General features: G+C 50.2%; 50 protein-coding genes, 1 pseudogene and 1 CRISPR repeat array (2 of these 52 running past the window's edge). Of the genes and pseudogenes, 30 read left to right on the top strand and 21 right to left on the bottom strand.

Features of this window, described 5'->3' with window-relative positions; translation table 11 throughout:
- Positions 1 to 398 carry the end of a glutamine-hydrolyzing GMP synthase gene (gene guaA / locus H6995_10510; GenBank protein MCP5215428.1) on the top strand. It extends 1,180 nt beyond the left edge of the window, so 398 of the gene's 1,578 nt are visible here — the last part of the coding sequence; the start codon falls outside the window, past its left edge; its stop codon occupies positions 396 to 398.
- 91 nt (positions 399 to 489) lie between these two features.
- Here guaA and H6995_10505 read toward each other — a convergent pair whose 3' ends face one another.
- A complete protein-coding gene (locus tag H6995_10505; protein MCP5215427.1) occupies positions 490 to 1,005 on the bottom strand; it encodes a MarR family transcriptional regulator in 516 nt (171 codons plus the stop codon).
- A gap of 170 nt (positions 1,006 to 1,175) precedes the next feature.
- Here H6995_10505 and H6995_10500 point away from each other — a divergent pair, with 170 nt between their 5' ends.
- The 7 genes from H6995_10500 to H6995_10470 all read left to right on the top strand — a co-directional run bounded on the left by H6995_10500 (position 1,176) and on the right by H6995_10470 (position 9,318).
- Entirely contained in the window at positions 1,176 to 2,345 is a 1,170-nt protein-coding gene (locus H6995_10500) for an efflux RND transporter periplasmic adaptor subunit (protein MCP5215426.1), read from the top strand.
- Positions 2,346 to 2,364: 19 nt separating this feature from the next.
- On the top strand, positions 2,365 to 5,508 hold the full coding sequence (locus tag H6995_10495) for an efflux RND transporter permease subunit (protein ID MCP5215425.1): 3,144 nt from the start codon (positions 2,365 to 2,367) through the stop codon (positions 5,506 to 5,508).
- Between the two features lie 3 nt (positions 5,509 to 5,511).
- Complete coding sequence (adeC, locus tag H6995_10490; protein ID MCP5215424.1) at positions 5,512 to 6,969, top strand: AdeC/AdeK/OprM family multidrug efflux complex outer membrane factor; 1,458 nt, start codon at positions 5,512 to 5,514, stop codon at positions 6,967 to 6,969.
- Positions 6,970 to 7,002: 33 nt separating this feature from the next.
- Positions 7,003 to 7,305, top strand: coding sequence for a hypothetical protein (locus tag H6995_10485; protein MCP5215423.1), 303 nt, complete (start codon positions 7,003 to 7,005; stop codon positions 7,303 to 7,305).
- Positions 7,271 to 7,480, top strand: coding sequence for a hypothetical protein (locus H6995_10480; protein MCP5215422.1), 210 nt, complete (start codon positions 7,271 to 7,273; stop codon positions 7,478 to 7,480). The genes H6995_10485 and H6995_10480 overlap by 35 nt, the downstream gene beginning before the upstream one ends.
- A gap of 14 nt (positions 7,481 to 7,494) precedes the next feature.
- Entirely contained in the window at positions 7,495 to 8,829 is a 1,335-nt protein-coding gene (locus tag H6995_10475; protein ID MCP5215421.1) for a ferric reductase-like transmembrane domain-containing protein, read from the top strand.
- A gap of 66 nt (positions 8,830 to 8,895) precedes the next feature.
- Positions 8,896 to 9,318, top strand: coding sequence for a cytochrome b/b6 domain-containing protein (locus H6995_10470; GenBank protein MCP5215420.1), 423 nt, complete (start codon positions 8,896 to 8,898; stop codon positions 9,316 to 9,318).
- Between the two features lie 201 nt (positions 9,319 to 9,519).
- Here the strand turns inward: H6995_10470 and H6995_10465 are convergent, their stop codons facing one another.
- Positions 9,520 to 9,687: a hypothetical protein gene (locus H6995_10465; GenBank protein MCP5215419.1), complete on the bottom strand. Its 168-nt coding sequence runs from the start codon at positions 9,685 to 9,687 to the stop codon at positions 9,520 to 9,522.
- 482 nt (positions 9,688 to 10,169) lie between these two features.
- Complete coding sequence (locus tag H6995_10460; GenBank protein MCP5215418.1) at positions 10,170 to 10,343, bottom strand: hypothetical protein; 174 nt, start codon at positions 10,341 to 10,343, stop codon at positions 10,170 to 10,172.
- Between the two features lie 2 nt (positions 10,344 to 10,345).
- Between H6995_10460 and H6995_10455 the strand changes: the two genes are divergently transcribed.
- The 3 genes from H6995_10455 (at position 10,346) to H6995_10445 (ending at position 13,184) form a co-directional block, all read left to right on the top strand.
- On the top strand, positions 10,346 to 10,537 hold the full coding sequence (locus tag H6995_10455) for a nucleotidyl transferase AbiEii/AbiGii toxin family protein (protein ID MCP5215417.1): 192 nt from the start codon (positions 10,346 to 10,348) through the stop codon (positions 10,535 to 10,537).
- A gap of 551 nt (positions 10,538 to 11,088) precedes the next feature.
- A complete protein-coding gene (ltrA, locus tag H6995_10450) occupies positions 11,089 to 12,318 on the top strand; it encodes a group II intron reverse transcriptase/maturase (GenBank protein MCP5215416.1) in 1,230 nt (409 codons plus the stop codon).
- The gene (locus H6995_10445) at positions 12,315 to 13,184 is read left to right on the top strand and encodes a nucleotidyl transferase AbiEii/AbiGii toxin family protein (GenBank protein MCP5215415.1); all 870 of its coding nucleotides are present in this window, start codon (positions 12,315 to 12,317) and stop codon (positions 13,182 to 13,184) included. The genes ltrA and H6995_10445 overlap by 4 nt, the downstream gene beginning before the upstream one ends.
- A 368-nt stretch (positions 13,185 to 13,552) precedes the next feature.
- On the opposite strand, the gene H6995_10440 is transcribed toward H6995_10445, so the two are convergent.
- The 3 genes from H6995_10440 to H6995_10430 are packed head-to-tail and all read right to left on the bottom strand — an operon-like array spanning position 13,553 to position 16,828.
- The gene (locus H6995_10440) at positions 13,553 to 15,982 is read right to left on the bottom strand and encodes a DEAD/DEAH box helicase family protein (protein ID MCP5215414.1); all 2,430 of its coding nucleotides are present in this window, start codon (positions 15,980 to 15,982) and stop codon (positions 13,553 to 13,555) included.
- 35 nt (positions 15,983 to 16,017) lie between these two features.
- Positions 16,018 to 16,554, bottom strand: coding sequence for a GNAT family N-acetyltransferase (locus tag H6995_10435; protein ID MCP5215413.1), 537 nt, complete (start codon positions 16,552 to 16,554; stop codon positions 16,018 to 16,020).
- Positions 16,541 to 16,828 carry a DUF1778 domain-containing protein gene (locus tag H6995_10430; GenBank protein ID MCP5215412.1) on the bottom strand — a complete coding sequence of 96 codons (288 nt, stop codon included), beginning with the start codon at positions 16,826 to 16,828 and terminating at the stop codon, positions 16,541 to 16,543. The genes H6995_10435 and H6995_10430 overlap by 14 nt, the downstream gene beginning before the upstream one ends.
- Before the next feature lie 163 nt (positions 16,829 to 16,991).
- On the opposite strand from H6995_10430, the gene H6995_10425 reads away from it, so the two are divergent.
- The 13 genes from H6995_10425 (at position 16,992) to H6995_10365 (ending at position 33,812) form a co-directional block, all read left to right on the top strand.
- Positions 16,992 to 17,393: a DUF2384 domain-containing protein gene (locus H6995_10425; GenBank protein MCP5215411.1), complete on the top strand. Its 402-nt coding sequence runs from the start codon at positions 16,992 to 16,994 to the stop codon at positions 17,391 to 17,393.
- Between the two features lie 298 nt (positions 17,394 to 17,691).
- Positions 17,692 to 18,180: a tRNA adenosine(34) deaminase TadA gene (tadA, locus tag H6995_10420; protein ID MCP5215410.1), complete on the top strand. Its 489-nt coding sequence runs from the start codon at positions 17,692 to 17,694 to the stop codon at positions 18,178 to 18,180.
- 90 nt (positions 18,181 to 18,270) lie between these two features.
- Positions 18,271 to 22,173, top strand: coding sequence for a phosphoribosylformylglycinamidine synthase (purL, locus tag H6995_10415; GenBank protein MCP5215409.1), 3,903 nt, complete (start codon positions 18,271 to 18,273; stop codon positions 22,171 to 22,173).
- A gap of 167 nt (positions 22,174 to 22,340) precedes the next feature.
- Positions 22,341 to 23,324, top strand: coding sequence for a WYL domain-containing protein (locus tag H6995_10410; protein ID MCP5215408.1), 984 nt, complete (start codon positions 22,341 to 22,343; stop codon positions 23,322 to 23,324).
- A 478-nt stretch (positions 23,325 to 23,802) separates the two neighbouring features.
- A complete protein-coding gene (cas1f, locus tag H6995_10405; protein MCP5215407.1) occupies positions 23,803 to 24,762 on the top strand; it encodes a type I-F CRISPR-associated endonuclease Cas1 in 960 nt (319 codons plus the stop codon).
- 162 nt (positions 24,763 to 24,924) lie between these two features.
- On the top strand, positions 24,925 to 25,530 hold the full coding sequence (locus H6995_10400; GenBank protein ID MCP5215406.1) for a hypothetical protein: 606 nt from the start codon (positions 24,925 to 24,927) through the stop codon (positions 25,528 to 25,530).
- A 351-nt stretch (positions 25,531 to 25,881) separates the two neighbouring features.
- Positions 25,882 to 29,304 (top strand): type I-F CRISPR-associated helicase Cas3, encoded by a 3,423-nt coding sequence (cas3f, locus tag H6995_10395; GenBank protein ID MCP5215405.1) that lies wholly within the window; start codon positions 25,882 to 25,884, stop codon positions 29,302 to 29,304.
- Between the two features lie 3 nt (positions 29,305 to 29,307).
- Complete coding sequence (gene csy1, locus H6995_10390) at positions 29,308 to 30,573, top strand: type I-F CRISPR-associated protein Csy1 (protein MCP5215404.1); 1,266 nt, start codon at positions 29,308 to 29,310, stop codon at positions 30,571 to 30,573.
- The gene (gene csy2, locus H6995_10385) at positions 30,570 to 31,490 is read left to right on the top strand and encodes a type I-F CRISPR-associated protein Csy2 (protein MCP5215403.1); all 921 of its coding nucleotides are present in this window, start codon (positions 30,570 to 30,572) and stop codon (positions 31,488 to 31,490) included. Before csy1 ends, csy2 begins: the two co-directional genes overlap by 4 nt.
- Before the next feature lie 27 nt (positions 31,491 to 31,517).
- A complete protein-coding gene (csy3, locus tag H6995_10380) occupies positions 31,518 to 32,543 on the top strand; it encodes a type I-F CRISPR-associated protein Csy3 (GenBank protein ID MCP5215402.1) in 1,026 nt (341 codons plus the stop codon).
- A gap of 8 nt (positions 32,544 to 32,551) precedes the next feature.
- Positions 32,552 to 33,103: a type I-F CRISPR-associated endoribonuclease Cas6/Csy4 gene (gene cas6f, locus H6995_10375; GenBank protein MCP5215401.1), complete on the top strand. Its 552-nt coding sequence runs from the start codon at positions 32,552 to 32,554 to the stop codon at positions 33,101 to 33,103.
- Positions 33,104 to 33,237: 134 nt separating this feature from the next.
- Positions 33,238 to 33,480, top strand: a complete 243-nt coding sequence (locus tag H6995_10370) for a type II toxin-antitoxin system HicA family toxin (GenBank protein MCP5215400.1) — start codon at positions 33,238 to 33,240, stop codon at positions 33,478 to 33,480.
- The gene (locus tag H6995_10365; protein MCP5215399.1) at positions 33,477 to 33,812 is read left to right on the top strand and encodes a type II toxin-antitoxin system HicB family antitoxin; all 336 of its coding nucleotides are present in this window, start codon (positions 33,477 to 33,479) and stop codon (positions 33,810 to 33,812) included. The genes H6995_10370 and H6995_10365 overlap by 4 nt, the downstream gene beginning before the upstream one ends.
- Before the next feature lie 242 nt (positions 33,813 to 34,054).
- A CRISPR array of direct repeats spans positions 34,055 to 37,683; the repeat unit is 28 nt; unit sequence GTTCACTGCCGCACAGGCAGCTTAGAAA.
- Between the two features lie 127 nt (positions 37,684 to 37,810).
- Here the strand turns inward: H6995_10365 and H6995_10360 are convergent.
- Entirely contained in the window at positions 37,811 to 39,154 is a 1,344-nt protein-coding gene (locus tag H6995_10360) for a succinylglutamate desuccinylase/aspartoacylase family protein (protein ID MCP5215398.1), read from the bottom strand.
- Positions 39,155 to 39,427: 273 nt separating this feature from the next.
- Here H6995_10360 and H6995_10355 point away from each other — a divergent pair, with 273 nt between their 5' ends.
- Positions 39,428 to 40,195, top strand: a complete 768-nt coding sequence (locus H6995_10355) for a hypothetical protein (protein MCP5215397.1) — start codon at positions 39,428 to 39,430, stop codon at positions 40,193 to 40,195.
- A 35-nt stretch (positions 40,196 to 40,230) separates the two neighbouring features.
- On the opposite strand, the gene H6995_10350 is transcribed toward H6995_10355, so the two are convergent.
- Positions 40,231 to 41,034, bottom strand: coding sequence for a cytochrome c (locus tag H6995_10350; protein ID MCP5215396.1), 804 nt, complete (start codon positions 41,032 to 41,034; stop codon positions 40,231 to 40,233).
- Positions 41,035 to 41,052: 18 nt separating this feature from the next.
- Positions 41,053 to 41,508 carry a cytochrome c gene (locus H6995_10345; GenBank protein MCP5215395.1) on the bottom strand — a complete coding sequence of 152 codons (456 nt, stop codon included), beginning with the start codon at positions 41,506 to 41,508 and terminating at the stop codon, positions 41,053 to 41,055.
- A gap of 272 nt (positions 41,509 to 41,780) precedes the next feature.
- Between H6995_10345 and H6995_10340 the strand changes: the two genes are divergently transcribed.
- From H6995_10340 to H6995_10330, 3 genes are all read left to right on the top strand, one after another.
- The gene (locus H6995_10340) at positions 41,781 to 43,298 is read left to right on the top strand and encodes an SAM-dependent DNA methyltransferase (GenBank protein MCP5215394.1); all 1,518 of its coding nucleotides are present in this window, start codon (positions 41,781 to 41,783) and stop codon (positions 43,296 to 43,298) included.
- 269 nt (positions 43,299 to 43,567) lie between these two features.
- On the top strand, positions 43,568 to 44,635 hold the full coding sequence (locus H6995_10335) for a DUF2868 domain-containing protein (GenBank protein MCP5215393.1): 1,068 nt from the start codon (positions 43,568 to 43,570) through the stop codon (positions 44,633 to 44,635).
- The gene (locus H6995_10330) at positions 44,602 to 45,993 is read left to right on the top strand and encodes a DUF3482 domain-containing protein (GenBank protein MCP5215392.1); all 1,392 of its coding nucleotides are present in this window, start codon (positions 44,602 to 44,604) and stop codon (positions 45,991 to 45,993) included. The genes H6995_10335 and H6995_10330 overlap by 34 nt, the downstream gene beginning before the upstream one ends.
- A 36-nt stretch (positions 45,994 to 46,029) precedes the next feature.
- Here the strand turns inward: H6995_10330 and H6995_10325 are convergent.
- Positions 46,030 to 46,206: pseudogene (locus H6995_10325) on the bottom strand (YdhR family protein).
- Between the two features lie 123 nt (positions 46,207 to 46,329).
- Here H6995_10325 and H6995_10320 point away from each other — a divergent pair.
- Together H6995_10320 and H6995_10315 are read left to right on the top strand one after the other, a co-directional pair.
- A complete protein-coding gene (locus H6995_10320; GenBank protein ID MCP5215391.1) occupies positions 46,330 to 46,884 on the top strand; it encodes an antibiotic biosynthesis monooxygenase in 555 nt (184 codons plus the stop codon).
- A gap of 197 nt (positions 46,885 to 47,081) precedes the next feature.
- Positions 47,082 to 48,479 (top strand): aspartate aminotransferase family protein, encoded by a 1,398-nt coding sequence (locus tag H6995_10315; GenBank protein ID MCP5215390.1) that lies wholly within the window; start codon positions 47,082 to 47,084, stop codon positions 48,477 to 48,479.
- 222 nt (positions 48,480 to 48,701) lie between these two features.
- Here H6995_10315 and H6995_10310 read toward each other — a convergent pair whose 3' ends face one another.
- From H6995_10310 to H6995_10260, 11 genes are all read right to left on the bottom strand, one after another.
- A complete protein-coding gene (locus H6995_10310) occupies positions 48,702 to 48,932 on the bottom strand; it encodes a TM0996/MTH895 family glutaredoxin-like protein (protein ID MCP5215389.1) in 231 nt (76 codons plus the stop codon).
- 21 nt (positions 48,933 to 48,953) lie between these two features.
- A complete protein-coding gene (locus H6995_10305) occupies positions 48,954 to 50,273 on the bottom strand; it encodes a permease (GenBank protein ID MCP5215388.1) in 1,320 nt (439 codons plus the stop codon).
- A 28-nt stretch (positions 50,274 to 50,301) separates the two neighbouring features.
- Entirely contained in the window at positions 50,302 to 51,513 is a 1,212-nt protein-coding gene (gene arsJ, locus H6995_10300) for an organoarsenical effux MFS transporter ArsJ (protein MCP5215387.1), read from the bottom strand.
- Positions 51,514 to 51,521: 8 nt separating this feature from the next.
- Positions 51,522 to 52,538, bottom strand: coding sequence for an ArsJ-associated glyceraldehyde-3-phosphate dehydrogenase (locus H6995_10295; protein ID MCP5215386.1), 1,017 nt, complete (start codon positions 52,536 to 52,538; stop codon positions 51,522 to 51,524).
- Positions 52,516 to 53,589 (bottom strand): ACR3 family arsenite efflux transporter, encoded by a 1,074-nt coding sequence (arsB, locus tag H6995_10290; GenBank protein MCP5215385.1) that lies wholly within the window; start codon positions 53,587 to 53,589, stop codon positions 52,516 to 52,518. The genes H6995_10295 and arsB overlap by 23 nt, the downstream gene beginning before the upstream one ends.
- Positions 53,589 to 53,942, bottom strand: a complete 354-nt coding sequence (locus tag H6995_10285; protein MCP5215384.1) for a hypothetical protein — start codon at positions 53,940 to 53,942, stop codon at positions 53,589 to 53,591. The genes arsB and H6995_10285 overlap by 1 nt, the downstream gene beginning before the upstream one ends.
- Before the next feature lie 48 nt (positions 53,943 to 53,990).
- Entirely contained in the window at positions 53,991 to 54,341 is a 351-nt protein-coding gene (locus tag H6995_10280) for a metalloregulator ArsR/SmtB family transcription factor (protein ID MCP5215383.1), read from the bottom strand.
- A gap of 473 nt (positions 54,342 to 54,814) precedes the next feature.
- Positions 54,815 to 55,687 (bottom strand): pirin family protein, encoded by an 873-nt coding sequence (locus tag H6995_10275; protein ID MCP5215382.1) that lies wholly within the window; start codon positions 55,685 to 55,687, stop codon positions 54,815 to 54,817.
- A 34-nt stretch (positions 55,688 to 55,721) separates the two neighbouring features.
- Positions 55,722 to 56,687 (bottom strand): glutathione S-transferase family protein, encoded by a 966-nt coding sequence (locus H6995_10270; GenBank protein ID MCP5215381.1) that lies wholly within the window; start codon positions 56,685 to 56,687, stop codon positions 55,722 to 55,724.
- Positions 56,687 to 57,295, bottom strand: a complete 609-nt coding sequence (locus H6995_10265; protein ID MCP5215380.1) for an NAD(P)H-dependent oxidoreductase — start codon at positions 57,293 to 57,295, stop codon at positions 56,687 to 56,689. The genes H6995_10270 and H6995_10265 overlap by 1 nt, the downstream gene beginning before the upstream one ends.
- Before the next feature lie 62 nt (positions 57,296 to 57,357).
- Positions 57,358 to 57,671: the 3' portion of a DoxX family protein gene (locus H6995_10260; GenBank protein MCP5215379.1), read on the bottom strand. Its footprint extends 133 nt past the window's final position; 314 of the gene's 447 nt are visible here — the last part of the coding sequence; the start codon falls outside the window, past its right edge — the gene reads right to left on this strand; it ends in the stop codon at positions 57,358 to 57,360.

Below are 57,671 nucleotides of genomic sequence, written 5' to 3'. Positions count from 1 at the left end.
CCTACGACATGGTTTACCGTCACCCGTTCCCCGGTCCCGGTCTTGGCGTGCGTATTCTCGGCGAGGTTAAAAAAGAATACGCTGATATTTTACGCGAAGCGGATGCAATCTTTATTGAAGAACTGTATGCAGCGGACTATTACCATAAAACCAGCCAAGCTTTTACCGTTTTTATGCCGGTGAAATCGGTAGGCGTGGTGGGCGATGCGCGCCAATATGAATACGTTGTTGCCATTCGAGCGGTGGAAACCATCGACTTTATGACAGCGCGTTGGGCACATTTGCCTTATGAATTGTTAGAACGTGTCTCCGGCAGGATTATTAATGAAGTGAAGGGTATTTCCCGCGTCGCCTACGATATTTCTTCGAAGCCGCCGGCAACGATCGAGTGGGAGTAGGGCTGCGACTGAATCGGGAGAAAGGCGCCGGAAGGTGTCTGCTCTTGATAAGCGATCGATGGGTGAGCCGACCCTGAGAGGCAACGGGTAATCAGGCACCATCGGAATCGCTCTTTTCCAGAGCCTGGGCAGTCTTGCCCAGCAGATTTTTTAATTGCGCCAGCTCGCGCTGCGACAGCGCCTCGCCGAGCCATTCACTGGTCACGCCCTGTATCGCCTTCATGGCTTTTTCCGCGACTTTTTTCCCTTTCGGCGTGAGGTGAGCCAGCTTGCTGCGCTTGTCCTGTTCTTGCACTGAGCGGTTGACCAGGCCGCCGGCTTCCAGCTGGTACAGCAGCTTGGTCAGTCCGCCCGACGTGATGAGCAGGGAGCGCTGCAGTTCGGTGGGGGTCAGGACGTGAGGCGGGGCGGAGCGGCGCAGGGTGGCGAGAATATCGAATTCGCCGACTGTCAGGTTGAAGCCTGCCAGTGCCTCCTGCGCGCGGGCGAAACCCAGGTCGTGAACCCGGTTCATGTAGACGGCAAACTCATGGGTGGGACTGTGCATGTCCGGCCAGTTTTTCTTTATGAACCCAATGATCTGGTCCGAGGTGTAGTTGTCTGCCATCGGTGTAACTCCCGCCTGGTAACTTTTACTCATGGTACGCGTAAAATAAATATCTTGCAAGAAAGATAAGATGTCACTATAGTTATCTTCCTGGAAAGATAAATGGGCCGGATTGCATGAAACAGACCACCACACTTTTTCAGATATTCCGAAACCCGGGCATTGCCGGCATGCTGAGTGTCCTGCTGCTGGCGTCGCTGCTGTCTGCCTGGGGCGTATCGAATTCCTCCGAACCGGCTGGCACTGGCCAGCAGGCGGCGGCACCGGCACCGACGGTGGGTGTCCACGAGGTCGCGCCGCAGTCCCTGGCCGTCAGTTCGGAACTGGCGGGCCGCACCGCGCCTTACCTCATTGCCGAGGTGCGTCCGCAGGTCACCGGCATCATTCTCGAGCGCCCGTTCCGGGAGGGCGGCGATGTCGAGGCGGGGCAGGTGCTCTATCAGATCGACCCGGCGACTTACCAGGCCGCCTACGACAGCGCCGCGGCGACGCTGGCGCGCGACGAGGCGGCGCTGACCACGGCCCGTCTCAAGGCAAAGCGTTACGCGGAACTGGTGAAGGTCAAGGCGGTGAGCCAGGAAGCCAATGACGATGCCGTCGCGGCGCTGAAACAGGCGCAGGCCACGGTGGCGATGGACAAGGCGGCCCTGGAAACCGCACGCATCAATCTCGGCTACACGCGCGTCACCGCGCCGATCGACGGGCGTATCGGGCGTTCCACGGTCACGCAGGGCGCGCTGGTGATAGCGAACCAGGCAACCGCGCTGGCGGCGGTTCGGCAGCTCGATCCCATCTACGTGGACGTCACCCAGTCCAGCGCCGAACTGCTGCGCCTGAAGCGGGCCCTCGGCAAGGGCGAGGTTCAGCGACCGGATGAACTGTCGGCGCAGGTGGAACTGATACTCGAAGACGGCAGTACCTATGTACACAAGGGCACGCTGGAATTCTCCGAGGTGACCGTGGACGAAAGCACCGGCTCCGTCACCCTGCGCGCCCTGTTCCCCAACCCGGAACAGCAACTGCTGCCCGGTATGTTCGTGCGTGCGCGGGTGCAGGAGGGTGTCACGGAACACGCCGTGCTGGTGCCGCAGCAGGCGGTCAGCCGCGACCACACGGGCAAGGCCAGCGTGATGATCCTGAATGACAACGACCAGGTCGAGGTCCGGCCTGTCGATGTCGCGCGCGCCGCCGGCAGCCAGTGGCTGGTGCGCGATGGTCTGAACGCGGGTGAACGCGTGATCGTGGACGGTTTGCAAAAGGTACGCCCGGGCGACAGGGCCACGGCCGTGCTGGTCACGGCCAGCAGCAACGACGAACCCGGCGCCGGCGCCGTCAACTGAACCTGCGAGGACACTGACCATGGCCCGATTCTTTATCGACCGTCCCATCTTCGCCTGGGTGATCGCCATCGTCATCATGCTGGCGGGTACCCTGTCCATCCTTGCACTGCCCATCGCGCAGTATCCCGCCATCGCTTCACCGCAGATCAGTATCAGTGCGAGCTACCCGGGCGCCTCGGCACAGGCGGTGCAGGACACGGTGGTCCAGGTTATCGAGCAACAGATGTCCGGCCTCGACGGTCTGCGTTATATCTCGTCCACCAGTGAATCGACCGGCGCGGGTACCGTGACACTGACCTTCGAGAACGGCACCGACCCGGACACCGCGCAGGTGCAGGTGCAGAACAAGCTGCAGCTGGCCACACCCCAGTTGCCGGCCGAAGTGCAGGCACAGGGCATGCGCGTGGCCAAGTCGGTACGCAACTTTTTGATGGTGGTCGGCCTGGTGTCCCCCAACGGCAGTTTCGACGACGGCGCCCTGGGTGACTACCTGGCCAGCCGCGTGCAGGACCCCATCAGCCGTGTACCCGGTGTCGGCGAAGTGACCGCATTCAGTTCGCAGTATGCGATGCGCATCTGGCTCAATCCCGACAAACTGCACCAGTACGGCCTGACGCCGGATGACGTGACAGCCGCGATCCAGGCGCAGAACGCGCAGGTCTCGGCGGGCCAGCTGGGTGCGACACCGGCCGTACCCGGGCAGCAGCTCAATGCCACCATCACGGTGCAGAGCCGTCTGAACACGCCTGAGCAGTTCGAAGACATCCTGTTGCGGACCGGTGCCGACGGCGCGCGCGTGTACCTGCGCGATGTGGCGCGGGTGACGCTGGGCAACGAAACCTACGGCAAGCTGGCGCGCCACAACGGCAAACCGGCCGCCGCCATGGCGGTGCGCCTGGCCACCGGCGCCAATGCGCTGGATACGGCCAACGCCGTGCGCGCCAGGCTCGACGAGCTGGCGCAGTACTTTCCGGCGGACATGGAGGTGATCTACCCCTACGACACCACGCCGTTCGTGCGTATCTCTATCAGTGAAGTCGTCTTTACCCTGGGCGAGGCGATCGTGCTGGTGTTCCTGGTCATGTACCTGTTTCTGCAGAATCTGCGCGCCACCCTAATCCCTACGCTGGCGGTGCCGGTGGTGCTGCTCGGTACCTTCGGCGTGCTGGCGGCGTTCGGTTTTTCCATCAACACCCTGACCATGTTCGCCATGGTGCTGGCCATCGGCCTGCTGGTGGACGACGCCATCGTGGTGGTGGAAAACGTCGAGCGCGTGATGCGTGAGGACGGATTGTCGCCGCGCGAGGCGACGCGCAAGTCCATGGGGCAGATCACCGGCGCGCTGATCGGCATCGCGCTGGTGCTGTCGGCGGTGTTCGTGCCGATGGCGTTTTTCGGCGGCTCCACGGGCGTGATCTACCGCCAGTTCTCCATCTCTATCGTTTCGGCCATGCTGTTGTCGGTGCTGGTGGCGCTGGTGTTCACACCGGCGCTCTGCGCCACCATGCTCAAGCCCATCGATGACGAGAAACACGCCGCGCGCGGCGGTTTCTTCGGCGCCTTTAACCGCGGTTTCGAGCGCGCCCGTGGCGGCTACCTGGCACTGGTCGGCGGTATGTTGATGCGCAGGCGCCGTTCGCTGTTTGTTTATGGCCTGCTGGTGGCTGTCATGGCGGCGTTGTTCCTACGCATACCCACGGCCTTCCTGCCGGACGAGGACCAGGGCATCCTGTTCAACCAGATCGTGCTGCCGGCGGGCGCCACCCAGGAGCGCGCACTGGAAGTGATCGAGCAGGTGGAAGCGCATTTTCTGAGTGATCCCGCGGTGGAGCAGATGGTCGCGGTGGCCGGCTTCAGTTTTGCCGGCAGCGGCCAGAATATGGCGATCGCCTTCGTGCGCCTGAAAGACTGGAGCGAGCGGCAGACTCCCGACCTGAGTCTCAATGCCGTGGTCGGCCGCGCCATGCAGGCGTTCAGCAAGATCCGCGATGCGCAGGTGTTCGCCTTCCCGCCGCCGGCGGTGATGGAACTGGGCACCGCCAACGGTTTCGATCTGTACCTGCAGGACCAGGCTAATGTCGGCCATGACGCGCTGATGCAGGCGCGCAACCAGTTGCTGGGTATGGCTGCGCAGGATGCGCGCCTGGTCGGCGTGCGTCCCAACGGCCTCAACGATACACCGCAGTTGCAGGTTAACGTGGATCATACCAGGGCGGGCGCCCTTGGCCTGTCGATTGCCGACATCAACGCCGGTCTGTCCAGCGCCTGGGGCAGTGCCTACGTGGATGACTTCGTACACGAGGGCCGGGTGAAGAAGGTCTATCTGCAGGCCGACGCACCGTTCCGCATGCTGCCCGAACACCTCGATGACTGGTGGGTGCGCAACAGCGCCGGTGAAATGGTACCGTTCCCGGCCTTCGCCGACGCCGAATGGAGCTACGGTTCACCGCGCCTGGAGCGCTACAACGGTCTGCCTGCATTGCAGATCAACGGTGCGGCGGCGCCGGGTGTGAGTTCCGGCGAAGCCATGGCAACGATGGAGAGCCTGATCGCCAAACTGCCCACAGGGGTTGGTTTCAGCTGGACAGGGTTGTCCTTTGAAGAACGCCTGGCCGGCGGTCAGGCCCCGGCGCTGTACGCGCTATCCATCCTGGTGGTATTCCTGGCGCTGGCGGCATTGTACGAAAGCTGGTCGGTACCGTTCTCGGTGATGCTGGTGGTGCCGCTGGGCGTGCTCGGCGCGGTCTTGGCCACCACACTGCGAGGTCTGCCCAACGACATCTACTTCCAGGTCGGCCTGTTGACCACCATCGGGCTGGCGTCCAAGAACGCCATTTTGATCGTGGAATTCGCCAAGGCACTGCAGGAAGAGGGTATGGCACTGGTCGACGCAGCCATGGCAGCAGCGCGCCGGCGCCTGCGACCGATCATTATGACCTCGCTGGCGTTCGGTTTCGGCGTGCTGCCGCTGGCGATCAGCAACGGCGCCGGCTCGGGCAGCCAGAATGCGATCGGCACCGGCGTACTGGGCGGCATGCTGGCGGCGACGCTGCTGGGTATTTTCTTCGTGCCCCTGTTCTTCGTGATGATCCGGCAGCGTTTCATCCGCACTCAAGCCGATACCGTGGCGCTGCCCGATGCGCCCGCCACGGGAGAGGCGTGAATCATGTACACAGTTAGCAAAGCTACCACCACGGTACTGGCCGCACTGTTGCTCGGCGGTTGCGCCACGCTGGCACCGGACTACCAGCGCCCGCCGGCGCCGGTGCCCGACAGCTGGCCCAGCAAAGCGGCGGACACGCCGCAAGCGCAGCAGGACGCACGCGCTGCGGCCGATCTCGAATGGCGCGCTTACTTCAACGATGCTGCCCTGCAGCGACTCATCGAACTGGCGCTGGAAAATAACCGCGACCTGCGCGTGGCAGCACTGAACGTCGAAAAGGTACAGGCGCAGTATCGTATCCAGCGTGCCGACCTGTTGCCGTCTGTCGATGCCAGTGCCGGGTACAGTGCCCAGCGCGCGTTGTTCACGCTGTCGGGCAATGACAGCACGCGTTCGAGTCACGAGTACGCCGTCGATCTGGGTTTCTCCGCCTGGGAACTCGACCTGTTCGGGCGGCTGCGCAGTCTCAAGGACCAGGCGCTGGAACAGTATCTCGCCAGCGAACAGGCGACGCGCAGTACGCGTATCAGCCTGGTTGCCGAAGTCGCCAGCGCCTACCTGACCTGGAGCGCGGACGCGGAACGCCTGCGGCTCGCGCAGGAGACCCTAGCAAGCCAGAGCGAATCCTACGCGCTCACACGCCGCAGCTTCGAGGTGGGCGTGGCCTCCGAACTGGACGCCCGCCAGGCCCAGACCAGCGTCGATGCGGCGCGCGTCGACGTCGCGGCTTTCACCGCCCTGGTCGCACAGGACCGCAATGCACTGGCGTTGCTGCTCGGTACGCCGGTCCCGGCCGACCTGCTGCCGGCGGCGCCGGATCAATTGCGCGACGTAATGTCGGAGCTGTCGGTTGGACTACCCGGCGAGGTGTTGTTGCAGCGTCCCGATGTGCAACAGGCAGAGCACGCACTGCTCGCCGCCAATGCCAACATCGGTGCGGCGCGAGCCGCGTTTTTCCCGAGCATCACGCTCACCGCCAGCGCGGGCACTGCCAGCGACAGTCTGTCGGGCTTGTTCGCCTCCGGTTCCGGCACCTGGAGCTTCCTGCCGCAGGTGACGCTGCCGATCTTCAACGCTGGCAGCAACCGCGCCCATCTGCGCGTCGCCGAGGTCGAGCGCGACATGCTGGTGGCGCAGTATGAGAAGAGAATCCAGACCGCTTTCCGCGAGGTGGCCGATGCGCTTGCTTTGCGTAGCAACATTGACAATCAACTCGCTGCGCAGCGTTCGCTGACGGATGCCACCGCAGTGACCTACCAACTGTCCGAGGTACGCTACCGCGGCGGCATCGACAGCTATCTCAACGTGCTCGACGCGCAACGCGCGCTCTACAGTGCCCAGAAAAACCTGATCGCTACCCAACTTTCACGGTCGACCAATCTTGTGACCCTCTACAAAGTGCTCGGGAGCGGTTGGCAGGAGGCCGACAGCGCGCCTGATGCGATTGCGGTCGCTCGCTAGTTTCCAATGCGCGCGATGACAAGGAGAAACACCATGACTTCTGAATCGAACACAATGAATCCTCCGTTAAACCCTAGCGCTAACGATGTGTCGTTGCGCGACACGCTGGATTGCTACGGTTTGATCTTCAGGTTGAATCACTGTCGCGGCACTGGTACTCGTCATGCTCGGCATTATGCAATCGATACAACGGGCGTTGCGCCGGTGGTCAAGCAGGCTGTTCAAGGTCTGCGCCCACTGGGTCAATGTGCCATTGTTGGTTTTACCGGTGAAGTGACGTTCAAACATTCAGCAAGAAATTATGGCCGAAGGCAAGGCATTGATAGGCGTTATTGAAGACGACACCGTGCCACAGATGATACTTCCCGAACTGGTGAATTATCATAAAAAAGGCCTGTTGCCTTTCGACAGGTTAGTGGGTATTTACGATTTTGAGGACATCGACCAGGCGTTCGAAGACTCAAAAACCGGAAAAACCATCAAGCCGATTCTGAGGATAGCAAACGCATAGGATCATATTTCACTATGAGCAAGATCAAACTCAGTTTTTGGGGACTGTTGCTGGCACTAAGTGCGCTGTGGCTGTTCGCCGACACATTAATACCAGACCCATTCAACTATTTTTCGTTTCGTGGTGTATTTGTCCAGTACACCGGGGTGGTCGCCATCGGTGTCATGAGCGCGGCATTGCTGCTTGCGCTACGGCCAAAACTGATCGAGCGTCCATTGAACGGGCTAGACAAGATGTACCGTCTGCACAAATGGCTTGGCGTCACGGCCTTGGTTGTTGCAACGGTTCACTGGTGGTGGGCGAAGGGTACCAAGTGGATGGTCGGCTGGGGCTGGCTGACAAAACCCGAGCGCAAACCAGTCATTGAGCAGATGCTCTCAGCACCTGAAGAATTGCTGCGGAGCCAGCGCGGTCTGGCCGAATCTGTTGGTGAATGGGTGTTCTATATCGTGGCGATCCTCATTGTTCTTGCACTGATAAAGAAATTTCCGTATCACCTGTTTAGAAAAACCCATAACTGGCTTGCGATTGCTTACCTGGCGCTGGTGTTTCACACCGTTGTTCTTACTCAGTTTAGCTACTGGTCGCAACCTGTCGGCTGGGTATTGGCGATCCTGATGCTGGGGGGAACCATGTCGGCTTTGCTGGTACTGGCTGGCCAAGTGGGTGCCAGACGCAAAGCGGAAGGTGTCATCGAGTCAGTGACTTACTATCCAGGACTGAACGTCATAGAAGGCACTCTCGATGTGGGCAACGGATGGCAGGGGCATGTACCGGGGCAGTTCGCATTTGTCATATCCAACAAACGCGAGGGTGCCCACCCTTACACCATTGCCTCTGCGTGGAATCCGGAAGAGCACAGGATGACGTTTATAACCAAGGGGTTGGGTGACTGGACGAGTCGGTTGCGCGACAGACTAAAAGTGGGTACGCCGGTTTCCGTGGAAGGCCCTTACGGTTGTTTCGATTTCAATGACGGTCGATCACGGCAGATCTGGATTGGGGGTGGCATTGGCATTACACCGTTTATTGCGCGAATGAAGCATCTGGCCCACACGCCGGGCGAGCAGGAGATCGATCTGTTCCATGCGACGACGGATTTTGACCAGACGGCGATTGACAAGCTTACGGCCGATGCTGAAGCGGCTAACGTAAAACTGCATCTGTTCGTTACACCAAAGGATAGCCGCCTGACGGGTGAGCGAATCCGTAAATTAGTACCGGAATGGCGTTCGACGGGTGTCTGGTTCTGCGGGCCCGCGGCTTTCGGTGATGCCCTGCGTGAGGATTTTCTGGCCAACGGACTACCGGCGGCAAACTTTCATCGCGAGTTTTTCGAGATGCGATAACTGTAAAGCCATGTGAATACCATACATCAATATTTCTGCCATCCTGATTGTCCCTGATTATGTAGGGTGTCCCTGGAATTCCCGAAACTGCATATAGCCATCGGCGCGCTGGTGTTCGCACCGCTTGCGTTTCGCGTGCTGTGGAGGATGTTCAGCGACGGCCCTGCGGCCTTCAAGCAACCCGTGGCGATGCAACGTCTGACGCAGTTTGTGCACGTCGTCCTGTTACTGGGTATCAGCGTGCTTATCGTCACCGGCCCGCTGGCAGTGTGGACCGGTGATCGGGCCATCGAGGTTTTCACCTGGTTTTCGATACCGAGCCCGACCGGTAAAATGGAGTCCCTGCACGAGGCACTTGAAGTGGTTCATGTGGTTGCCGCGAAGGCCGTTCTGGTTGCGGTGGTTCTGCATGTGTTCGGCGCTTTCAAACATCTGGTCTTTGAGAGGCAGGAGTTCGCCGGCCGCATGGTTGGACGCAAAAGTGGTTGATGCACGTGTGAATTGGTGATTACCGTATCGATTAGCAGTAAATGCTGAACATGGTATTTTGCATGGTATTCTCACCTGCACCAATAAATAAACAATTGAAAATAATGCTGGAAAATGGCCTGTTTACAATCGGCGTTTTCCTGCGCACTGTAATGTAAAAACCAGTGATACTATGAGGGGTAGATTGATGTTGGCATGGTATCAGCCGGACTGAGCATTACCTGTCGAGCAAGGCCTCAGCCTGCTTTCGGCCATTAAAGACATGATCGGCTCCCAGACCACGAAGGGGATGCGCGTCCTTGCTTGTTTTGCGCCGAAGATACCGGAGTGCGGCGTCTGGAGTGACAGCAGTAATCTGACCACTATCAAGACCTATCCTTCGGCCTGCAAAAGTTCAGAAACCATTCAGGCACTGCCCGACCTTACCCCGCGCTCACTCATACAGACTCAGAGGGCCTGAATAGCACTTTTATTTTGAAAGAAAAGATATACACTTTTCTTTCAAAAATATGGGCAGGCACGCAGACAGTACCGACAGCAAGATCCTCCGCCGGATTCAGGGCCGCAAGCGGGGCTGGGTCTTTACGCCCGATAGTTTTACGGATCTTGGTACCCGCGGGGCTGTCGATCTGGCACTGATGCGGCATCGGGACAGCGGCCTTATCCGTCAGCTGGCCCGGGGACTCTACGATTACCCGAAAATTGATCCCCAGTTGGGTTCGTTGCAACCATCGACGGATGATATCGCAAGCGCACTTGCAGGTCGCGACGCCACCCGGCTTCAACCCTCCGGGGCCTACGCAGCTAATTTGCTTGGGCTCTCCACGCAAGTCCCCATGAAGGTTGTTTATTTAACGGATGGCCGCTCGCGGACTGTCCAGGTTGGCAAGCGCCAGATCATCCTGAAGCACACGACTCCCCGCAATATGGCCACTGCGGGAAAGATCAGTGGGTTGGTGATCCAGGCACTGCGCCACCTGGGCCGGAAGAACGTCGCCGGCTCGTCTGTACGGAGACAGGCGCACAACTGAATCTGTTCGAGATTGCCGTCGAAAAGGACTTCTGGGTTTGTTGGACGCTGGGCAAATTATTCGATCTGCCCGAATGGGGCAAACATCTGACGTTTAAGGGTGGTACGTCGTTATCCAAGTGCTGGAATCTCATCGAACGCTTTTCCGAAGATAGTGTGCCACGAAGCATGGAGGAAGTGATGAGCTAAAGAATCACAACCGAAGTGTGTAACTGTGGATGAGATGAGGGAAGGCCCCTCGCAACCAAGGGATAGGCTGGGTTGCAAACTACCATAAGCGGCTGTGATAAAGAGTCATGGTCGTGAGCGTTATGGAAAAGGCATGGCATGACCATGTTAAGTACGTGTTCGAGGAGACGAGCGTAAGCGAATCACCGTTGAAGCATCGAAAGAAAGAGATGACATCAGAACAGGGAACTGTCTTCGCCCTGGAAAAGTTTGAGCGTGACCTATAAATGACGGCTCAAGCGGTGTCCGGTGTAAAGGTGGCGTGACCCGAATACAGGCTCATCCATGGAACGTGGGAACCTGGACTTCCATGCAAAGAGAAAAGCACAAGTGGAGCCCCCACGAGGCGAAATATCGATGGGAAGTTCAGGGGCGGAAGAACCCGTAGTAGTGGTGAATGGCTTGTAATGAGCCTGGAGCGAAGGGGTTCAATTGTTTCGTTGTTAAATTTTGCCAACTAGGAATAGGATGAGCTCAGTATAACAACAAGGCCGTTTGAGATAACCAAGCGAATGGTCTGGGATGCGTATAAACGAGTTTGCGCTAAGGGAGGAGCCGCTGGCATCGATGACCAGACGATCGAGGAGTTCAATCGGAATGCGCCACGCAATCTGTATAAACTCTGGAATCGCATGGCATCGGGGACGTATTTCCCGCCAGCCGTCAAACGGGTGGAAATACCCAAGGCGGATGGAGGTGTACGGCCATTAGGAGTGCCGACGGTATCGGATCGAATCGCGCAAACGGTTGTGAAAATGGCCTTCGAGCCGGAAATAGAACCTTATTTCCACGAAGACTCGTATGGCTATCGCCCTAACAAATCGGCACACCAGGCAGTAGGCAGGGCACGGCAGCGATGCTGGCGCAATGACTTCGTTCTGGACGTCGATATCAAGGGGTTCTTCGATAACATCGATCACGACCTGCTGATGAAGGCAGTGCATAAGCACACCCAAAACCCTTGGGTACGGTTATACATACAAAGATGGTTAACCGCTCCAGTTCAGCATGAAGATGGACGTTTGGAGGAGCGGAGCAAGGGTACGCCGCAAGGGGGGGTTGTCAGTCCCCTGTTGGCAAATCTTTACCTGCACTATGCATTTGATCAATGGATGACAAGGACTTATCCGCGCGTACTGTTCGAGCGGTACGCTGATGATATTGTTATTCATCTCAAGAGTGAGGCTCAGGCCAAGGCGTTGAGGCAACATCTCGAAGCAAGAATGGCAGAATGCCGCTTAGAACTTCATCCGATCAAGACGAAGATCGTCTATTGCAAGGATGCGGATCGCAAGGGGCGCTATCCAAATATCAGTTTCAAATTCCTCGGGTTTGAGTTCAGACCGAGGGGGGCAAGGAACCGATACGGAAAGCTGTTCTGCAATTTCCTCCCGGCAGTCAGCCGGGATGCGCTGACTGCGATGAAAAGAACGGTCAGGGCGTGGAGATTGAAATGGTGTTGCGAGAAAAGCATAGAAGACCTATCGAGGATGTTTAATCCAATCGCACAGGGGTGGATTCAGTATTACAGCAAGTACTACAAATCTGCCTTATTTTCCCTGGCTGAGCATATTAACCGGCATCTGGGAAAATGGGTGGCGAATAAGTACAAGACGTTCAGACGCAAACCGCGGCGGGCAATACATGCCTTGGGCAAGATGGCCCGCCGGAAGACCAAGCTGTTCGCACATTGGAATATTCTCGGTTACTTACCGGCTGATGGAGCAAGGAGAGCCGTATGACGGGAGACTGTCACGTACGGTTCGGAGAGCGGCTGGCGGGGAAGTTCCGCTGGCCGACTCACCTCGATATCGTCATCGACAGGGAAGCCTTGGGTTTTGGTGGAGAAAATGCCCCGGAACAAGCACCCAGCAGGAAACAGATGACCAAGCGCCTCAAGGCGCTGAAAGAAGCCTGCCAGCAATGTATCAGCGACCAGATTCAACCGACACTCATCGAATCGATCTCATCAGATTTATCGGACACACTCGAATGGTCGCTTGAGCCTGATCCCGACGATCCCGATGAACAGACCTTGCTGTTGTTGAATCCAACGGCCTTCCCGGAGCAGGCCGCCTATCTGCGTCGTGCTGTAAAGATTGAGATGGGCGCCCGGTCAAATACAGAACCTGTTGCATCCGTCGAAATCACGCCCTACATCAACGAAGCCTTCCCGGAATTATTGGCCGAGCCAGGTTCAGAGGTGAGGGCAGTGCGGCCAGAGCGCACATTCCTGGGAAAGGCAATGCTGCTGCATGAGGAGACATTTCGACCAGAAGCCAGAAAAAAGCAGCGACGATCGATGGCCCGCCATTACGATGACCTCTACAGGATGATTCAGGCCGGAGTGGGTGACGAATCTGTCCGGGATCTCGGACTATTCCATCGTATTGCCATGCATCGTCAGCTGTTCTTCCGCTATACATGGGTCGACTATTCGACGCTAAATCCGCAGGAACTGCAGCTGGTACCCTCAGCCGCCGATCTCCCTGCATGGCAGGCCGATTATGAAAGTATGCAGCAGGAAATGTTCTATGGTGATGTGCCAACATTTGAGGAGATTCTGGAGGAAGTCGCTGATTTCCAGAACCGGCTGAATGCTGGGTAAGCGATATTACCAAGGGGCAGTGTGAGAGCTTTCAATCGGCAATTTTTTTGAGTATTTTGAAGGAATTTCTGAGCATGGTATTTTTCATGGTATTACCAATTGTCAGGAAAATAAGTCATCGAATATAAAAGATAAAAAAGGCTTATTTACAATCGAGTGGGAGTGACGGGAATTCATAACATATTGAAAAATAACAATAAAAATAATCCAATTGATAATATAATCTGCATCATCAATGGTATTTTTCATGGTATTTTTTTGCGCGTAACAAGGCACATTACATCGATACCATGAGAGGAAGATTGATGCTGGCATGGTATCAGGGAGCTTGAACAACTCGCGTTCTGGAGCAATCCGGAAACCTGCGACTACACCAGCATGGCATCAAGTTGCTTAGTGCCATTCGAGCTGTCTGATTCACCTGAGAACAAGATGGTATAGCCCATCGACTTGTAGCTTTTTTCGCGTTTATTGAACATGCGCTGGAGCATGGGAAGTCCGCAGTCAACGTAGTCGTGAATCGTCACTTGCGTTTTGCCGTCTGATTCCCGATGAATCCTTCCTGCGTATTGCGCTAACGAACCTTTCCAGGCGATGGGCATGGCAAGAAACAGTGTATCCAGCCTGGGCAAGTCAAAACCCTCTCCCACATACTTTCCGGTGGCGACCACAACCTGCGCCGAATGCAAATGCTCATCAACTCGCTTGCGTTCAGCGGCTTTCATTGCGCCTTTTAATATGATGGAATCAATACCGTTTTCTTGGAGAAGGTTGTTAATCATCTCGGCATGTTCGCGCCTTTCAGTGAGGACGATTGGGTGCCTGCCTTCGCGAACACTATTGATCACATCTGAAGCAATTCGTTGTGTTCGCTCTTCGTTTTCCATTATCCACCGGTAGGCATCTGTAATTTTGGGCCGCTTCTCGGGCTGGGAAAGATGTAGTGGGGGCGTATCATAGAATTGATGGACTTGAACTTCTTGTTCGAAGTTTCCTTCAGTTGAGCTTTTAACTTTGTGCCGAATGGGGCCGGCAGCCATAAAGATGATCTTCTGGTGGCCGTCCTGTCTTTCCGGGGTAGCAGTAAGGCCGAGCACGTACTTCGCTCGAACTTCGTTCAATACCATTTCAAAGCGCGGGGCGGATACGTGGTGGCATTCATCAACTATGACATGCCCGTAGTCCTGAACAATGGGAGAGACGGTATTGTCTTTCTTGTTAATCAGGCTTTGATATGTCGCTATATCAATGATTCCGGCCGGCTTCTTCTTACCGCCTCGGATGACGCCAATCTCTGCTTCTGGTAAGAACGAACGCAGTCTTTCCTGCCATTGATCAAGCAACTGGCGGCTATGCACAAGAATGAGCGTGTTTGTATTACGCTTGGCGATCATTCCGATAGCCGTTACGGTTTTGCCAAATGCCGTAGGTGCATGCAGTACTCCTGTATCGTGTTTGCTCATTGCTTTAACAGCGGCCTGTTGGTTTTTTCTTAAAGTTAGCAGCGGTTTTATCGAAGAAAGCTTTGTTCCCGGCTCACGCTTGTCATCGATTTGGACGTCAATATTGTTCTCTTGCAATAAGGCGAGGGCCGCATCCAGACACCCGCGTGGCAATGCCAAGTAGCCTTGCTCAATGCGTGCGCAAGAAATGAACCTCGGAATGCCGTGAGTAGAAAAGCGAAGCGCCTGTGTTTTAAAGAAAACCGGATTCGAAAAACTCGCTAAACGTCTTAATCTTGCTGAAAGAGCGCCTGGCAGAGACTTTATCTCGAAATAGATGTGGTTGGCGAGCGTTATCGTTATCTGTTGAGGTGGGTTTTCCAGAATCAGTGGCTTGGGTTTGGCTGTTATCTCCCAGGGTGGCCGGGTATCATTAACATCCTGCTCTGAAATCAGGTTTCCATTGGGAGAAATCTGCGAAAGAAGCTTATTTAGCTCAGATCTGGAAAGCCTCTTTATCTCTGCGAGGTACTGCCATTGATCTTCAATGACATTCAATTCCTTATCGACAAATGAGCTATTGCCTGCTTGCCTGGCTTCGCGTTGGAGCGGCAAAGCAATCAAATTGCCGAATCCACCTTCAGGAAGAATATCCTGATTGGGAAACAATCTGTCATAGGAATCGAAAGACAGGTTTGGATAAATCTCCATCGCTTTACCCAGCAGGCTGAACCCCAGTAAGCGAGCTTCGTTGGCGGAAATTTTTTCATCAAAAAATATCCAGAGATGCGCGCCATTTCCTGAGCGGGAAATCTCTACAGCGTGAGGCACGCTATATTCGGTACAAGCTCTGGACATCGCTTTTACTTCGTCTTGCCAGCTGCCTTTATCGAAATCGACGGCCAGCAAGAAGCAGGTGTTATCTTGGAGTAAAGGGTACAAGCCAACAATCTGCTGTCCAGCCAAGTGGCGATAAATGACCTGATCGTTTAACTCGCTAAACTGGTGGTGAGTGCAGTCAAGACATTTGATCCTCGGTTTTTTGCAGATGCCCTGAACCCACTCGTTGTTACAGGCTACGGAATAGCCACTTCGTCCTTGTTGGTTTTGCCAGCGATTGGCAAAAATATCGGTGCGCCCGCGAAACAGCATTCTGAAAATTGCAATTTTTTGTTCCGGTGAGAGTGAGTCCGAAGCGGGGGGAGGGGACTTGGATCTTTGCAGCTTTTCCCTGAGAGCCATGAGCTGCTGTTTTTCCTGCTCAAGCTCAGTCAATCTTGCATCGATAGTGGAGATATCACCAAACTTATTTCCGCTGCCGCGGAGCTTCTCTTTGGGTGGATGGTGGTTAGACATGATGTTGTTCCATGGACGGATGCAGCGATAGGTGCTTATAGTGTCTCCAATGATGCCATGGGCACGAATAGCTTCATGGGGCTGTCTCTTAACGGTAAGAAAAAGTCGAAAGATCGGTAAAAGGCCAACGCTTCCTGATCAAGCACGTCTAGAACGATGCCCAGAGCAGGTATGCCATTTGGGTTGCTGGCGATCTGATAGGCATGTCTAAGTGCGTGAACCAGTGTTTTTGCCCCCAGGCCTTGCCGGTGGAACCGTCGGTCGATTCCAAGTTGAGCGAGCAGGATCACGGGAACAGGGTATCGCGGCAGGCGGGATGGATCGGGCAACTCTTCACGAACCAGGGTCTGATGGGCCAAGGTGTAATAAGCAGCCACATGAGATTTCCCTGATCCTTCTTTAGGGGCAAGGGCCTCGGGTATATAGGGCAGAACAAAGGTCCGGTTGAGGTTCAATGCCATATTCTTTGCCGCGTAGCGACGCAGGTAGGTGTTAATGGCATCCTTGCCGCAATCGAATGATTTAACATTGATTGCACTGGGATCCAGTGGCAAAAACTCAGTGGTTGGCATTCAGCACGAAGCCCTCTTGGTCAAGTGCTTCTGCCACCTTACGGAGTTTATCGGTTGGTGCTGGCGGGTTGTCACAAGCCTCGCAAAAGGCATCGAATTGCGCATTGGTCAGTTGAATACTGCTGTAGGCTTCCAATGCCTCGGGCGCATGCTGTTTCACCAACTGAGTGACATAGGCCTTGATGCTGGTTAAACCGGACGCGCGTGCAGCACGCTCTGCCAGCGCATAAGTTTCCTCATCCCACTGCATTTCATAGCGTAAAACTTTAGACATGTTAATCTCCAAATACTATTTACGGAAAATCTCCGTAATCAATAAAAGTATTACGGGATTTATCCGTAAAGTCAAATGGTTTGCTGTCAAACCCATAGTTGACTGTAATAGTACAGTATGGGAGTCTGTAAATACTGTATTGTTACAGTATTAAGGGGCAGAGATGAAAGCAGAATTCGAGAAGCTATTGCAACCTTACTCCATCGAGCCAGGTTCCTTGCTGCCAGCTATATTCAATATTTTTGCGTTGTGGCATCTTAGCGGGCACGAGCAAATGACTCTGCTGGGTCTGAGCAACGAGAAGACCTTCTACAATTGGAAAAATCAGCCGGAAAAAGCGAAATTGACCCGAGACTTTCTGGAAAGGGCCAGCTATATCCTGGGCATTTATAGAGCGCTACAAATACTCTTTCCCGAAGAAGCGCTCAGCGATCAGTGGCTTCAAACACCGAATGACAATCCGGTGTTCGATGGTTCGGCGCCAATGAAAAAAATGTTGGGTGGTTTTGTCGTCGATTTGGCAGCTGTAAGGAAATTTCTCGATAGCCAGCTTTTAGCGCAATGACCGGAGTCGTTGTTACTTGAGGATGTTTTCTGCGAAAGCGGGGTTAGAGACCCCGGCAGATGAAACTGGATTTGAGAGATATCTGCATCGATGCTGTAAAGTGGCGCATTCTTCCGCTCAGGATATATATTTACAAGAAATTTTTGAGCATGGTATTTTTCATGGTATTCCTATTTAGCAGGAAAATAAGCTATTGAATATTAAAGACAAAAAAGGCTTATTGATAATAGAGTGGGAGTGACCGCTCGATACTCTTCGTAGATTAGGCTTCAGTCAGACAAAGGCACCTTATTGCCAAATGAACTCAGTTATCACAGACCCGAATCACGAAAAATGGATGGGCGAAGCGCTTGCGTTAGCGCGTCAAGCCGAGCATTTGAATGAAGTGCCGGTGGGCGCAATTGTGGTTAAGGATGATCAAATTGTTGGGCGAGGCTTCAATCAGCCCATTTCCACCAATGATCCCACCGCGCACGCGGAAATGATGGCGTTGCGAGAGGCAGCGAAACACCTCGGCAATTACCGGTTGGTAGACTGCACTCTTTATGTCACGATTGAACCCTGCACTATGTGCACAGGCGCGATGGTGCACGCGCGTATTAAGCAGTTGGTATACGGTGCGAGAGAGTTGAAATCGGGTGCCATTGAAAGCAATGCACAGTTATTGGATGCACATTTTTTTAACCATAAAATCGATTGGCTGGGAGGGGTGTTGTCCGAGGAATGCTCTGCATTAATGAGCCAGTTTTTTAAGCGCCGCCGCGACCAGGTTAGAAAGAGTAAATAGCCCTTAATTAGTGGCGGTAAGTGGCCGCTTTCAGTATCATTAGCGCTGCCCTTTTTGTCCCCCCAAAATAGCCGAGAGAATTCAGTTAAAATGCTTCAATTGCGTGGTGCTCCCGCTCTTTCCGATTTCCGTCTTAAAAAATTACTCGATCAACTTAAGCTCGTTGCGCCGACGGTGGAGAATGTCTACGCCGAATTCCAGCACTTTGCTGAACTGGCGACGGAGCTTAGTACGCAACACAAGGACGTTCTCGCCAAGCTTTTAACCTATGGGCCTAAGGCAGAAATCAAGGCGGCGCAGGGAGAGTTGTTTTTGGTGCTTCCCCGTTTTGGTACGATTTCGCCCTGGTCCAGTAAAGCCACCGATATCGCACATAATTGTGGGCTGGAAGTGGTCAAGCGGTTGGAGCGGGGCATTGCTTACTATATACAATCGTCCTCTCCACTCAGTCAGCTTGAACGCGAGGCGATTGTACCGCTCATCCATGATCGGATGACGGAAACGATTCTTGATGATGCCAACGACGCGACTCGAATATTTCAGCATGCCGAGCCCAAACCATTCATCTCGGTGGATATTCTTCAGGGAGGTAAGGCAGAGCTGTCGCGGGCAAACGTTGATCTTGGTTTGGCGCTTGCGGAAGATGAAATTGAATACCTGGTCGAAAATTTTACTGCTCTGGGCCGTAACCCCACCGATGTCGAATTAATGATGTTTGCCCAGGCGAACTCGGAACATTGCCGTCATAAAATCTTTAACGCTGACTGGGTTATCGATGGTCAAGAACAGGATAAATCCCTGTTCGCGATGATCCGCAACACCACACAATTAAATGGTACTGGCGTACTGTCTGCTTATTCCGATAATTCGGCGGTGATCGCAGGTTCCAAGGCGGGGCGTTTTTATCCTGATCCGGAGACAAAAGAGTACGCCGCCAACACCCAGGATATTCATATTCTGATGAAGGTGGAAACCCATAACCACCCAACGGCTATTGCTCCTTATCCCGGTGCAGCAACAGGTTCCGGCGGAGAAATTCGCGATGAAGGTGCGACAGGAAAAGGCGCCAAGCCAAAAGCGGGGCTCACAGGGTTTTCCGTTTCTAACCTAAAGATTCCTGGTTTTGAGCAACCCTGGGAAAGCGATTACGGTAAACCGGGACGCATTGTTTCGGCGTTAGACATAATGATCGAAGGCCCTCTCGGTGGCGCCGGGTTCAACAATGAATTCGGTCGGCCCAATCTGTGCGGTTACTTTCGCACCTTTGAGGAAAAGACGAAGGGAGCAGCAGGAGAAGAGGTGCGTGGTTATCATAAACCCATCATGATCGCTGGTGGTTTGGGTAATATTCGCGCTGAGCATGTGATTAAAACCGGCATCCCTGCGGGTACCAAGCTCGTCTTGTTGGGTGGTCCGGCCATGCTGATTGGTTTGGGCGGAGGCGCTGCATCTTCAATGGCTTCCGGTAGCAGTAGCGAAGATTTGGATTTTGCGTCGGTACAACGAGATAATCCGGAAATGGAGCGCCGTTGTCAGGAGGTGATTGACCAATGCTGGCAGCTTGGGGAGCGAAACCCAATCGCCTTTATTCACGACATCGGTGCGGGCGGTTTGTCCAATGCTTTTCCGGAGCTGGTATCTGATTGCGATAAGGGTGGTCGTATTCAACTGCGCAATGTGCCCAGTGATGAGCCGGGTATGTCGCCTTTGGAAATCTGGTGCAATGAGTCGCAAGAACGCTACTCGTTAGCCGTAAAACCCGAAGACTGGGATCGATTTGAAGCTATCTGTCAGCGCGAACGCTGTCTCTATGCGGTCATTGGTGAGGCCACTGATGAACAGCAGCTGGTCGTTGAGGATGCCCATTTCAATAATACACCGGTGGATATGCCGCTCAATGTGTTGTTAGGTAAACCGCCAAAAATGTTACGTCAGGTAGAACGTGTTGCATTTCAACCGGATGAATTTGATAGCAGTAACATTGACCTGCTGGAAGCAGCTGAACGCGTACTGAAGCTACCCACAGTAGCCAGCAAGAGTTTTTTGATAACTATTGGCGATCGCTCGATCACTGGGATGGTTGCTCGCGACCAGTTTGTCGGCCCCTGGCAAATACCGGTTGCCGATGCAGCGGTGACTATTAGTGCCTATGATACCTACGCCGGTGAAGCCATGGCGATGGGTGAGCGTACTCCTGTTGCATTAATCGACTCACCCGCTTCCGGTCGACTAGCCATTGCTGAAGCCATTACGAATATTGCCAGCGCCAATATAGGCGATATTGGGCAAATTAAGCTATCGGCAAACTGGATGGCTGCGGCAGGGCATCCGGGCGAAGATGAAAATCTCTACGCCACAGTAAAAGCTGTCGGAATGGAATTGTGTCCGGCCCTAGGTATTGCTATTCCTGTCGGTAAGGATTCCATGTCCATGCGAACTCAATGGCAAGAGGGAGATGAACAGAAAAGTGTAACCGCTCCACTATCGCTGATAATCAGCAGTTTCGCGCCAGTCAAAGACGTGCGTAAAACCGTTACGCCTCAGCTAAAAACCGATGCCGGTGAAACGGATCTGATCCTGGTTGATTTAGGCCGGGGACAAAACCGCTTGGGCGCTTCGGCGCTGGCGCAGGTGTACAAACAAATCGGTGATCAAGCGCCGGATCTGGATGAGGCGGAAGACCTCAAAGCGTTGTTTGCGGTGGTACAGGGCTTAATCGAAGACCAGTTATTATTGGCCTATCATGATCGCGCCGACGGTGGTCTGTTCACGACGCTGTGTGAAATGGCATTCGCCGGGCACGTGGGGTTAGATGTGAATCTGGATATCCTGGCGGAAAACAGCAGTCTGGTAAGTGCCGCCTTATTTACTGAGGAATTGGGAGTTGTATTGCAAGTGGCACGTAGTAATACAGAGCAGATTCTCACCCAACTGAGTGCTGCCGGATTTGCTGATTGCGCATACGTGGTGGCTAAGTTGAATGATCAGGACAGCATCCGCTTTATCGCACAGGAAAACACCCTGCTGGACATTTCTCGCATACAGGCGCAACGCTGGTGGTCGGAAACCAGTTACCGTATTCAGTCGTTACGTGATAATGCGGAATGTGCAAAACAGGAATTTGATCAGCTGTTAACAGCTGATGACCCCGGATTATCGGTAAATTTAACTTATGATCAAAACGATGATATCTCTGCTCCTTACCTCAATCGAGGTGCTCGCCCACGTATTGCGGTGTTACGCGAACAGGGTGTAAACGGACAGGTGGAAATGGCAGCGGCATTTGATCGTGCCGGTTTCGCCAGTGTCGATGTACACATGAGTGACATCTTATCCGGGCGAGTGACGCTGGATGATTTCAAAGGTCTGGCGGCCTGTGGCGGTTTTTCTTACGGCGATGTCTTGGGAGCGGGAGAAGGTTGGGCTAAATCGATACTTTTCAATACCCGTGCAAGAGACCAATTCTGCGCCTGGTTCACTCGTCAGGACAACTTTACCTTGGGTGTGTGTAACGGTTGTCAGATGCTCTCTAACCTTCATGAACTGATTCCCGGCACTGAACACTGGCCGCATTTTGTGCGCAATCAATCCGAACAATTCGAAGCACGTGTGGCGATGGTAGAGGTACAGGATTCATTATCAGTCATGCTACAGGGCATGGCGGGGTCACGCCTACCTATTGCTGTTGCACACGGCGAGGGTCGTGCGGAATTTAAAAATGCCGGAAGTATTGAGGCGTTAACCAACAACCAACTCGTTAGTCTGCGTTATGTTGATAACCATGGGGCTATCACTGAAAATTACCCGCAAAACCCTAACGGCACTCCCCAGGGCATCACCGGGCTAACAAACCAGGATGGGCGGGTTACGATCATGATGCCGCATCCGGAACGGGTATTTCGCGCCGTACAGAATTCCTGGTATCCAAGCGAGTGGCAGGAAGATGGCGCCTGGCTGCGGATGTTCCGTAATGCGCGGGTGTGGTTAGGATAGAATTTGCAGGCATGTTAGGGCGAAGGCGTTGCCGATAATACAAAAGCCTTCTCCCTGACCGGGGAGAAGGCTAGACTGAGCGCTATCAAGTAGGGTCTGCCGATTGAATCCCTTGAGACTTTCGGTTTATCATCCGGGACATCTTTTTATAGTACACCAAAAGAAACATGGACAAGTTCGACCGCTTCCAACTATTGCATCGTATTTTCAAGAACCATCGACGACCAGTTACTCTGAGTTTGCTCGCACAAAAATTAGAGTGTGGCGAAAGAACTGTCAAACGCACTATAGCGCAAATGCGGGATTATCTCGATGCGCCAATTGAGTATTTTGCTAAGGAAAAAGGCTGGCAATATGTTGGGGAAAACAGAGATTTATTTGAACTGCCCGGCCTCTGGCTAACCAGTGATGAACTGCAATCTCTCACTCTACTCATGCACAGCATGGAAAGCTTTGGCAAAGGCTTGTTGCGTGACGAGTTGGGGGTGATTGACCGGCAAATCGACCGCCTGTTAAGTGCCAGAGGTATCAAACGCTCCGAGTTTGATCAGCATATCAAAGTGCTGCCCATGGCAAACCGCCAGATTACCAACCGCACTTTTCGGTTGGTGGGTGAAGCGTTGCTACAGCACCAGTGTTTGAACATTCGCTATTCGAGCTATCATCAACAGAAAACCAAGCGCCTGATCAGCCCGCAAAATCTCGTGTATTATCGCGAAAACTGGTATATCGATGCCTGGTGTCATCTGCGCCAAGAGCTCCGTACCTTTTCGTTAGCCAGAATCGAATGGCTGGAAATCACCGATCAGAAAGCAAAGGCTATTCCTGCCCAAGTATTGAGAGACCATTTCGAACAAAGTTTTGGTATCTTTGCCGGTCAAGCCAAACATACCGCCAAGCTAAGATTCGACCAAACAATTGCTCGCGAAATCGCACTTCAACAATGGCATCCGCAACAGCAAGGAGAATGGCAAGGGAATGAATATCTGCTCAGTTTACCCTATGCGGATGAACGGGAGTTGATGCAGGATATCCTAAAACACATTCCTCACGTTTATGTTGAAGCGCCGGTAAAATTGCGCAAGGCTGTGCAAAATCGATTGCATGCGGGGCTGGAAATCTACAGCGGCAAACGCATCCGCCAGCCCTAAAAGGAAGCGATTAACCACATGCCGAAAGGGCGTTTACAAACCAATATTGTCATTATGCGCACGTTTGTACGACTCAGGCAGCTGCTAAATTCACATCAAGAATTGGCACAAAAATTCGATGTGAAGGAACAAAAATATGGTAAACAACTTAAAATAGCTTTCAATTCGGTCTGGCTACTAATGACACCGCCAGAGCCTAAAAGAAAAGACCGATAACTCTATGTGGGAGACTGAAAATCAATAAAGGCTCAAGCCGAGTCCCGTTCAGTCTCACAAGAGTAGGTTTGGCTTTAGTCGGATAAAAAATACTGGATAAATCGACAGGACATGTTTTGACCAAAGTACTGGCTATACTGGTGTCACACAAGGAATAAAAGGAAGTTAGCGTGAACAAACGACAGTTTATCGAGAACGTTGAAACCTCACAAATTGATATAATGGACTATCGAAACTGGGCTTCAGGAATGGAGTTTTGTTGATGGATCAATTAACAGACCTTAAAGCAATCCTGCACTCCAAGCGCGCCAATATCTATTACCTCGAAAAATGCCGTGTCATGCAGAAGGATGGCCGTGTGCTCTACCTCACGGAAGAGAAAAATCAAAATCAGTATTGGAATATCCCGATCGCTAATACCACCTGCCTTTTGCTTGGTACTGGAACATCGATAACACAGGCCGCTACCAGAATGCTGGCGCAAGCAGGCGTGTTGCTAGGCTTTTGTGGTGGAGGTGGGACGCCATTGCTCATGGCGAACGAAATTGAATGGCTGTCTCCGCAAAGCGAATACCGTCCTACCGAATATATCCAGGGCTGGATGCAATTCTGGTTTGACGACGAAAAACGCTTGCAAGCCGCAAAATATTTTCAACGAGCAAGAATTTCTTACCTGCAGCAAGTTTGGCGCAAAGATCGCGATTTAAAAGCAGAGGGTTTTAGCAGCGATGATGACCACATTATCCAGGCATTAAATAACTTTCTTCACAAAATCGAAAAAGCGTCGAAAGTTGGTGACCTTCTGAAAATCGAAGCCCAGCTCACCAAGCAGCTATATAAAACGGCAGCCAACAGCACCAAATACGGTGATTTTGTACGCGAGCGTGAAGCTACTGACACCGCTAACGCATTTCTCAATCATGGCAACTACCTCGCTTATGGTCTGGCTGCGACCACCCTATGGGTATTAGGCATTCCTCATGGTTTTGCAGTGATGCACGGTAAAACCCGGAGAGGTGCCTTGGTATTTGATATCGCAGACCTGATCAAAGACGCGCTGATTCTGCCCTGGTCTTTTATTAGCGCCAAAGAAAATGCTACCGAACAGGAGTTTCGTCAGCAATGTTTGCAGGCTTTTACCCAGCATAAGGCATTGGATTTTATGTTTGATCAGGTGAAAGCAGTTGCACTAGATTCTTATGCGCTTGAAGCAGCCAAGTAGTGAATATGGATATAAATGTAGTAGGAGCAAAACAAATGGTGAGCAAATATAAGTTGGTGACGATTCAGGGGGAAGACATCACTATTTTATCGAATGATTATATTTTCTTAATCGTGTTGATAACGGCTAAAGGTTTCAGTGTTACAAAGAGGGGTATGGGTAATGCGTAGTAGGAATCAGACTATGGATGTTATTGGCAGGAAAATTTCATTCACTCAAACGAGCACCGAAGACTTTATTAGCATCACAGATATTGCAAAATATAAAAACCCTGAGTCGCCTGCTGATATTGCATTAGAGTTCGCGTCATGGGTTTCAGTAGAGTTCAAGTTTTATTTAATCAAAGAGTTTCAGGGGTTAAAAAGCGAGCAAGAAAAAGGCTTAGATTGGGACATTAAGCGTAATCTAGCCAAAATAAACTATCGTATTCATACCGATGCCATTAAAGGAAATCTGGTGCCCGAAGCTTTATCACAGCAGGCAATAAACCAGATGTATGCCAGTGAAGCTGATGTCCTCAATGTGGCGCTTTTTGGTAAAACCACTTCTCAATGGCGAGCGGAACACTCAGACAAAAGTGGCAATATTCGTGACTACGCGAATGTTACCCAATTGGTTTGCTTGGCTAATATGGGAAATCTAAATACGGTATTTATTAACGATGGGTTGGCCCAACAAGAACGATTAGTTCGTCTTAACCAGATCGCTATTCAACAGATGGGGCTACTGGTAGAGAACAAAACTGTTAAAAAGTTGGCGGGGAAATGATCATCAAAGTGAAATTGGAAAAACCAGGGAGAAACACATGTAGTGATTTCTCCCTGGTCTGCTGCCTGTGCGGCAGTAAAGATAAAGATTTAAATGAACTTACTATATTTCTAAGCTGCCTATACGGCAGAGTTATATATTAAATCAACTTCCTATAGGTTTTAAATAGATTTTATTTAAAATATACTCTCGTCGAGAGTAAGGCTGATGTCTTCTTTGGTAGTGAAGACCAATCGCCGAGTCTTTGGATGCTGCATCTGGTATTTGGGGTAGTCATTAGGGCGAAGGCTGTTGATTCGTTGGCGTGACAACAGTCTAATCCTTACAAATAGAATGGGATTAATAAAACTCATGATGGTCACTTTCGTCTCTCAATGCGAGAAAAAGGCACTTAACCGTACCCGGCGGGTGCTGGATGCGTTTGCGGACCGCATTGGTGACAATACTTGGCAAACCGTCATCACGCAAGAAGGGTTGTTGGCAGTGAAAAAACTGCTGCGCAAAACTGCAACCAAGAATACGGCGGTGAGTTGTCATTGGGTAAGGAGCCGGTCACGGACGGAGTTGGTTTGGTTGGTTGGGAATAAAAGCAAATTTAATGGTCTGGGTTTAGTTCCCGTGAATAGCACCACGGTTAATCGAACGTACCGCGATGATCGCGCTGACTGGAAGTATCTTCCCCTTATTCAGTCGTTGGTATCCCTGGCGGCCTTGTTGCATGACTGGGGTAAAGCCAGCGCCCGCTTTCAGGAAAAATTATCACAGGAGTACAAAGGCAAATACGGCGATGCACTTCGCCATGAATGGATCTCTTGTCTATTACTCAAAGCGCTGATCTGCAAGACGGATTCGGAGTCGGATAGCGGTTGGTTAACGCAGCTGGCCGAGGGCGAAATTAATGAAGAAGCGTTAAAGCAAACTGATCTTCTAAAATTTCGAAGGCCGCTTGCCGAGCTACCGCAGACAGCTAAGCTGGTTGCTTGGTTGATTTTAACCCACCACCGCTTACCGTTGCAGACCTTAAAGCCTAGCATATTACTGAATGAGTGGTGCGGTGTTGCAACGGAAACTATGGACGACCTGTTTGCATACATTACTCAAGATTGGAGTTACGAAAACCGATTTGATGGCTACGATCAGCAGCTTAAAGATTGTCTTCATTTCCCCAAGGGGCTAATTAGTAATTCCCAGCCCTGGTTAAAAGAACTCAAACGTTGGGCTAAAAAGCTGCTAGGCCAACAAGAGCTTGTCGCACAGATTATGCAAGATGGTAGTTACCGGACGGTGTTACATCATGCCCGCCTTTGCCTGATGTTGGGTGATCACTATTATTCATCGCTGACTTTAAAGGAGTCCGGTGAGTGGCGAAATACCACTGGCTTGGTCGCCAATACCCAAAAGGGTGGTTCGCCCAAACAGTCATTGGATCAGCATCTAGTGGGTGTCTACCGGCAGGCACTGCGTAATGTCTATAAGCTTCCTGTGTTGGAGCAGGCATTACCGGATTCTGACAACATTGCCGAGCTTAGAAAAAAAAGCCCCGCCGAGTACCGCTGGCAGGATAGGGCAGCTTCGAAAATCCAAGAGTGGGTTAAAGCCAGTAACGAAACGAAACATGGTTTTTTCGCCGTTAATATGGCTAGTACGGGTAGCGGCAAAACCTTTGCCAATGCGAAAGCTATGTTAGCGCTTTCTGAGAACCAGGATAGCCTTCGCTATATTTTGGCGCTTGGGCTGCGCACTTTGACATTACAAACCGGTGACGAATATCGCGAAAGAATTTTCAAAAATACTGACGGTAGTGATTTAGCGGTGTTAATTGGTTCCAAAGCAGTCGCTGAGTTGCACGCGCAGGCGAAGGAGCAAGCTGAGGGTGACACAACAACGGAGCAGGGCTCAGAATCGCAGGAATCTCTGCTTGGAAATAGTGATGAGGTTATTTTTGATAGTGATACTCCTGAGGATGGGTTAGCGACGCTGCTACAAACCCAAAGAGACAGAGCTTTCCTCTATGCCCCCATCCTAACTTGCACCATTGACCACATCATGGCAGCCACCGAAACCACCCGTGGTGGGCGATATATCTTACCGAGCCTGCGTTTGATGTCGTCAGATTTAGTCATTGACGAAATTGACGACTTTACTGGCTCGGACTTAATTGCTATTGGACGTTTGATTCATTTAGCGGGAATGCTAGGGAGGAAGGTGATGATCTCTTCAGCTACGATTCCACCTTCTTTAGCGGAAGGATACTTTAATTGTTACCAACGGGGCTGGCAGCTGTATTGCCAAACCCGTAATGCGAGCCAGGTTATAGGCTGTGCCTGGATTGACGAGTTCACTACCCACATTGTTAACAATAGCGCCCAGAATGCAGTGCAAGCAAACCAGGAGTATGCCGCCGCACACAGTATTTTTATCGAAAAGAGGGTCGCTGCATTGTGTAAACAGCAGGCAAAACGCAAAGCCAATATTATTGATTGTCAAATGATACTGGAGCTGGAAGCCTCAGGGAAGGGTGATATTGAAACAACGAGACAGACAGGCTATTTCGAGACCATTTTCCAGGATGCTCTGATCAAACACCATCAACACCACCAAACTGATCAAGCAACTGATTTGAAAGTATCTTTTGGTGTGGTGCGCATGGCTAACATTTCCCCCTGTATTGCATTGACACGTTATCTGCTGGAATGCCCATTACCCACAGATACAGCAATCCGGGTGATGCCCTATCACAGCCAACAGGTAATGTTATTAAGGCACGAACAGGAAAGGCATCTGGATGCGGTGCTAAAGTATAAGGAAAAACTCGGTGAAAAAGCGAAAGCGTTCAAAAATGTTCTGATTCGGGAACACCTGGATTCGTTATCAAATCAATCTGAGCCGCCCAAAAATGTAGTGTTTATTCTGATCGCTACTCCGGTAGAAGAGGTTGGTCGCGATCATGATTTTGATTGGGCCATTGTTGAACCCTCATCTTATCGTTCCATTGTTCAACTGGCCGGACGGGTGAGGCGTCACCGTTCCGGGGCGGTTCAAACATCGAATGTCGGCTTGTTGCAATACAATTGGAAAACCATCAAGTCGGGGGATAAAAAGCACGCCTGTTATTTTTGCATGCCAGGCTATGAGTTTAATGGCCAGATCAAGGTGAATGGGAGAGAGCGAAGCGCGTCCTGTGAAGTTCATGATTTGAGAATACTGGTTAATGAAAAATCGGTTGCAGAACGGCTGGATGCCATACCCCGCATCGATGAAAATCCGCCAAAAGGTTTTGGCCTTGCCCGATTGGAACATGCTGTAACCGCGCATTGGCTGAAACAATACGATGCAAAAGGCCCAGAAACACTGCAGGGCTATTTAAGCCAAAATTGGTTTATGACAGCTTTGCCACAAGCACTTAATCGCTTCCGGCAAAGCAGGGCGAGTATACACCTGTATCGCTGTTTTGATGACAAAGGACACTGCTATTTCACAGAAAAAGATAATAAGGGGAAAGCTGCATTCACAGTCGCGGGAGATCTAATCAATCAGGACGATTGCTACCGTATTCAAAATATGGAGCTTTCTGATCAGCAGCGACAGCGGTTTTGGCTTTTTCGAGATTACCGCAGCCTTCTTGAAGTACAGGCTGAGCAAAAAGAAATCAGCCTGAATACGGCGGCTCTTCGTTATGGCGAGGTGGTGATTCAAGAGCCCTATGAGAATCAATCACCCCCTAATTATATATACGACGATCAATTTGGGTTGTTTAAGGACGAAAGGAGATAATTCATGCTAGACCCTGCAATAGGTGCCTTTTTTACTGAGCGTAAAGAAGGCTGGTTAAAAAAAAGTTTGAAACCCTCGATGCAGAACGACGAAGTGCTGGCACTAGAGTTTGAGTGTGAGCAGCTTTTCTCTCCCGAGCAATGGCTACCTAATGCGGCCAAACGCGCCGGTCAAATAAACATCTCTAGTCATCCCTGTACATTTAGTCATCCCAGTGCAAGAAAGAATAAAAATGGGTATGTAACCTCTGTTATCGCTAGCGCCTCCCAAGCACCAGACGGTTACCTAAGAACCGGCAATGCTCAGGTGCAGGGTGATGCACTGGGTAATGCCGCTGCTCTGGATGTCTACAAGTTTCTCACTTTGGAGATGCAAAATGGTGAAACGTTGCTGCAACATATCCAACATGATTCTGATTTGGCTAAGGAACTATTGTCGATTGAAACGGAAAATTATCAAACGCTAAAAGACGGTTTTCTGGCGATGACTTTAGGCAGTGACAAAAGTATAACCAGCTCCAAAATTAAACAGGTCTACTTTCCTGCGGGTAATAATTATCACCAGCTCTCTATACTGAGCAACTCTGGAATAATTTACGAGTTGCGTCATCGCATTGATGCGCTACGATTCTCTGAAAATCAAAAGATCCTGCGTGAGCGGAAACGCAACAATCAGCCGAGTGAAAAGAGTTTTTCAGAAATCTATGACATCACGACAATTGGCTATGGTGGCACGAAACCGCAAAATATAAGCGTATTAAACAATCAGCACGGGGGTAAAGCGCGTTTGCTTTTGTCAGTACCTCCGACGTTGGTAAAACGTGATATTCAATTTCCTGTCAAAAACTTTTTTACTAACGCGATTCGTTATTACGACATTCATGATGCATTATTAAAGTTACACAGCATTTTCAAAATTGGCTTGGACAGTATGATTCCACGCCGCAATCTGGAAAGCGGGCGAGATCACCGGATTGAGGAAATTCTCGATGTGATTATCCCGCGGATGGCGGCCCTGCGGTCTATCGCTGAAGAGCAGTATCGGGAGGAAACCAGCCAATTACCGCAATATCAAAAAATCTGGCTTTGCCCTGAATACAGACTGCAGCGAGAGAAGGAGGATGAATGGTTGATGGAACTCTGCAAGGAAATCACCCTTTGGATCGGCAAGGCCTACCAAAAGACGATAAAAAAATCGGTTACTTTAGGTTCTGCTGAACGCGAGTATCTTAAAGGCGTGATCACAACCCATCGGGAGGCATTGCGATGATTGACAATGTGCTACTAATACCCCATATCCGCATTCAAAATGCTAATGCACTTTCCAGTCCTTTTACCATTGGGTTTCCGGCCATGACCGCTTGGCTGGGTGTCGTACACGCTTTGCAGCGTAAACTTAATGCTAAGGGAGTTGATGCTCGTTTTGACAAGATGGGTGTCGTTTCCCATCAGTTTGATTTGCAAACCTACAAGGGGCCTGGTGACTTCGAATATTCCATTGTCGGGACCGCCAATCCGTTGGATAAAGACGGTACCCGGTCAGCATTTATTGAAGAGGCTCGGTGTCACCTAGAGGTCAGTTTGGTGATTCTCTACGATGGCATTGACAAGCTGCAAGAGGATGACGCATTGGAGAAAATTATCCATTGCTTGAACAGTCAGATAAAAATCGCCGGTGGCGATATCTTAAGCTTTGAGAAACCAGCCTTCTATAAAAATTTTAGTCTACTAAAGCCTAAACTCATGCCCGGTTACGCCTTGATAGAGAGGCGCGACTTAATGATTGAAGCGATGGAACAAGGTCAAGATGCTATTGACGCCATGTTGGACTACTTAGCAATTCACCATAGCTGCGAGCAGCATGAAGAAAACGGAGAAGCAAAGGTGACGTGGAGTAGTCAGCGCAAACCCACCGGTGACCAGGATCAACGTGGTTGGATAGTTCCAATCGCTACCGGGTTTCAGGGGATTAGCAAACTGGGTCGAGCGGAAAATCAGCGCGATCCTGATGTGCCTCACCGTTTTGCAGAAAGCATAGTGACTCTGGGTGAGTTTAAGATGGCCTACAAATTGGAAACTCCGCAAGAACTGTTCTGGAGCTATCACTTTGAACCTGAAAATAATCTGTATTTATGTCAGCAATCTAAACCAAGCCCGCAATCTTTGCTTGAAGAAGATGGCTTTTAATTATCTGTGTAAACAAGGAGAAAACTCATGGCTAAAAATGAAAATATTGCATCCGTACTGGCCTTTGAAAAGAAACTGGTGCCATCGGACGGTTATATGTTCGGCACTCAATGGAACAACCGTAATGAACCAAGCCCGCTCAAGTTAAAAGAAAAATCCGTTCGCGGCACCATTTCCAATCGTTTGAAACCGGCTATTCAGAACGATCCAGTAAAGCTGAATAAAGAAGTGGAGAAGGCCAATCTGCAAACAGTGGATTCCTGTGCTCTCGAAACCGAACAGGATACGCTTGAACTTCATTTTACCCTCAAAGTATTAGGCGGTATTCACCAGCCGTCGGCCTGTAATAATGCAGCCTTTAAGCAAAGTTACAGTATGGCGGCTAAAGCCTATGTCGAGAAAGAGCGTTTTCGTGAACTGGCGCGCCGCTATGCATTGAATATAGCCAATGCTCGTTTCCTATGGCGCAATCGTGTGGGTGCGGAAAATATTGAAGTACAGGTGAGGGCGTTGAACAAGGGTGCTGAGCAGGAGTGGCAGTTCGATGCGCACCAATTCAACCCCCGTAACTTTGATTCAGATGATCATCAGGTGAATGATCTAGCTGCTTGTATTGCTAGTGCTCTAGCTAGCGAGGATGATTTTCTAATGCTGGATATTACATGCTACGCACAAGTGGGCAAGGCTCAGGACGTTTACCCCAGTGAAGAGCTCGTATTGGATAAAGGTAAAGGCAATAAAAGTAAAGTATTGTATGAGGTTGATGGTGTTGCCGCTATGCACTCCCAAAAGCTGGGTAACGCGCTGCGCACCATTGATACTTGGTACCCAGAATTTAATGATCCAGAGAGTTCGGCAGGCCCTATCGCAGTCGAGCCTTATGGTGCTGTTACCAATCTTGGTAAAGCCTACCGTACACCTAAAGATAAACAGGATTTCTATAGTTTTTTCGACAAGTGGGCGCGAGGTGAAGCATTGACGCGCGTTGAAGATGAACACTATGTCATGGCAACTTTGGTACGAGGTGGTGTCTTCGGTGAAAGTGATAAATAGGGGGCGCTATGGAATATTATCTGAACATAAAAATATTGTCGGATCCGGAACTACCTGTAACGGTGCTTATGAACGCGCTCTACGCCAAACTCCACAAAGCCCTGAATGACCGAGAAGCAACAAATATAGGTGTCAGCTTCCCATGTTATCAAATCACCCTGGGTAATATCCTGCGCCTGCATGGCGCTTCGAAGGAATTAGGCGAGCTACAAAAGGCCGATTGGTTAGGCGGTATGAAAGGCTATTGTCAGGTCAGCGAAGTGCTCCCCGTCCCTTCTGATTGCCAATACCGGACTGTTGGGCGAAAGCAAACCACCATGAGTCATTCAAAATTGGAGCGCTTGTTAAAGCGCGGATCGATTTCGGCGGATGAAGTGAAACAATACAAAGTCAAAATGTTTACCAAAGGGCTGGATAATCCCTATGTTGAATTGGTGAGTGGTTCCAATGGGCACCGGCACCGGCGCTATATTGAGTTTGGAGAATTAATAAATGAATCAAGGGAGGGTAGATTTGATCAATTTGGCCTTAGCAAAACAGCAACCATTCCCTGGTTCTAGTTTCATTGGAACAGAGGGAATAAAGCCATGAAGTGATTATGATCGGCTAGAAAGGAGAGCAGATTGCAACTAATTTTAGTTGCGAATTGCGCTAGAGCAACTATAATTAGTTGCACATAATTGAAAGGACTCAAATGAGCAAAACAGAGAAGTTGCTGGCGAGATTTAAAGCATCGACAGGACAATTTAAATGGACTGATATGGTTCTACTGCTGTCTCACCTGGGATTTCAGAAAGTCGAAGGTGCCGGTTCACGTGTTAGTTTTACCAATGGCGTCGTGATTATTAAGTTGCATAAGCCTCACCCGCAAAAGGAAGTAAAAACCTATGCGGTGAAGCAGGTTAAAGAAATGTTGGAGCGTGAAGGTTTAGTATGAATATGCTGGAATATAAAGGCTATTATGGCACTGCTGAATACAGCGCGGAGGATCACTGCCTGTATGGAAAACTGGCGTACATTCGCGACCTGGTTAACTACGAAGCAACGACAGTCAAAAATCTTGAAAAAGCGTTTAAAGAGGCGGTTGACGACTACTTAACCTTTTGCCGAGAGCAAAAAAAAGAACCTAATATTCCGTTCAAAGGGACATTCAATGTGAGGGTCTCTCCTGATTTACATCGGCGGGCAACAATCGCTGCGGGTGAACAATCATTAAATGCCTTCGTAAGTGCTGCGATTGAAGAGAAAATAGAGCGGTGCGGCGTGTGAGTTGATTTCCCCCAAACCCCAATGGAGCGTTGTTAGAGTATTTACGTATCAGAAGTAGTAGTAATAATCGTTTATAACTGGATCTGTACTTCGTGTTTATATGGAACTAAATATTAATATTTATTGCTCTTTAAAAATTTTATATGAAATCAAATAGTTACAGACATCTCAAAAACTTTGGTTAAACCGGGATTTTTTGACTAAGTGTTTGTTGTAACTATTTTTTTGTGTCTTATACTTCAGTTCACTGCCGCACAGGCAGCTTAGAAATACTCAGAGATTTATAAACATACCGACGAAAAGTTCACTGCCGCACAGGCAGCTTAGAAAGCTGCAAACTGCTTATCTGTCAACTCGCTCATGTTCACTGCCGCACAGGCAGCTTAGAAATGCAAACATTTCCAACAGCCCAAAACCCACCTGTTCACTGCCGCACAGGCAGCTTAGAAATGATCTATCGTTGAGCCGTGTATATAGTTTTTGTTCACTGCCGCACAGGCAGCTTAGAAATTATGTCAGTCGATCAGATAGACTTCCAGAACGTTCACTGCCGCACAGGCAGCTTAGAAAGTCAGCATCATCTAAATAATAATGCGTACAACGTTCACTGCCGCACAGGCAGCTTAGAAAAGACAACTTGGCGCAGGCGCAAGCGCTGGGTAGTTCACTGCCGCACAGGCAGCTTAGAAAATGTTAAATTCCTGAGCTGCGCACGCGCCGTGGTTCACTGCCGCACAGGCAGCTTAGAAATGTTCTGCTATTTGCGCTTTAATAAATAGGCTGTTCACTGCCGCACAGGCAGCTTAGAAAACTCATAAACAAACTCTATTAACATTCCCCAAGTTCACTGCCGCACAGGCAGCTTAGAAATCTAGTTTTAGTACTTTCTGTTATATGCTGTTGTTCACTGCCGCACAGGCAGCTTAGAAACGAGGGTGGCGCCATACTCCCCGTAAATTTTGGTTCACTGCCGCACAGGCAGCTTAGAAAAATAAAACTAGTTGCAGATTTCGAGCTCTTTTGTTCACTGCCGCACAGGCAGCTTAGAAAACCAGAGATTCGCGTGAACAGGTTCATTCGTTGTTCACTGCCGCACAGGCAGCTTAGAAAGAACACGACGCTTATATACATGTATATAAATCGTTCACTGCCGCACAGGCAGCTTAGAAATTAATGAGCGGTTTGTAATGCAGCCGTGTTTTGTTCACTGCCGCACAGGCAGCTTAGAAAAGTATGCCGCTGACGCCATTAAGCCATTGGCAGTTCACTGCCGCACAGGCAGCTTAGAAAAATGGTCAGATTATCATTGGCAGCAAGACAGAGTTCACTGCCGCACAGGCAGCTTAGAAATATTTGTATATGATAGAGCGTGTCGTAATAGAGTTCACTGCCGCACAGGCAGCTTAGAAATCAAAGAGGCTGACCTCCTCAATCTTATCAATGTTCACTGCCGCACAGGCAGCTTAGAAAACGATACCGACCCCCCACAATGCAATCTTAGTGTTCACTGCCGCACAGGCAGCTTAGAAAAAGATAGCACGGCTCGAAACCTGCCATAAAGAGTTCACTGCCGCACAGGCAGCTTAGAAAAGTCTCAACAAGCGTTATCGGTTTTATTTTAATGTTCACTGCCGCACAGGCAGCTTAGAAAAACAAAGATGCCATCTGGCGTGGCGGCTTGATGTTCACTGCCGCACAGGCAGCTTAGAAAATTTCGATTCCGTATTCATCATGTAATGCTACGTTCACTGCCGCACAGGCAGCTTAGAAAATAGCAATATGCATTGCGTTTGTCCACTGTTTGTTCACTGCCGCACAGGCAGCTTAGAAAAATTTGGCCTACCCAATTATTAGCCTTGCTATGTTCACTGCCGCACAGGCAGCTTAGAAACAAAATAAGGAACCCATGATCCGGTAGTCGGGGTTCACTGCCGCACAGGCAGCTTAGAAATTCAATGATGTATGTGTTCACATTAATTCCCCGTTCACTGCCGCACAGGCAGCTTAGAAAAAGATTAAATCTTGCCCGGATGGTGTATTAAAGTTCACTGCCGCACAGGCAGCTTAGAAAATTTCGATTCCGTATTCGTCGTATAGCGATACGTTCACTGCCGCACAGGCAGCTTAGAAATAAAAAACATGCGGCGCGAATCGCATCCTTGAGTTCACTGCCGCACAGGCAGCTTAGAAATAGGATACTGCTATTATGTACAAAATGCCTAAGTTCACTGCCGCACAGGCAGCTTAGAAATATAGTGAATTTTCGTACTCTTTGATTGCTTGGTTCACTGCCGCACAGGCAGCTTAGAAATTACTACGTGTTTCTTTAAGCTCAATAGCAGGGTTCACTGCCGCACAGGCAGCTTAGAAAATAGCAATATGCATTGCGTTTGTCCACTGTTTGTTCACTGCCGCACAGGCAGCTTAGAAACGATCAAGTGGACTCTACCCACATCGCCCAATGTTCACTGCCGCACAGGCAGCTTAGAAAAAGAGCGCAGAATTAGCAGCACGAGCGGTTATGTTCACTGCCGCACAGGCAGCTTAGAAAACAACCTTTTTGACAGCCTTCATTGCCTTAGCGTTCACTGCCGCACAGGCAGCTTAGAAATATTGAAACTGCCCCGCGAGACGAGACAGTTGGTTCACTGCCGCACAGGCAGCTTAGAAAAAGAATGGAGGATTTATGTTCAGGAAAACAAAGTTCACTGCCGCACAGGCAGCTTAGAAAATCACCGAAGAGGGCACCCACGTTGCCGCGCTGTTCACTGCCGCACAGGCAGCTTAGAAAATACCAACTTAACCAGCATGGAGTTTAAGAAAGTTCACTGCCGCACAGGCAGCTTAGAAAAACAACAAAAAAAAAGCCCGGCCCTTATAAGGGTTCACTGCCGCACAGGCAGCTTAGAAACAACAGGTACGCCGGACAATGACCGTGTATTCGTTCACTGCCGCACAGGCAGCTTAGAAAAATGGATAGGGTTGTAGCTGTGACAGATGAGCGTTCACTGCCGCACAGGCAGCTTAGAAAACAGCGCCGTACCATCAAGGGAGTGCCGTTACGTTCACTGCCGCACAGGCAGCTTAGAAATCTAACCCATAATTGGGCAGATCGACGGGTAAGTTCACTGCCGCACAGGCAGCTTAGAAATGCAAGGTGTGCAACGGATCCGGGAGGGTGCGGTTCACTGCCGCACAGGCAGCTTAGAAAACATGAACGCGGTGCTCCTGTCGAACGAGGTAGTTCACTGCCGCACAGGCAGCTTAGAAATGCGCAAACAAGACCTACGACGCCAGCGTGCCGTTCACTGCCGCACAGGCAGCTTAGAAACGAGGGTGACACGGTTTGTCATAACTGTCATTGTTCACTGCCGCACAGGCAGCTTAGAAAACGCACAAAAGACTCGTCTACATCTTTGCTGCGTTCACTGCCGCACAGGCAGCTTAGAAAATTAAAAGAGGTTGACTGAGCATATTATCAACGTTCACTGCCGCACAGGCAGCTTAGAAATTCGGTGGCGTTGATTGCACAGACCGCGCGCTGTTCACTGCCGCACAGGCAGCTTAGAAAAGTTAAGTAATACGCCGCTCTGTGCATTCCGCGTTCACTGCCGCACAGGCAGCTTAGAAACAACAAAGAAAAGTGGATCAGTAAAGGCAACAGTTCACTGCCGCACAGGCAGCTTAGAAAAGAAAACGGCATCAGAGCTATGGCGCGATTGCGTTCACTGCCGCACAGGCAGCTTAGAAAACTGCAGAAGCGATGGGGTTAGGCGCGTTAACGTTCACTGCCGCACAGGCAGCTTAGAAAGACCGGATCGATCTGGAAAAAATGTATTACAAGTTCACTGCCGCACAGGCAGCTTAGAAATTACTTTATTTTGAAGGCACATGAAGTAAATGAGATCGGGTCATACTAACCAGTGAACTTTTGGATGCTCAGCGTTAATTTAGGGTGTTAACACTCGCCCGGTGCCCGAGAAGTAGAAAGTAATTGCCTATTCGGAGTCTTCCAGAATGTCTCGATCAATGTTTTGATCAATGTCAGGATCGATCCCGGCGTGGGCTAGGTCGGGTTCTTCTTCTGAAGTAGAGTCATACGCAGGGTGAGCGGCGGGGTCTTCTTCATCTTCAAGTTCATCACCCTGTACTTGATCCGGTTCTTCTGAGGTTTGGATACCGATGCGGTAGGCGGCAAACCCTGGTTGCACCACTTGGTTTAGCGCCATACCCAGAATTCGGCCTTTACGGGTCGCAAAAATTTCCTGTCGAGCATTAGTGATAGGGTCCGTCACAGTACCTAACAGCTGACCTTTTTTAACCCTCTGTCCCAGCGCTACGCGACTAAAGAGAATGCCGCCTTGATTGGTTCTCACCCAGGTAGATTTGTAATAAACGGGTTCGGGTTCTCCCCACAGGCTTGATTTTTTATACATGCCGAGTTTGTAAAGTAGCGTCAGGATACCTTTCGCGCCATGCGTTACTGGCTTTTCATGTAATTGCATAGCACCGCCGGTCTCTAAGGTGACGGCGGGTATGCCTCTATCCGTCGCGGAGCGTCTGAGCGTACCTTTGGTGCCGGTATGATGTAGTACGACGGTGGCACCAAAACCTTGGGTGAGTTCCAGCACGCGTGGATTGCTTAGGTCGGCACGTAGCTGTGGCAGGTTGGTTCGATGTAGAGAACCGGTATGCAAATCGACCAGCGCATCACAATGGACAATTATCTCGTTAAAAAAGGAATAGGCAATGCGCGACGCGGAGCTTCCGTATAGCTTGCCGGGAAAATATCGATTCAAATCGCGCCGGTCAGGCAAATAACGTGAAGCGCGGTGGAAACCTTGGATATTGACAATAGGTACACCAATCAGGGTGCCCGTAAGTTTTTCCGCATCCAGGTTGTTCAGAACACGGCGCACAATTTCAATTCCATTTAATTCGTCACCGTGAATCGCTGCGGTTAAACACATGACTGGACCCGGCTTTGTGCCATGAACGACAATGACAGGCGCTGGTGAAGTGATCCCTTCGTTGGTCTGGCTATATGTCCAGGAGAGAATTTTCTTGTTGCCAGACGGTACTTCGGTGCCGAGGAGGTTAAAGGGTTGAAGGGGGTCAGGATATTCTGCGGGGGCAGCTTCTTCGATACTTGGCAGGGCGTCGACATTGCTAAATGTTGGTGTGTCGGCTGCTGCCGGATCCATTGCAGGAGCCGCTTCGGTAATGGCTTCGGAGGGCTGGTCGCTGGGTAATGAAATTTCTTGTACCGGCACAGCCCTGGGCTCGTTCAAATGAGTGTCGTTGCTTGTTATCAGCAGGGGCCCTGCCTGCAAACTGGACATATTCAGACACAATAAAATACTTAGCAATGAGGAAAAGCTCGCGCTTTGAACAGAGCGGCGCCAAGGGCTAAATTTAACTGATTTACATTTTGGTCGAAAAATTATAAACACTGAATGACAACTGAGTAACTGTGAGTAGCTCAAGTATAGCGGGGAATTTAGGTGATCACGAACTATTTGATATCCTAGCTGAAGAGTTGTAAGGCATAATTTTACCTGGACCGGAACGGGTAGAGAATGCCAAGGTCTGTATTCGGAGGAGGTGAGGCAACAATGAAGCAGCTTGTATTAACCGGTAGACAGATTATTTTTTTCTTGCTTATGCCGTTTTTGCTGATAGCGTGCAAAGACGAATCCTTGATTGGCTCACTGGAGGTGATCGAAAATTTTACCTATATTGATGCCGAACAAGTGGCACGATCGGTCACTCAAGGCAATTACACCGTCTACTTGAAGCCGGAGAAAGCCAGTGTTAGCCAATACCGATTAACTTTGGTGGAAAAGAACAAATCCGATGCTGACACTCAAATCATACGTATCCCGATCCAGGCACCAGAGAGTATCAAGTGGGTTGCGGCGGATGGTCAGACCATCAATCTGACTTCAACGGATACGGTTGAGCAGCTTGTCGCTATTAGCGGTTCTGCTTATGTTCCAGCCCATGCGCTTAAGCAGCCCTTTAATCTGGAGCTGAGCGCCGCATCTCGTGATTATAAAGAAAAACTGACCACGAAGAAGGATTGCAAGGTGTCGGTCGCGTCGCTAGAGAGCGATGTTGGCTTTGGATACCACTATTATTTTGATGGTTTTTTTCTTCGTCCCTATGCTGTCAGTGGGCCAATGCATTCGATGTCTCTGGAGTTCAGAGCAAAGCCGAGTTACAAAAAAGTGAGTTATACCGAGGCTGGCAAAGAGTACGAATACGGAGTAATTCTGAAAGAAATGGAAACACAAAAAGTAATCGCACGGGGTAACGCAATACTTCGAGTGCCAAAGGCACGTAGCAAGGTTCGGGAATTTACTTGCCGACCAATTCAGTAACGCGTTGATTGTATGGTTCGTATCAAAGGTTTGCCTCAATGGTCGCGCAAATAGTCGATGGCTGCTTGGCGGTCGTCTTTGGTCCACTTTGAGGTGGAGAATTCCACCACTTCCGCCATATGTTCGGAGACATAGTCGCCGTCGGGTAAGGCACCATCACTGAATAAATCCTCCAGCTCTTCGGTATCCCAGTCGGCTATGCCCTCTGGTCCGCTGGTGATATCGGGTGCGGAGAGTGTTTTATTGCCTTTAAATTTTTCTGAGAATTGCAGGATACCAATGCTGTTACGTGGGGTGTGACATTCATTACAGTGTCCCAAAGTATCCAGTAAATATGCGCCGCGTCTGTGTTCGGCTGGGGATTGGTAAGTTGAAAAGTCGTTTAGTACCTTCCAGACGCCTATTAAAAGTCGACTGACGTACCAATTTAGTTGATGTTCTTTGTTAGTTTGTTTGACGGGAGGCAAGCTAAATAGGTATTGCTTGATAGATAAGAGGTCGTTATCGCTGATGTTACGATACGCAGGGTAAGGGAAACTGGGGTAATAGTGGGAGCCGTCAGGCGCGATGCCCTCACGTACTGCCATGATGAATTGCTGGTCGTTCCAGTTGCCGATGCCGGTTTGCTTGTCGGAAGTGATGTTGGGTGTATAAAAAGTACCAAACTCGGTTTCCAGGGCGCGTCCACCAGCGAGCGCTGGTCCGTCATTGGGGGTGTCGGTATGACAGGCGTAGCAGTTGGCAAGCTGAAAAAGATATTTACCTTTATCGAGGTTCGTATCAGCCCCTGTGATGGCGGGCAATAATAAAAGCCATAACAGGGTGGAGGGTTGTTTCATGAGGTTTTTGTTGTCCGTTTAGTCGTCTTTTTTCTTAAACGATTTATGGCAACTACCGCAACTGGTTTTACCGAACTCTTTAAATGCCACAGCAGTTTTAGATAAATCCCCCTGTGTGGCGATACCCCTAAAAGTATCTAATGCCTGCTTTGCTTCGGAAATGGTTCGATTAAATTTTTCAGGCTTTTCCCAGATATCATTTTTGGCGTTGGTTTTGCCGGAGTCACTACCACTACCAGCGGGGAAAATACTATCCAGCTCGTCGAATAACTGTTTAATCGCATCAATGTGCCCTACAAGTTTGCCCGTGTGAGAAACCTTTTCGGTAACGATGAGTTTAATGGCATTATTATGGCCTCGGATAGCGGTCATCACAGAAGTGCGATATTCAATATCGTCCTCTGCTGGCGAATCGTTAGCAAATAGCTGCATGCTTAAAATACTACCTATCACCAGTACGATTATTTTATTCATGGTGGTCTCCTTGCTTTATGGCTGGGGGAACTTAAAAATGGCTAGTATGCCCTTTTATTTAGTTCGGGGAATGTTTACAACTTCAAGGTACTGCTTTATCGAGCAACAGTCATCATTAAACTACAGACAATGATATATAAAATCGATTGCAAATCAACCTGACCATGAAAACATGACGAGCTGCTTGGAAAGGATACAAACCTCAATTGCATGAGACAAATAAATGCATGCTATCTCATTAAAAGAAGAATGTTCAATGGAGCAATCCGCGAATGAATGACCAGATCAACCAGGACGATATCAATAAAACCCTCTGGAGCGCCTGCAATACCTTTCGTGGCAAGATTAGCGCAGATACCTACAAAGACTTTATTCTCACTATGTTGTTCCTTAAATACATCTCCGATGTCTGGCAGGATCACTATGATGGGTATCAGGCCGAGTACGGTGATGAGCCGGAGCTGATTGAAGGTATGATGAAAAATGAGCGTTTTGTCTTACCCAAAGCAGCCAGTTTTTATGCTCTGTGGGAGCGCCGTCACGAACCGGGTAACGGTAAACGTATTGACCAGGCACTGCATGCCATTGAAGAAGCTAACGGGAGTAAACTCAAGGGTGCGAGTAAAAGTGTGTTCCAGGATATTTCCTTCAACACCGACAAACTCGGCGAAGAAAAGCAAAAAAACTTCATGCTGCGCCACCTGCTTGAAGACTTTGCCAAACCGGAGCTTAACCTCAAGCCCTCCCACGTTGGCAGCCTGGATATTATAGGGAATGCCTACGAATACATGATCAAATTGTTTGCCGCCAGTGGTGACCAAAAAGCCGGAGAATCCTATACCCCACCCGAAGTGTCCGATCTCATGGCAGAACTACTGGACCCGCAACCCGATGACAGCATCTGTGATCCGGCCTGTGGTTCCGCCTCACTGCTGATGAAATGCGGCATGAAAGTACGCAAGCGTTACGGCAGTAAGCAGTACGCCCTCTATGGTCAGGAAACTATCGGTTCCACCTGGTCGTTGGCGAAAATGAATATGTTCCTACATGGCGAAGATAACCACAAAATTGAATGGGGTGACACCATCTGTAATCCCAAGTTGTTGGATCAGAATGGCAACTTGTTGCTGTTTGACATTATCATCGCCAATCCGCCTTTCAGCCTGGATAAATGGGGTCACGATGCGGTTGAGCACGACAGGTTCAGCCGTTTCCGTCGCGGCATACCGCCAAAAACCAAGGGCGACTATGCCTTCATTCTGCATATGATTGAAACTATGCGACCCCCTTCACGAGGGAAACCCGGCGGGCGCATGGCTGTGGTCGTGCCCCATGCTGCACTGTTTCGCGGTGCCAGTGAGGGTCGAATCCGACAGAAACTCATCGAAGAAAACCTGCTCGATGCTGTTATCGGCTTACCGGAAAAGCTTTTTTACGGCACTGACATCCCTGCTGTTATCCTGATATTTCGCAAAGACAGACTCCCTCTCTCTCAGAATGAGGGAGTATTATTCATCGATGCCTCTCGCGAATTCAAATCCGGTACAAACCAAAACCTGCTGACCGATAAAAATATCGGCAAAGTCGTCAGCACCTATCGACGTGTACGTTACCGGACAGAGCCGGAAATGGAACTGAGTTCATCTCCCTGTATGGCTGATGATTTTAGTCAGGTACAGCTTGGTGTGGTGGTGGATAAATACGCCTATCTCGCCAGCTTCGAAGAAATTAAAGAGAACGACTTTAGCCTTAAGATTTCACACTATGTGGATACTTTTGAAGAAGAGTAAGAAATCGACCTGCCAGCAGTGGGGCGCGTACAGTTAGTCATGGACTTTATCCAGTAGAGTTCTTATTATTTCCGCTTTAAAGCGCAATAAATGGCAAGTTGAAAAACAGCATTTATCTGCGGCTCATTTGATAGGGAAAATATGAGTGACCGTTAAAAATATACACACGATCATCATTGCGCCGGATCAACTTGGAAAAATGTATCTGGTGGGTCAGCGTGCCCCCTAACAAACCCTCGTCAGATAATTCACCAAAGATAGTATGGTTAATGGTCGTCCTTGGCGCCGCTCTCGGGTTGATTTTAAGCTGGGGGGTATTAAGTGGCGATCAGCATGGCAGAGTTAATTTGCTATATTTGCTGTTCCTCTATGTATTATTACCCATTGTAAGCCTGCTTATCTCCCTGGTGTCACTGCTGGGTAGGAAAGGTATCAATTTGGCTCGCCTGTTAATTGCGCTGCCGCTGTGGTCTGCACAACAACAATCATTGTTCAGAAAAACACGTCAACTCAATCTACACAAACACTGGTTGTTATTGCAGAGCCAGGCTGCGGCATTGGCATTTTCATGTGCCAGCCTATTGGTGTTTTTCATGCTGTTATTGGCGACAGATATTAATTTTGTCTGGCGTAGCACCCTGCTTGACGCCACTGACCTATTACCTTTTCTGAATACGATCGCTTTGCCCTGGGGGTTCTGGGAAAGGGCACAGCCTTCCTTGGTGTTATTACAGGCAACGCAGGACTCCCGATTACTGATAAGCGGAGTCGATGCGACACGCTACGCAGGCTGGTGGCAGTTTATTCTGGCCAGCCAACTATATTATAGTTTGTTACCCCGGGCCTTGGTGCTGGTCGTTGCGCGGCTGAGCTTTATTCATCAGGCTCGGCAAGATTTGGAATCGAGACTGCAACAGGAAATCAGTCGTCATCCCATCACTCCCGACAAGAGTTATGTACTGGCCCCAGTAGTAACTGAACTCTCGTCGTCTATTGCCATCAATAATTGGGCCGGAGTGTCGCTAGGTCTGCTGAAGTCGCTGGCTGAGCTGGATTTGCGGGCGGATAATTTGCTGGTTGCCGGGCCGCTGGCCACTCAAGAGCAACAAGCCAGCGCCGAATCATGGCATGGGGAACAACTTGTGGTGGTCAAAGCCTGGGAACCTCCGTTGGGAGAGTTGCTGGATTTTTTACAGCATGGCCGTGGTTATCTGTTGCCGCTGGATTGGGATGAAACGGGATTAAAACCGCCGCGCCAAAGCCATCTGCAGGAGTGGCAGCGGTTTGTCAGTCAACTGCCTCAATGGCGTATATTTTTACCGCAACAACTGGGATAACCTTGGAAAAAGTAATTTTTGCAGTGGTGGGGCACCCCAACAAGGGCAAGTCATCGATTGTTTCCACCCTGTCACAAGATGATTCAATCAATATTTCTGGTGATAGCGGCACCACCAAAAAGGCGACTTGTTATCAGGTGAAAACCGCTCACTCGGGTTATGAGCTGGTTGATACGCCGGGCTTTCAGCGGCCAACCAAAGTCATGGCTTGGCTCAATCAGCACGCGCCGACGGCCAACCTTCGTGCTCAGGCGGTTAGTGCTTTTGTCGCAGATCCGCAATGCCAGCAACAATTTCCCGATGAAGTTGAGTTGCTCACCCCATTGATTAAGGGGGCGGCAATTCTGTATGTGGTGGATGGTTCCCGGCCCTATGGGGCAGAGTACGAAGCGGAAATGGAAATACTGCGTTGGACGGGTCGGCCCAGTATGGCCTTGATAAATCCCATCGAGAGCGAGCAGTATGTTGCCGAATGGGAGCGTGCGCTGACCCAGTATTTTAAAATTGTCAGGGTATTCAATCCCATGACCGCTGATTTTACCCGGCAGATAGAATTATTGCAGGCATTCGCTCACCTTAACCCTAACTGGGCCGGCACCCTAAATACCATTACTGAGGATCTGCAACAACAACGCATCACACAAAAAGCCAATAGCGCAATGATTCTGTCACGGCTGGTGGAGGATCTGTGTTTTCATCGCGAGAGCCAGAAAGTACTGAACCAACAGCAGGCCAAAATAATTCAGCCAACCCTCGAAAAAAAATATAAAAGCTGGATGCAGGCAAGGGAAAATCAGGCAATACGCGAACTGTTCGCCAACTACCAGCATTATCAGATCAAAATCGACCTCAGCCAGCTGGATTTTCCACCAGACCTGTTTGACCTTGATAAGTGGTATGCCTGGGGGCTAACCAAGCAACAACTGGTTTCGGCCGCTGCACTCGCCGGTGCTGCTGCCGGTGTTACCTTGGATATCGCGTTGGCGGGCCACAGCTTGATGCTTGGTGCGATAGGCGGTGGCCTGGCGGGGTTTGGCAGTGCTTGGTTTGGCGCTGATCGGCTAGCTGAACTTAAATTGCATGGTCTGCCGCTCGGCGGTTACGAAGCTTGCTTCGGGCCGATAAAAAACCGCAACTTTCCCTATGTGGTGATCGGTCGCTTTATTCACCTGTCCCGTCAAATCAGTGAACGCAACCATGCTAACCGGGGCCAGCTGAGCTTCGCGGCAACGGACTTTCAACAAAACGTAATATCGCTGGAAAAGTCGACCCAAAAAGCACTGCATCAAGCCTGTGATAAGCTCATCAAACAGCAGACCGTGGACGATTTGCAGACAATACTGTTGCCGTTACTTTGAAGAAGTTTGGGGTCAGGAAGTTTGGAGGCGGACAAATTAACGACAACTTGATGTTGGATCAGAATAATTGCGAGAATAAACGACGCCACCCTGGGAGGACTTTCTATCCGAAAAGAAGTAAACTCCGCCAACTTCGTGTTTGCCATCATTTCCAGCACATATCTTCCCAGCGAGCCCTGGTTCTTCTGGGGTGGATAGAGTTGGCTCGTTGAGAGCCTTTGCCCAATGTGGGGCATGATGCGCTTACTCATCGGAATTCGGTGAATAGGTATTGATTTGAGGTGAATCCGGTGTTTGTATAATGGTAGTGTCATCTACTCAACGGTCAAATTATCTATGCCAGACAGCAATGCAGAAAACGGGCCGGTTACGGTCAGTATCGCACGCCGCATTCTCAAGGGGAAAGAGGAAGCATATGAAGCTTGGTTGCGCCGCACTATTAGCGCAGCGAAGCAGTTTCCAGGGCACATGGGAGTCGATGTACTGCGCCCCTCCGCGCAAACAGGCGGTGATTATGTGCTCATTGTACGCTTTGATTCCTATGCTCACCAGCGTGATTGGGAGTCGTCCGAAACCCGAGCAATGCTTTTGCTTGAGTTGGGCGAACTGACGGAAGGTGAGACCCGGGTAAAAAAAGCGTCCGGTATCGAATTTTGGTTTTCGCTGCCCGAGGTTCCGCAAAATGTGGCGCCCAGTCGGCACAAGATGGCTCTGGTGTTATCAGTGGTAGTCTTTATCCTGGTGCTCCTGGTTAACATACTGTTTGGCGATTGGTTAGGTCAAATGTCACTGATACCGAGAGTCTTGATATTGGCACTTTCCCAGGTGTTAATGCTGACTTATGTGGTCATGCCGCCGGTTACTCGCCTATTGCGCCACTGGTTGTACTAAATACGTCGGTTATCCACAATCTATAACGGAGCTTTGCACGACTGGAACTCAGTCTTGCCTTCGGTCGGGTTATTTAGCATAACGTCGCTGGATTTGGCGTCGAAATTGTGGAACCGCAACTGGCTGGTGTTCTTGCTCTAATTGCAGCGGAGGGGTTTTTACCGGGCCCGCCTTTGTTAACTTTCAGGAGAATTGAGATGAAATATGCCGATTACGCAAAGTGGACCGATCGCGCCACTAAGTGGATCACTTCCTATTTCAGCACTATTGCAGACCAGCCCGTTCGCGCTAAGACAGCGCCAGGTGAAATCTCTGCCCAGATGCCCGGTTCTCCACCGGAACAGCCGGTCAACATGGAAACCATTTTTGCTGATTTTGAACGCATTGTGCCCAATGGTCTGACCCATTGGCAGCACCCCCGGTTTTTCGCATATTTCCCAGCCAATGCGGCACCCGTTTCGATGATAGCCGAGCAACTGGCAAATGCCGTTGCCGCTCAGTGTATGCTCTGGCAAACCTCGCCGGCAGCGACTGAAATTGAAATGGTCATGATCCAATGGCTGCGTCAGGCCCTTGGCCTGCCTGAGGGAATGCAGGGGGTTATACAAGATAGCGCCTCATCAGCCACGCTGTCTGCAGTTTTAACCATGCGCGAAAAGGCGCTAGAATTTACAGGAAATACGGCTGGGCTAAGTGGGGCCAAGCATCTGCGTATTTATACTTCTGCTCAGGTCCACTCCTCGGTGGACAAAGCCTGCCAGGTCTCAGGTATTGGTCTGGACAATCTGATCAAGATTGAAACTGATGATAATTTTTCCATGAGCCCAGCCGCGTTGCAGAACGCAATCACAGCTGACCGTGCGGCAGGATTGACACCGGCGGGACTGGTGGTCTGCACTGGTGGAACATCGATCGGGGCTTGCGACTATCTACCACCATTAATTGAAATAGCCCGCAAGGAAGGTCTTTATGTCCACCTCGATGCTGCTTGGGCTGGCTCAGCGATGATCTGCCCTGAATTGCGCTCGATTTGGCAAGGGGTGGAACAGTGTGACAGCATCGTTTTCAATCCACACAAATGGATGGGGGCCCAATTCGATTGCTCGGTTCAGTTTCTTGCTAACCCGGTGGATCAGATTCAGACTTTGGGGATGCGACCAAGTTATTTGGAAACGCAAGGCCAAACTGAAATTGTAAACTTCAATGAATGGACTGTACCATTGGGTCGCCGTTTCCGCGCCCTAAAAATCTGGTTCTTGATCCGTGCCTACGGGTTGGAAGGACTGCGGGAACGGATCCGCAACCATATCAAATGGGCGCAACAGTTAGAGGCAAAGCTGGCCGAACACCCGGATTTTACCATCATAACCCATTGCCGGTTTTCGCTGTTTACCTTTCAGTACACGCCACAAGGTGCAAATCCTGATGAAAAAACAGCTGACCTGTTGCAACGGATTAATGATGACGGGCGGATTTATCTGACTCAAACTCGTCATCAGAGTAAGTTTGTGATTCGTTTTCAGGTCGGTCAGTTTGATTGCACTGGTGACGACGTAATGATGGCTTATGATGTCATCACAGAGCTGGCTCAGTAAGATACAATAGCCATTTTGGCCCATACTATACGAGGCTTGCCACATCACTTAAGTTGTGGCTCGTATCCGCTATGGGGGCGAGTCAAGCTGCGCTCAGGCCATCAAAGAACACAACCAGAACAAAAACAAAAAGCAAGCTGAGTATTATCGCCTACGAAATACTTTGCCTGACTTCGCGCCACCATGATGATATGTCATTGGTTAGTCACTAATGGACCTGAATTATGCGAGTAACTTCTGGATTTCATCTACACTGGAAATCTTTCCCTCGACGACAACTTCGCCGTCGATCGCCAGCGCTGGGGTACGCATCACTCCCGCGTCAATGATATCATTCATATCGGTTATTTTTTCGATATCGTAACTGATACCCAACGCTTGAGCGGCAGCTTTCGCATTGTCTGTCAAGGCTTTACACTTACTACAACCACTACCGTAAATTTGAAATTTCATAGTGTTTTTCCTTTCAGTTTTTTACCAAAGATTGCCATAGAGATAACCTGTGATCGTTGCCATCACTATGACGAGAAAGCAGTAGACAATAGTCTTCTGATTCCCAAGAATCGTCCTTATAACGAGCATATTGGGTAATGATAATGCTGGGCCAGCCAACAACAATGCCAGTGCCGGCCCCTTACCCATTCCCGACCCCAGTAACCCCTCCACTATGGGGACTTCAGTCAGTGTGGAGAAGTACATAAATGCGCCCAGTACTGACGCAATCACGGTGGACAATAATGAATTGTCGCCAACCGCTGCGCTGACCCATTCAGAGGGCATTAACCCTTCGTAACCAGGGCGTCCCAGCAGTAGGCCCGCTATAAAGACGCCACCCAGCAGCAATGGCATGATCTGTTTAGTGAAATCCCAGGTCTGTGCGGCCCATTCTTGCTCCCGCTCATTGGATGCTGCCAGGAATAGAATGCCCAGGGCGCCGATGGCGAAAGGCAGTTCGGGTGTGTTGGGTGCCAGCAGGGCACTGCCCAACACCAAACCTCCCAGCACCAACAAATGGATGGTCGACCATTGCCACTGATAGATTAGCAAGATACCAAGGAGCACCGCCAGCACCGAGGTTATCTGCCACTTCCATTCATACACCTGCATCCAGAATTGGCTGTCGGCAGCTGCCCAGTTGGCGAATACCAAAATGCCAATCATCAGGCTAAAGAAGGTAACGACAGTGCCAAATGGCTTTTCTGCCTCTTCAGCAGCGAAACCTCGTGCTGAGGCATCCGCTCTGGCCATTTCTTCCTTGCGATAGATCAGATGCATTATAGCGCCGATGACCACCGCAAAAACAATAGCGCCAACGCCTCTGGCGATACCCAGTTCTGCTCCCAGCACCTTGCCTGTTACGACAATAGCCATGATGTTAATGGCTGGGCCGGAATAAAGGAATGCAATCGCTGCGCCCAAGCCTGCACCACGCTTGTAGATGCCACCAAACAGGGGTAGAACAGTGCAAGAACAGACGGCGAGTAATGTGCCTGATACTGAGGCCACGCTCAGGGCTACTGGCTTCGAAGCCTGTGGTCCTAGGTGCCTTAACACCGATCCCTGGCTGATATAAACAGCCATGGCGCCGGCGATGATAAATGCCGGGAGCAGGCAGAGAATGACGTGCTCTTGTGCATACCAGTGGGTCAGGCGAAAGGCTTCAAGCACGGCATTATCAAAGCGCGCATTACCCGCCGGCAGGAAATAGATAACCAGGAATACAGCGACCATCAGGGCAATTAGTCGCCCCTGCGCAGAGTTCTCTTTCCACAGGTTTACCAGATTTTTGTACATTTTCGTTCCTCTTGATTTGATCCGATGGTCATGATTGCCTTGGCAGCAAAATTGCGATAGCTGCCGAAGTAGCAACCAGCACGCTGGAAATCCATAAGCAGTACTCTAACCCCCAGGTCTGATAGACCCAACCTGATAATACTGTTCCCAATAACCGACCCAGCGCGTTTGCCATGTAGTAAAAGCCGACATCCAGCGATACACCATCAGCCTGAGCGTAGCTGACAATGAGGTAACTGTGTAAAGCCGAGTTGACAGCAAACAATACGCCGAAAATCAGCAAACCCAGCAGCAGGCTGAACTGTACCGCAACACCCATTGCCATGGTAATGGCTATCAATGCGGGGGCCAGCGACAGCGCGGCAGCCCATTTGTACGCTGTGCTTCCATCGGGTACGCCACCACCTCGACCACCTGTAAATCGGGGAGCCACTGACTGCACAATCCCGTAGCCTATGACCCAACTGGCCAAAAATGCGCCCACTGCCCAGTGACTCCAGTTCATAGTCGAAGAGAGGTAAACTGGTAGGGCTACCACAAACCAGACATCGCGGGCCGAAAACAGAAATAACCGCGCAGCGGATAGGCAATTGACGGCCCGGCTTTTGGAAAACAAATGGCTGAACTTGGGTTTAATTGAGGCTTTGCCCAGATCTCTTTTCAAATTAAAGATGCTGAATAGCCAGACAATAGCCAAGGTTGAGGCCATTATTTCAATCGCTGCCCTGAAACCCCATGTGGTGAGCAATACTCCACCGAGGAAAACTCCCACACCTTTAAGCGCGTTCTTGGAGCCTGTCAGTATTGCTACCCACTTGTAGAGTGTTCCCTCTGCATCAGCGGGTACCAGAACTTTGATAGCGCTTTTGGCGCTCATTTTATTCAAGTCCTTCGCTATTCCAGATAGTGCTTGTGCGGACATGACCCAAATAACGCTAAGTGTGCTATCGGGTACCAGCAGCATAGACAATGCTAGCACTTGCAACACAAGACCCACATTCATCGTGGTGTTCAAACCGACCCGTGCTCCCAGCCAACCGCCAAGTAGATTGGTGACTACGCCAAATATTTCATAGAAAAGAAACAGCATGGCAACTTCTAAAGGGCTGTAGCCCAACCCGTGAAAATGAAGTACGACAAGCATCCGTAACGCGCCATCCGTGAGTGTGAAAGCCCAGTAATTACCGGTAACAATCAGGTATTGCCTCACTTCTGTAGAGAGTCCAGCTAGCGTACTCATGGTGAAATTTATCTCTTTTCCTGATCCATCAGGCTAACCATACGCATTAACTCGGCGGTTCGGTTAGCGTAGCCCCATTCGTTGTCATACCAGGCATATAGTTTCACCTGTGTGCCATTGATTACCATCGTCGAGAGAGCATCAATGATGCTGGAGCGAGGGTCGGTTTTATAATCAATCGATACCAATGGGCGTTCCTCATAGCCGAGAATGCCCTGGAGTTCATTGTCGGCGGCGGCTTTTAACAGGGCGTTCACCTCGGCTGGCGTGGTTTCCCGTTCGACCTCAAACACGCAATCAGTGAGTGAAGCGTTAGCCAAAGGAATTCGAACCGCATGTCCATTCAATTTGCCCCTAAGTTCTGGAAATATATGAGTAATTGCCGTTGCTGAACCGGTGGTTGTGGGGATTAAGCTCATCCCACAGGCACGCGCGCGGCGTAGATCCTTATGGGGTGCATCTAGAATGGTTTGGGTGTTGGTAATGTCATGAATGGTGGTTATTGATCCGTGCCTGATACCCAACTTTTCGTGGATTACTTTGACCACTGGGGCAAGACAATTGGTGGTGCACGATGAAGCTGTCACAATGCGGTGTAATTCACGATCATAGAGCTGGTCATTAACGCCCATGACCACATTTAATACACCTTCCTCTTTAACTGGTGCGGTGACAACGACACGCTTCACGCCTTGGTTGAGATAGGCTTGCAGCAAGGCTTTAGTTTTCATCTTGCCGGAGGCTTCAATCACCACATCACAAGCCGACCAATCGGTTTCATCTATGGTGGTGTGGCGACTGGTCGTCATGTATTGCTCTCCGACCCTAATCTGATTATTCTCAGCTGTCGCTTCATATTGCCAGCGGCCATGGACAGAATCAAAGGTGGCCAAATGGGCTAGTACCGTGGCATCTCCAGACGGATCATTGATATGAATGAATTCTATATCGTCCCAATCCCACGCTGCACGCAAGATTAAACGTCCTATACGGCCAAAACCGTTAATACCTACTTTGATAGTCATCCTGCGTCTCCAGGAGTTTTGTGTTATCTAAATCCGTATGAAACCAATGGCGGGTTCGGTTGGCGATGGCGACCAAGGAGAGCATCACCGGAACTTCAACCAGCACGCCCACTACTGTGGCTAATGCGGCACCAGAATGAAGACCGAATAATGAAATGGCCACCGCCACAGCCAATTCAAAAAAATTAGAGGTGCCGATTAAACTGGCTGGCGCAGCGATGTTGTGAGGTAATTTCATTAGCTTTGCGGCACCGTAGGCTAAGGCGAAAATGCCGAAGGTTTGCAGTAATAATGGAATGGCAATCAGGATGATGGTTTGTGGCTGACTGATGATGGTCTCCGCCTGAAAACCAAATAGCAGCACAACCGTGGCCAATAAGCCGATCACTGACCAGGGCTTGAGTCGGCGCACAAATTGCGACAGTTGTTCCCCATCGTCTTGGGCCTCAAGCTTATGCCGAGTCACAGCCCCCACGACTAACGGTAGGACGACATACAGAACGACTGATAGCAACAATGTGTCCCAAGGCACTTGGATATTACTGACACCCAATAAGAATGCGGTGATGGGGGCAAAGGCTACCACCATGATGAGGTCATTCACTGAGACTTGTACCAGCGTGTAGTTTGGGTCTCCTTTGGTCAGTTGACTCCAGACAAACACCATGGCCGTACAAGGTGCGACACCAAGTAGAATCATACCGGCGATATATTCGTTGGCGGACTGTGGATCAACCCAGTCGGCAAATACTCCCTTGAAAAAGAACCAGCCGAGCGCCGCCATCGTGAATGGCTTGATCAACCAGTTGATGACTAATGTCAGCGCGAGCCCCTTGGGCCGTTTGCCAACTTCTTTAATCGATGAAAAATCTATCTGCACCATCATTGGATAAATCATTATCCAAATGAAAAGGGCCACGATCAGATTGACGTGAGCGATCTCAAGACCTGCGATGAAGGCGAAAGCGCCGGGTGACACATTTCCTAGTAAAACGCCGGCGGTGATACAGAGTGCAACCCAAAGCGAAAGGTAGCGTTCAAATAAGCCCATTAGCGGTTCTCCCCAATGTCGTTCATTAAGTTTGGCTGTGCGTCTTTATTCCGTAATTCCAAGGGATGAGTGGACAGCTGGTTGATGCGCGATACCAGGGTGCTGATAATGCTATTGAACCCTGCCGTTTGCTCGGCCGAACTAGGTTTCGCTTGAGAAGGGACGGTTAGTTCCCAATGTTTTTTAGCTGCTATGCCGAACCAGGCGGGACGACTTTCACTGTTCAGTCTATCAGTAAGGTAATCCATACTAGCACTGGCAGCGCTTATTTGGTCACTGGTTAAATATCGGGTAATTGCTTCTGCCAAAATGCTCCGATAGGTATTGTGGGTAGACAAGAGTAGTGGTTTCACGGGGTTCACCCAATAAAGATTTTATATACATTAAAACGTCTATGTAGACTATTTTTCACAGCAGGCACGCGCTCGTTCCGGCCTATCGCCCATGCGCCGTAAATTCTTCATGTTTTCTTTGAGGAAAACCATATTTGCTTCGGTTGTCTGCGTTAGAACCGATTTGGCCCAGTCCGGTATTGACGGGTTGATACGGTAAAAAATCCATTGACCTTGGCGGCGATCAAGGAGTAATTGGCACTGACGTAACTGCGCTAAATGCCGAGAAATTTTAGGCTGAATCTCCTGTAACGCTTCGGTTAGCTCACAAACACATAGCTCATTTTCATGCTCAATCAGCATCAGACATCGAAGCCGCGTTTCATCCGCTAAACACTTGTAAAATTGAACAGGATTCATGTCTAAACCTTCTCGTTCTTGGTGCACAATATGTTTCAGGCCAAAATTGTTCAGTGCTTCAATCGCTCGTAGAGCGACTTTTTCGGGGCTGTACCCGCACTGAGTACGTCAAAATACTCGCTGGCATGGTGTTTAAGTAATGCTTCCGTCATCTGTGATCGCGCTAAATTTGCAGTACATAGAAAAAGGACGCGTCTTCCCTTGATCAATACGCTCACCAAACAATTTATATGCGGAATTTAGTATATACGATAATTCATATATATAAAACCATTTCAAGAGGCTAAAATAAGAGGGCTCTATTTTATCTGGGGTAGTAGCCGCTTGAATCAGGGAGTTACGAACGGTAAAGGTTAGGGGTACTTAGAGACGAAAAAGGCTGCTTTCAATCCTCGACGGCTAAAAGGATCTCCATCATTAATGTAGTATTCAGCTGTTACTTTGTTTTCACTTACAGGAATCTAATCCAGTGCTTAAACTCCCCCAGAACCGTCCTGACTTTCTATTGTCCTTAATCCGTTGAGAAACTGCGGGTCCTGAAAATCCTTTATTGCACGCTCAATTTCCTCAGGCGTATTCATCACAAAGGGGCCGTATTGCGTTATGGGCTCAGTAATAGGCCGACCGCTGAGTACCAATAACTCGGCGCCTGAAGCTCCTGCTTTTAGCTGCAAAGCGTTGCCGGTGGTGTAGATACCGAGTTGGCTCGATGTCAGCAAATCCGTTGTGCCGTTATAGACATACACCAGCGCGGGGTTGTCCGCCCGAAAAGACAATTCAACGGTTTCGTTGGCGGTCATTTGCACATCGAGCAATACCGGCTGCGTCGATATTTCTGGCAGCGGACCTTGCAGCGCCTGATGATTTATTGTCACGTTACCTGAGATGGCGCGAACCAACCCGCCGTTAGGTAACCGCTGTTCAGCGATATCAGCACTGGAGATATCTTGATAGGCCGCCGGTTTCATTTTTTCGCTGGCAGGTAAATTCAACCATAGTTGAAAGCCGTGCATTAAGCCTTGTTCCTGCTCGGGCATTTCCGAATGAAGTACACCGGCACCCGCTGTCAGCCACTGGACATCGCCAGCACCAATGACACCCTCGTTGCCCATATGATCGCGGTGGCGCATACGGCCGGCTTTCATGTAGGTGATGGTTTCAAAACCGCGATGAGGATGCTCTGGAAAACCGCCGATATAGTCGGCGGCATCGTCAGAGTTGATTTCATCGATCATCAAAAATGGATTAAGTAGCTGATGTAAACGACGACCCGCTAGCCGGTTAATTTTTACACCGTCACCATCGTGAGTGGGCTGAGCATTAATGACTTGTGTTAATTTTCTCATCGGGGTTCTCCAAAAATTGCCATAGCGAAAATATCTATTTGGTTTTTTCCTTCTCTCGGCCGTGCGGCGAGGCAAAATCCTGCTCAGGCCCGACTGGGATAATCCCAGTGGGATTGATCGTAGGGTGGCTGGTGTAATAGTGCTTTTTGATATGTTCAAAACTGACGGTTTCAGCCACACCGGGGACTTGATATAACTCGCGCACATAACCACTGATCGCAGGGTAATCGGCCAATAGTTGACGATTGGTTTTAAAATGTCCGAAGTACACCGCATCAAAACGGATCAGGGTGGTAAACAAACGCCAATCAGCTTCTGTCAATTGATCACCCGCCAGGTAACGCCGCTGCATTAGCAGCCCCTCTAGCCAGTCCAGTGAATCGAATAGGGTATAAAAAGCCTCTTCATAGGCTGCCTGCGTCGTTGCAAAACCGGCCCGGTAAACACCATTGTTGATAGTTTCGTAAATACGCTCGTTCAAGGTATCGATCGTCTCGTGCAACGCTTCGGGATAGTAATCTTCGGTATTGCCAGTTAAATGATCAAACGCTGTATTGAGCATACGAATAATCTCCGCGGACTCGTTACTGACAATGGTTTGTGTTTGCTTGTCCCACAATACCGGCACCGTGACACGGCCTTCATAGCTGGCGTCAGCTTTTAAATACAGCTGATACATAAAATCCAGGCCGTACAGTGGATCGCTCATCTCCCAGCCGTTTTCCAGCATGGTCGGCTCGACCACTGTGACATCGATATAGTCTTGCAGCTGTTTAAGCTGGCGAAAAATCAGCGTGCGATGTGCCCACGGGCAAGCCAATGACACGTAGAGGTGGTAGCGCCCTTTTTCCGCATTGAAGCCAGGCTCACCATTGGGTCCGGTTTCGCCATTGGGGGTTAGCCAGTTTCTGAAACGGCTATCCTGACGACGGAATTCACCACTGCTGTTTTTGGTGTCGTACCATTCGTCGACCCACTGACCCTGCTGTAATAAGCCCATTATGCTGCTCCTGAAATATCGCGGTAATGAACACCCGCTATCAAGGCGTCAACCTGTTCTTTACCCTGAGCAATCACTTGCTCTGGACTGCCTTTTGAGCCACTGGCATCGATATGAAACACTTCACTAGTGCCGATAAACCGGCAAATGTGTTCCAGATAGCGGCTGGCAAAATCCATCTCACTGCCGATAGGTGTGCCGCCCGAAGCGGTAATGATGAAAGCCCGCTTTATTTCCAATAAACCTACGGGGCCCTGCTCGGTATATTTAAAGCTAACGCCTGCACGACAGATCGCATCGATCCACTGCTTTAATGAGGCCGGAATCCCAAAGTTGTACATTGGCGCTCCTATGGCCAGGGTATCGGCACTTTTTAGTTCAGTAATCAGCTGCTCTGACAATGTCAGCTGAGGTTGCAAACTGGCTCGCTGACTGTCGGATGATCCATGCACAGCTAGCAGATCTTCTGCGCGGATAGGTGGCAAGGGTTGCTGTGCCAGGTCTCGGTGAATCACTCGCTCGCCCAGCGCGTTAACTAGATACTGTCCAAGGATTCGAGTATTTGAATTGCTCAGCTGTGCGCTGCTATTGATATGTAGTACGGTCATGTTCTTGCTCCATCTCTTGTTTCAACGTTTATTTCAGTTCTGTTGATTGGCGTGGCGGGATTTTACTTCGCTAGCTGGGTTTGCAGTAAGTGATCGGCACTCAGGCTACCTGCGCCCCTGAACACAAGAGCAACACTAATCGCCAGTAAAGCCAGGCCAAATTCGTAGCCGTTATTCGCCATGAATAGACCGTTTTGCAAGTGGACCGTAACGATCGCCACGAGCATGGTGATAGCTAACGTTAAAGCAGCAGGACGAACCAGTAGACCGATAATCAGAAGCAAACCGCCAAAGAATTCTGCGCTACCGGCCATTGCCGCCATCAGCAGGCCCGGTTCAAGCCCAATGGAAGTCATCCAGCCTGCAGTACCCTCCA

It is taken from the genome of Pseudomonadales bacterium, from assembly GCA_024234615.1.
GTDB lineage: Bacteria > Pseudomonadota > Gammaproteobacteria > Pseudomonadales > IMCC2047 > JAJFKB01.
The sequence above is the reverse complement of the archived record's forward strand: the minus strand, read 5'-3'. Positions and strand labels throughout refer to the sequence as shown.

Bases quoted from the DNA above. Each gene is read 5' to 3' on its own strand.
- H6995_10505 (MCP5215427.1), bottom strand. From the start codon at position 1,005: ATGGCAGACAACTACACCTCGGACCAGATCATTGGGTTCATAAAGAAA.
- H6995_10500 (MCP5215426.1), top strand. From the start codon at position 1,176: ATGCTGAGTGTCCTGCTGCTGGCGTCGCTGCTGTCTGCCTGGGGCGTA.
- H6995_10495 (MCP5215425.1), top strand. From the start codon at position 2,365: ATGGCCCGATTCTTTATCGACCGTCCCATCTTCGCCTGGGTGATCGCC.
- adeC (MCP5215424.1), top strand. From the start codon at position 5,512: ATGTACACAGTTAGCAAAGCTACCACCACGGTACTGGCCGCACTGTTG.
- H6995_10485 (MCP5215423.1), top strand. From the start codon at position 7,003: ATGACTTCTGAATCGAACACAATGAATCCTCCGTTAAACCCTAGCGCT.
- H6995_10480 (MCP5215422.1), top strand. From the start codon at position 7,271: ATGGCCGAAGGCAAGGCATTGATAGGCGTTATTGAAGACGACACCGTG.
- H6995_10475 (MCP5215421.1), top strand. From the start codon at position 7,495: ATGAGCAAGATCAAACTCAGTTTTTGGGGACTGTTGCTGGCACTAAGT.
- ltrA (MCP5215416.1), top strand. From the start codon at position 11,089: ATGGTCTGGGATGCGTATAAACGAGTTTGCGCTAAGGGAGGAGCCGCT.
- H6995_10445 (MCP5215415.1), top strand. From the start codon at position 12,315: ATGACGGGAGACTGTCACGTACGGTTCGGAGAGCGGCTGGCGGGGAAG.
- H6995_10440 (MCP5215414.1), bottom strand. From the start codon at position 15,982: ATGTCTAACCACCATCCACCCAAAGAGAAGCTCCGCGGCAGCGGAAAT.
- H6995_10435 (MCP5215413.1), bottom strand. From the start codon at position 16,554: ATGCCAACCACTGAGTTTTTGCCACTGGATCCCAGTGCAATCAATGTT.
- H6995_10430 (MCP5215412.1), bottom strand. From the start codon at position 16,828: ATGTCTAAAGTTTTACGCTATGAAATGCAGTGGGATGAGGAAACTTAT.
- H6995_10425 (MCP5215411.1), top strand. From the start codon at position 16,992: ATGAAAGCAGAATTCGAGAAGCTATTGCAACCTTACTCCATCGAGCCA.
- tadA (MCP5215410.1), top strand. From the start codon at position 17,692: ATGAACTCAGTTATCACAGACCCGAATCACGAAAAATGGATGGGCGAA.
- purL (MCP5215409.1), top strand. From the start codon at position 18,271: ATGCTTCAATTGCGTGGTGCTCCCGCTCTTTCCGATTTCCGTCTTAAA.
- H6995_10410 (MCP5215408.1), top strand. From the start codon at position 22,341: ATGGACAAGTTCGACCGCTTCCAACTATTGCATCGTATTTTCAAGAAC.
- cas1f (MCP5215407.1), top strand. From the start codon at position 23,803: ATGGATCAATTAACAGACCTTAAAGCAATCCTGCACTCCAAGCGCGCC.
- H6995_10400 (MCP5215406.1), top strand. From the start codon at position 24,925: ATGCGTAGTAGGAATCAGACTATGGATGTTATTGGCAGGAAAATTTCA.
- cas3f (MCP5215405.1), top strand. From the start codon at position 25,882: ATGATGGTCACTTTCGTCTCTCAATGCGAGAAAAAGGCACTTAACCGT.
- csy1 (MCP5215404.1), top strand. From the start codon at position 29,308: ATGCTAGACCCTGCAATAGGTGCCTTTTTTACTGAGCGTAAAGAAGGC.
- csy2 (MCP5215403.1), top strand. From the start codon at position 30,570: ATGATTGACAATGTGCTACTAATACCCCATATCCGCATTCAAAATGCT.
- csy3 (MCP5215402.1), top strand. From the start codon at position 31,518: ATGGCTAAAAATGAAAATATTGCATCCGTACTGGCCTTTGAAAAGAAA.
- cas6f (MCP5215401.1), top strand. From the start codon at position 32,552: ATGGAATATTATCTGAACATAAAAATATTGTCGGATCCGGAACTACCT.
- H6995_10370 (MCP5215400.1), top strand. From the start codon at position 33,238: ATGAGCAAAACAGAGAAGTTGCTGGCGAGATTTAAAGCATCGACAGGA.
- H6995_10365 (MCP5215399.1), top strand. From the start codon at position 33,477: ATGAATATGCTGGAATATAAAGGCTATTATGGCACTGCTGAATACAGC.
- H6995_10360 (MCP5215398.1), bottom strand. From the start codon at position 39,154: ATGTCCAGTTTGCAGGCAGGGCCCCTGCTGATAACAAGCAACGACACT.
- H6995_10355 (MCP5215397.1), top strand. From the start codon at position 39,428: ATGAAGCAGCTTGTATTAACCGGTAGACAGATTATTTTTTTCTTGCTT.
- H6995_10350 (MCP5215396.1), bottom strand. From the start codon at position 41,034: ATGAAACAACCCTCCACCCTGTTATGGCTTTTATTATTGCCCGCCATC.
- H6995_10345 (MCP5215395.1), bottom strand. From the start codon at position 41,508: ATGAATAAAATAATCGTACTGGTGATAGGTAGTATTTTAAGCATGCAG.
- H6995_10340 (MCP5215394.1), top strand. From the start codon at position 41,781: ATGAATGACCAGATCAACCAGGACGATATCAATAAAACCCTCTGGAGC.
- H6995_10335 (MCP5215393.1), top strand. From the start codon at position 43,568: ATGGTCGTCCTTGGCGCCGCTCTCGGGTTGATTTTAAGCTGGGGGGTA.
- H6995_10330 (MCP5215392.1), top strand. From the start codon at position 44,602: ATGGCGTATATTTTTACCGCAACAACTGGGATAACCTTGGAAAAAGTA.
- H6995_10320 (MCP5215391.1), top strand. From the start codon at position 46,330: ATGCCAGACAGCAATGCAGAAAACGGGCCGGTTACGGTCAGTATCGCA.
- H6995_10315 (MCP5215390.1), top strand. From the start codon at position 47,082: ATGAAATATGCCGATTACGCAAAGTGGACCGATCGCGCCACTAAGTGG.
- H6995_10310 (MCP5215389.1), bottom strand. From the start codon at position 48,932: ATGAAATTTCAAATTTACGGTAGTGGTTGTAGTAAGTGTAAAGCCTTG.
- H6995_10305 (MCP5215388.1), bottom strand. From the start codon at position 50,273: ATGTACAAAAATCTGGTAAACCTGTGGAAAGAGAACTCTGCGCAGGGG.
- arsJ (MCP5215387.1), bottom strand. From the start codon at position 51,513: ATGAGTACGCTAGCTGGACTCTCTACAGAAGTGAGGCAATACCTGATT.
- H6995_10295 (MCP5215386.1), bottom strand. From the start codon at position 52,538: ATGACTATCAAAGTAGGTATTAACGGTTTTGGCCGTATAGGACGTTTA.
- arsB (MCP5215385.1), bottom strand. From the start codon at position 53,589: ATGGGCTTATTTGAACGCTACCTTTCGCTTTGGGTTGCACTCTGTATC.
- H6995_10280 (MCP5215383.1), bottom strand. From the start codon at position 54,341: ATGAATCCTGTTCAATTTTACAAGTGTTTAGCGGATGAAACGCGGCTT.
- H6995_10275 (MCP5215382.1), bottom strand. From the start codon at position 55,687: ATGAGAAAATTAACACAAGTCATTAATGCTCAGCCCACTCACGATGGT.
- H6995_10270 (MCP5215381.1), bottom strand. From the start codon at position 56,687: ATGGGCTTATTACAGCAGGGTCAGTGGGTCGACGAATGGTACGACACC.
- H6995_10265 (MCP5215380.1), bottom strand. From the start codon at position 57,295: ATGACCGTACTACATATCAATAGCAGCGCACAGCTGAGCAATTCAAAT.